Genomic DNA, 54,991 nt, shown 5'->3' on the forward strand with positions numbered 1-54,991 from the left:
ACCAGGCCCGACACCGCGAAGGCGCAGTTCGTCTTCCCGAGCCCCGCCGTCCTGCCCGACCGCTTCGACAGGGCCGCGCAGCAGCGCATCTTGACCGAGGCGTTCGCCGGCGTCGGGTGGGAGAGCGACACGCTGCTGCGAGCCATGCCGCACTCGCCGGACTTCTACTTCACGCCGGTCAGCCAGGTTCGCATGGAGCACTGGTCCACCGGCCGGATCGCCCTGGTCGGCGACGCCGCCTACAGCCCGTCCCCGCTGTCCGGGCAGGGCACCAGCCTCGCGCTGGTGGGTGCGTACGTACTGGCCGGTGAAATGAGCGCGGCGGCGGGCGACCATCGTGCGGCTTATGCCGGATATCGAGAAGCGATGCGCGGGTACGTGGACGTGAACGTGGCGCTCGGCGCGAGCAACGCCGCGCAGATGGTCGCGGGCAGCCCGCGGCAGATCAAGATGCAGACCACGATGATGCGGCTGGTCAGCCGCCTGCCGTGGAAGGATCTGGCGATGCGGCCGATCATGAAGCCGCTCAACGAGGCCGCCAACGCGCTCACGCTCGCGGCGTACTGAGCCTCGAATAGCCCGTCACCCATGAGTTCGAGGACGGGGCCGTCCGCATGGTGCTGATGCGGACGGGACGGACAAAGAGCCTGTCAAGACTTCGACCGCATCGCCGAGCTCGGTCCGGGACCGGGGTACACCACAGGCGTGAACAGGCACACACGAAGCCAGCCGACCGAGGTGAACAACCCTGGCACGAAGCCCACTGCGCGATGACCAGCACGTCCTACGAACTCAGCCGGGCCGGGGTCCTCCTGGTCGATCCCTACAACGACTTCTTGTCCGAGGGCGGGAAGATCTGGCCCCGGTTGAAGGAGATCGCCCAGCGCGTGGGGCTTCTGGACAATCTACGCGCGGTGATCGCCGCCGCACGAGAGGCCGGGATCCAGGTGTTCGTCGTTCCGCATCGGCAGTGGCAACCCGGGGACTACGACGACTGGAACCACCCCAATCCCACTCAGCGCGGGATCCAGGAACGCCATACCTTCGCGAAAGGCAGCTGGGGCGGCGAATGGCACCCCGATCTCGCCCCCCAGGACGGCGACGTCGTCGTCAAGGAGCATTGGTCACAGAGCGGCTTCGCCAACACCGATCTCGACCTGATGCTCCGGCAGCACGGCATCACCCATGTCATCATCATCGGCCTGCTCGCCAACACCTGCATCGAGTCGACCGGCAGGTACGCCATGGAGCTCGGATACCACGTGACCCTGGTACGGGACGCGACCGCGGCCTTCACCGCGGAGATGCTGCACGCGGCTCACGAGCTGAACGGGCCGACCTACGCACACGCCATCACGACGACGGCGGACCTCCTCACGACGATTCGGTCCGCTCAGTAAGCGATCAGCGGCAGGCCACGCCTATGGATCCGCCGCCGAGGTTCCGGGCCTGCCGCGCGACCGATCGACCCCGGCCCCGCCTTCGTGTCGGGGCAGCCGGCGTCGTCATCCGGCAGTGTGCCGGAGTGGCGGGCACTCGCCGTTCTGGTCGGTACCGGAGCGACTCGCCGAGCTGCTGATCGAGCTGGTTGCTCAAGCGCCGTCCCGTGCCGCCGATCGCGCTGTGCCCCGCGGCGGCAGCGATGTGCTGGTTTGCGATGACTTCTAGAAGCATCGGCTTCACCAGGCCGGGCGACCAGCGGGGGTTGCGCTTGAACCGGCTCGGCACCGTACGGCTGAACTCGCGCGCGGCACGCTCCAGCACGGCGCGGTGCCCGGCCACCGTCTCTTCGCAGGCCACCTGCCCGGAGCCCTCCCGGTCCTCTGCGTGGTTGCGCGGGGGCGGGCCGGGAGCAGGTATGAGGGGCGGGGGTGGGAGAGCGGACACGAGGTCGCGGGCGCGGCGGAAATCGGGCCTGCGGGTCCAGGCGTTCGTACGGCTCTCAGCGGCGCCCGCCGCCGCGACCAGCTCGGCCTGAGCCTGGGCGAGCTCCTGGCTCTGCTCCCAGGTGCGCAGCCGGTGGAGGTAGTGGCGGTATTGGCCGGCCATGACGGAGTCGTACCAGTGGCGCCATCGCGCCGACCACACCCGAAGCTCTTCCGGCAGGAGGGTCGACCAGGCGGCCTGCCGCCACTCGGGCGGGAACAACGGGTTGTGACCGATGACGGCCACCCGATGGCTCGGCCAAGCGCCATCCGCGTCGGTGTCGATGATCAGCAGGGCGCGCAGCCGCTGGTCCACGTCGTTGCGTGCGTATGTGCCCTGCGTATGGAGGGCTGCGTGCGTGCGGACGAGGTGTTCGAGTTCGGCGAGGTCGGCGTGGTCGCGTACCGTCGCGGGCACCCAGTCCGTTCCCATGACCGGCCATCGTAAGGGGTGCGTTGAGCCCGAGAATCCGCGGCAGCCAGGATCGTCTCCTCTTGTCCACGAGCCGGGGGTGGAGGGCGTCCGTGATCGGAGGCCCAGGCCATGGGCCGAGCTTCCCGGGATTCGTCCGGGCTCGGTGCTGCTGAGCGATGGCGCTCCTTCCCGGTCAAGCCCGGCGTCCACCACGCGAGTGGACCGCAATCCGGCCCGACGCCTTCACGAATTACTCGCCGTTCCGGGGGTGGACGGGCTGGCCCCCGGCGCCGATGCTGGGAGGCAGTACCGTCGTGCTCATCGGCCGACTGGAGGGCCGCATGCAGACCCGTACCTGGACTCGCCGTACTGCCGCCTCGGCAGCCGCCCTGGTTGCCCTGCTGTCGCTGTGCACCACTCCGGCCAGTGCGAACGCCGGGTCGTCCGCGAACACGAACGTGGTCCGCCCGCCGCAGTGCGCCATGGTGCTGGCTGACGGCGAATCGGGCGCCAAGCGCCCGGTGTGAGGCCCGCCATGCCCGCATCCACCGAGGATGACGGCCATGACGTCACTACCCATCACCGCCGTTTGCTCGTGGTCGGCGAGTTGCCTGGGACGGCGGTGGACGGCCCAGGCGATCACCACGAGAGCGGCTGACAGCAGGGGCCCGCCGGCGGGCGTGCGAAGGTATCCATATGTCGTACACGGTCCGGCCCCTGGACGCCGCCACCTGGCCCGCCTTCGCGGAGCTCGTCGAGCGCAACAACGGGATCTTCGGCGGGTGCTGGTGCGTCGGTTTTCATCCGGAGGGCAACCAGAGGGGCGCCGGCCGTCGCGCCGTCAAGGAGGACCGGGTCCGTACGGGTCGCGCTCATGCAGCGCTCGTCCTCGACGAGCACGGCGCCGCCCAGGGATGGTGCCAGTACGGCAGCCCCGATGAGCTCCCCGGCATCAAGCACCGGCGCGCGTACGACAAGGAAGCGCCGCCCCGCCCGGACTGGCGGATCACCTGCTTCTACGTCGACGGCCGGCATCGCGGCCAGGGGGTCGCGCGGATGGCCCTGGAAGGCGCGCTCGACCAGATCGCCCTGGCCGGGGGCGGCCTCGTCGAGGCCATCTCCGAGGTGACCACCGGCCGCGAGGCGCCGGGCCGTTTCCTGTTCAGCGCGACGGTCGAGCTCTTCGAACAGTACGGATTCGCCCGCGGCCGGCAGGTCGGCAAGCACGCGTGGATCGTGAGCAGGGTGGTCGATCCGGCGTGAAGCGGGCGGCCGCCGGGCCGTTCCCTGCTGCGGGTGGTCAGCCAGATCGAGACCGACCCGAGCCCGCGAGCACGCAGGCCACCCACCGGGAAATCTCAGGTCGGAACGTCCATGCGTTGCGTGCCGACGACCGCCAGCAGGCGTAGCGCCTGTTCGGACGGCGAGCCGGGGACGGCGGTGTAGATCACGACCCGCTGGTCCCGGTCGGTGATGTCGAGAACGTCGCAGTTGACGGTGACCGGGCCGACCAGCGGATGCTGGAAGGTCTTCGTCATCATCGGTGCGCCGGCCACGTCGTGGGAGTCCCACAGACGGGCGAACTCCTCGCTTCCCTCGTGAAGCTCACGCACCAGCTCGGCCACCTCGGGGTCGTCAGGGTAGCGGGCGGCGGTGGCGCGCAGGTGGCTGGCCGAAGAGCGGGCGAACTCATCCGCATCCGACACCCCGTACAACCGCCGTCCCTGAGGGTGCGGGCCGAGGAAGACGCGGCGGACCAGATTGCGGTCGCGCCGCGACAGGGCGGAGAAGTCTTCCATGAGCGCGGCCGCCAGGTCGTTCCAGGCGATGATCTCGTACATCGCGGACGTCACGATCGCGGCGGCCTGCGGCAGCCGCCGCAGCAGGTCGAGGATGCTCTGGCGCACCTCGCGCGAGGGCCCCGGCGCGGGGGCGGGCGGTGCGCCGGCGAGGCGGTGGAGGTGGTCGCGTTCGGCATCGGACAGGCGGAGGGCCCGGGCCAGCCCGGCCAGCACCTCCTGCGACGGGCGCGGACCGCGGGCCTGCTCCAGCCGGGTGTAGTACTCGGTCGAGATGAAGGCCAGCTGCGCCGCCTCCTCGCGGCGCAACCCGGGCGTACGGCGGCGCGGCCCGGCAGGCAGCCCCACGTCAGCGGGGATGATCCGCTCGCGCCTGCTGCGCAGGAAGGCCGCCAGTTCCTGTCTGTCCATACTCCCAGCTTGCACGAATGTGCGCAGTCCTGGCATGTACCGGTTGTACCTGGATAAGCCCGGCGCACTGGCGCAGGCTGACTGTCATGCACAACGCCAACGAAACGTCCATGGGGCTGCTGGCAGGCAAGGTCGCCTTCATCACCGGCGCCGGGCGCGGCATCGGCGCCGCCGCGGCCCGGCTGTTCGCCCGGGAGGGCGCCCGGGTGCTGCTCGCGGCCCGTACGGAGGAACAGCTGAAAGCGGTGACCGAGGAGGTACGGGCGGCGGGCGGCACCGCCGATTACGTGGTGTGCGACCTCGCCGACGCCGCCAGCGTGCGCGCCGCCGTCGATCGCGTCGTGGACCTGTACGGCCGGCTCGACGTCGCCTTCAACAACGGCGCGACCATCACGCCGCCCGGCCCGATCGACCAGGTGAACGAGGCCGACTTCGACCTCCTCTACGCCGTGAACCTCAGGGGCCCGTGGCTGGCCATGACCGCCGAGATCGCCGCCATCCGCGCCACCGCAGGCACGGGAGCCATCGTCAACAACTCCAGCATCGGCAGCCTGATGGGCAACCCCGAACTGCCCGCCTACGGGGCGATGAAGCGGGCCGTCAACAGCCTCACGGAGTCGGCCGCCATCACCTACGGCCCCGAAGGAATCCGCGTCAACGCCATCGCCCCCGGCAACACGCTGACCGAGATGATCCGTACATGGGAGGAGCACTCCCCCGGTCTCGTCGAGCGGCTCAAGGCCCGGACCCCGCTGCGCCGCGCGGCCGATCCCGACGAGATCGCCCAGGCCGCCGCCTGGCTGCTCAGCGACCGCGCCTCCTTCGTGACCGGCACCGTCCTCAGGGTGGACGGCGGCGCACGCGCCTGACCTGGTGCGGCTCAACCACGGCATGTATCGCCGGCTGTGCGTCTGAACGCCTCGAACAGCTCTTCGTCGTCAGGATGAAGGCCTGGCCCGAGGTCAGCAAGGAGCGCTTCGAGCCGCCTGACCACGGCTTACGACTCAGGCCAGGGCCGAGATCTCGATCCGCGTGTGGTCGGTGGGGGCCACCAGGCAGGCGAGCACGGCGTTCCCCCGCTCCAGGCGCTCCCCCATGGACGAGGTGAGCCGGGCCGCGCGCTCGATCTCGTAAGGCTCGCCGGCCTGCGGGGTCACGCGGAGCCGCAACATCCAGATGTAGCGTCCGTTGAGCTTGTTGGACGTCTCCTCGGCCCCCAGGACCGTCGCGTTGCACGGCAGCGCCGCCGCGCGCTCCTCCGGCGTGAAGGTCCGCAGCGAGGCGGATTCCAGGCTCGCGAACGACAGGAAGCCCATCGTGAGCACGCCCGCGGCCAGGAAGAGGCACGCCGCGCTGACATACGCCCCGGCCCGGGTGTGCGGCTTCCGCCTCAACACGAGGAACAGCACCACGCCCACGATCAGTGCGATGACGGCGAATGCTCCGAAGACGATCGATGCCATCTTTCTTCCTCATGCTGATGGCCGGAGCCTGGTGGGCCCGGCCTTGTCCGTTGCGATGCCGGTAGTTGATCAGGCGTCGCTTGCATGGCGGCTGCAGGCCGCCTGATCGCGTGGTGGTGCCGGACAGGTCCGGGGGCCGGCCACGGCCCGCGGCTGATCAGGCGCTGGCCGCGGCCCGCCAGCGTCGCAGGATGTCCTCGTCGTCACGGTCACCGTGCCAGGAGGCTTCCTCGTCGATCGCGTGCGGCAGCCAGTCGTGGTAGTCCGGGGCGTCGGGCGTGATGTCCCTGGTGCCGTCGATGCGGGTGCCGTCGGGGAGCACGGTGGAGGTCGGGACGCGAAGGACGCCGCCGGCCAGCATGATCGCGGTCATGTGTTTCATCCCCTCCGTCCCGTCTGCCACGGTTCTCTGCCCAGCATAGCGGCCCGGTGCGCCATCGGCAGGGGTGCCGCTCAGCGGATCCCGTACCGTCCCGCGAACCAGGCATAAGCCTGCCGGGCCGCGTCTTCATCCCCGAACAGCTCGATGAGCCGCCGGGCCCGCCGGACCAGCACGCAGGCGAAGGCTTCGGCGTACAGCTCGGTGACCGCCGCCCGGTAAGGCGGGGCGAGGCGTCCGGCGCTCGCGGCGTGCAGGGCCGTCCAGAACGGGGTCTGGGACGGCATGCCATCCATGTCGTCGGCCGCGTGCCCCAGCTCATGGCCCGCCACGCTCGCCGACGGCGACGGCACGCTGCCCACCCCGATCATGCGCCGCCTCGGGTCGTAAACGCCGGCGCTGCGCTCCCACCCGCCCTGCTGAACGGGCAGCGGGATGCCCCGCAAATGCTCGAAGCCCGGTAAGTCCGGCACGGCCCCGGGTCCCACGACGATCCCGCCGCCCAGATGAGCGGCCAGCCGGGTGCCCAAGGCGCGCGGCACCGCGGACAACGTCATGATCGCCAGCAGGGTTTCGGCAGGAGGGAACGTACCCGGACCCCATGCCCTGTGGACGCGATCTTCGAGCGCGCCGACATGAAGCCAGCCCGGCCGTCCTCTGCTCTGGCTGGCCACCCACGTCCTCTGGTCGTCGCTCCGGCAACTGCCGACGTGCTTGGCGCATGAGATGGCAGGCGCGACAACACAGTCGTTGATCGCGAACTTTAGCGTCCGGCGGGGCGCGCCGCACACCCACCCGGCACGGCCATCACCACGGAGGTGGGTTGTCGAATCCGGGCAGGCCGTTCGACATAAGGGTGTAAGCCAGTAACAAGCACCTGGAAGGACAGCCACCATGGCTCAGTACGCGATCCTCATCCACACGAAGGCCGAGGTCATTCCCGGAGCTCGGGAGGCCCACGAGCGCCACTTCGAGGACCTGGTGAACTCCGGCGCGCTGGTCGCGGCATTCGCGCTGCAGCCCGCCGACACAGCCACCTCGATCCGCGGCGACGTGGTGACGGACGGCCCGTTCGTCGACGCCAAGGAGGTCATCGCCGGGTTCGCCATCATCGAGGCGCCCGACCTGGATGCCGCTCTGAAGATCGCTCGGGCCAACCCCGCCACCCAGCAGGGCGGCGGTGTCGAGGTGCGGCCCGTCGAAGGCGGCTTCATCGCGGATCGGCCCGCCACGGCATGACGCCCCCGGCGGACGTCGAATCGGCGGTCGCGGACGCGTACCGTCGCGGATGGGCCCTGGTGCTCGCCGCGACGGCGGGCGTCGCGCGCGACCTGGACCTGGCCGAGGAGTGCGTGCAGGAGGCGTACGCCGCGGCTCTGGCGAGCTGGGCCCGCGACGGGATCCCGGACACGCCGCAGGCGTGGCTCACCACCGCGGCCAAGCGCCGCGCGATGGACGCGGTGCGGCGCCGGCAGACGTTCCGCTCGAAACTTCCGCTGCTGGTGGAGCCCGAAGAGGCGGAGGACGAGCCGGCCACCGTCGAGCCGGAGGACGTGGTGCCGGACGAGCGGTTGCGGCTGATCTTCATGTGCTGCCACCCCGCGTTGGCGCAGGAGGCGCAGCTGGCACTCACGCTGCGGCTGGTGTGCGGGGTGACGACCGCCGATGTCGCCCGGGCGCTTCTGGTGTCGGAGCCGACGATGGCCGCCCGGATGACCCGGGCGAAGAAGAAGATCTCGGCCGCGCGGATCCCCTTCCGGCTGCCGGAACGCGCTGAGCTGCCGGATCGGCTGCGCGCGGTGCTCGGCGTGATCCATCTGCTGTTCACCGCCGGGCACACCGCGCCGTCCGGCGCATCGCTGGTGCGTACGGACCTGGTGGACCAGTCGATACGGCTGGCCAGGACGCTGCGGGAGCTGATGCCCGACGAGCGGGAGGTGCGGGGGCTGCTCGCGCTGCTGCTGGTCACCGATGCCCGGCGCGCCACCCGGGTCGATGCCGAGGGGCGCTTGCTGCGTCTGGAGGACCAGGATCGATCGCTCTGGGACCGTTCGGCGATGTCCGAGGCGCACGGCCTGATCGTGGACGGGCTGCGCGGCGGGCGACCGGGCCGCTATGTCCTGCAGGCCGCGATCGCCTCCCTCTACGCCGAGGCGCCGTCGTACGACCGGACGGACTGGCCGCAGATCGTGACCCTGTACGACGAGCTGCTGTCGGTGTGGCCGTCGCCGGTGGTGGCGTTGAACCGCACGGTGGCGGTGTCGATGGTCTCCGGGCCGGCGCGGGCGCTGGAAGAGGTCGCGGAGCTGGAGAAGGACGGCCGGCTCGCGAGATACCAGTACCTACCGGCGATCAAGGCGGACCTGCTGCATCGGCTGGGCCGCCGGGAGGAGGCCTCGATCGCCTACCGCCAGGCGCTGGAGTTGACCGGAAACGAGGCCGAGCGCGAGTTCCTGGCCGAGCGCCTCGCCGGGCCGCATCGGGCATAGGTACGGGGCTCCCGCCCGCCGGTCCTCGTCGGGGGCTGCCTCATCCGTCCTGGAGAGATACCCCGGAACTCAGGGCCCATGGTGGGCAGCGAGACTTTCGATGGTGTGGAGCTCCTGGTCGATTTTCGCGAGGGCGGCGCGGCGGTGGTCCGACCCGTTTTGGCCGGGCTCCGGGGTCTGCCCGCGCTGGTGTTCGAGATGTGCCAGCAGGGTCTCGCTGCCCAGGCGGCGGGCGGCGAAGGCGATGACGACTGTGGCGGACTGCATCAGGCACCAGCCCGGCCGGAGCCTGGCGTCCATCGCGTCCTCGCGGCCGGCGCTGTCCTGCACCAGCAGTCGCAGGAACTCGCCGCGCTGCTCGATGACGCGCACGTGGGCGACGCCGGGCTCGTAGCGGGGGGTGGCGTGTTCCAGGTCCGCGACGACCTGCCACACAGCCTCGAAGGGGGCGGCGATGCGGCGCTGCCCGACAACGGCGCCGGGCAAGGCGGCCGCGAGAATGGCCAGGCGGTCGATCGGGTCGATATCGGGGTGCGCCACAGGATCGTTCACGATTCCCACACCTCCCGGAACGCGGCCCTGGCCCGATGCAGCCGGGATTTCACGGTTCCTATCGGGATCCCCAACGTGTCGGCGATCTCTTGTTCGCTGAGGCCTTCTTGCGTACGCAACATCAGCACGGCGCGCTGGGAGACAGGCAGGCGCGCCAGGGCGTCATCGATGTCCACCAGCCCTTCCTGAGAGGAGACGTGGCCGGCCATGAGCGTTTCCTCCGCGGCGACCTCCAGGTCATGCCGGTGGGCGAGCCGGATCGCCGTCCGGACCGTGACCGACCGGACCCAGGTCATGATCGCTTCAGGGGCGCGCAGCGACGGCAGGCCCCGGAAGACCGCCAGCAGGGCCTCCTGCGTGGCATCGTCGGCCGCCGCAGGGGCGATCCGAGCGCACAATCGGCGGACGTACGGGGCCAGCTCGTCGAGAAGCCGGTCCAACGCGAGCGCGTCCCCCTGCTGAGCGGCGGCGACGTTCTCGGGGTCCACGCCAGGAAGATTACAAGAACATCAGCCGGAACCTTTCACGAGTTCCCCGCCACTTTCCAGCCAGGAGGACATCACGCAGAAGGGGCTATCTCGTGAAACCAGATCTGCACATCGTCGGCGCCGGCCTGACCGGGCTCACCGCCGCCATCGAGGCGGCCGAACGCGGCTGGCGGGTGACCGTCGCCGAGGCAAATCCCCGGCCGGGTGGGCGAGCACGCACGCTGGCGGCTCCTTACCGGGCCAATCTCGGTACCCACGCGATCTACGTGGACGGGCCATGGTGGGCGTGGCTGGAGGGCCGCGGTCTCACCCCGCCCATCGTGGAGGCGCCGCGCCATGCCACCCTCGTCCGGGCCGGAGGCCGGCTCGGACCGTGGCCGGCCGAACTCGGCCAGGTCATCGCCGCGCTACCCACCGAGGCGCCCGCCGAAGAATCGTTGCGCGCATGGCTGCTCCGGCACGTCGACGCCAGGACGGCTGAGGCCATCGTCGGAGTGGTCTTCATCTTCACCTTCGACCACGACCCCGGGCGGCTTTCGGCCGCGTTCGCCCACCAGCGCCTGCGCCGGGCGATGGCCGGCGGCGTCCGGTACGTGACCGGCGGGTGGTCCACCCTGGTCGACCTTCTGGCCGAGCGGGCAGCCGGCCTCGGCGCGCAGATAAGCACCCGGACACGGGTGCCTGCCCTGCCCGCGGGCCCGACGATCCTGGCCACCAGCCTGGCCACGGCGCGCCAATTGACCGGCGACCGATCGCTCACCTGGCCCGGCGCCCGCGTGACGACGGTCGACCTGGGCCTGCGGGTCGACAGCGGCCCAGACTGGTTCCGGGTGATGGACCTCGATGCCCGGATCTACGCCGCCCGCTACAGCCTCGCCGACCCCACCCTGGCCCCGCCCGGACACGAACTCGTCCAGATCTCCGCCGCCTGCGCCCCAGGCGAGCGGAAAGCCGACGCCGAACGCCGCGTTCACCATCTTCTCGACGAGTCCTGGCCCGGCTGGCGCGCGGCGCTGCAGTGGTACCGCAGCGCCCTGCGCACGGACTGCACCGGAGCCATCGATCTGCCCGGGACGACCTGGCACGACCGCCCGGCCGTCGGCCGCGGTGACTCCCTCGCCGTGGCCACAGACCAGTCAGCCGCGCCGGGACTGCTGGCCGAGGTCGGAATCAGCGCTGCGCAACTCGCCCTCCAGCAGCTCGGCGAAACCCCCATGCTCGCTGAGGCCCACATGCGGGTCTGATTCTCGCCACGATCAAGGTCGGTCCCGGTGAACATGCTCGGCTGGGACCAGACGGCACTCGGAGGCTGATCATGTCGGTCAGCACCCGGAGGTCGTCGTGTGCGGCTCCTGGTCGTTATCCGGGTTGCTCAAGCGAACCTGCTCTGGTCAACCGCATGGCGGCTTTTGAGCCGCGTCAGGCGAGTAGGCTGACCGCGCTTACCCGCGACGATCAAGGAGCCGCTCATGACGACCGACCCGACGATGACCCGGATCGGCCAGGGGGTGGAGTTGCATCACCACCAAGGTCAGCGTGAAGCTGCTCGCGACCTGTTCGCGCAGATCTGGGATGACATCGGCGGCGAGCAAGGCGATCCGCTGCATGTTTGCGTTCTTGCCCACTCGATGGCCGACGTGCAGGACGACGTGCATGAGGAGCTGAGGTGGGATCTGCGAGCGCTTGCCGCCGCCGATCTGGTCACCGATGAGCGGGTGGCCGAAGCCGGGGTGCCGCTTTCGGTGGCCGGCTTGTATCCGTCGTTGCACCTGAACCTGAGTGAGTGCTATCGCAAGCTGGGCGATCTCGATCGCGCCCGTGAGCACCTCCAGCAGGCGCGGGACGGGATCGGCGTGCTTGGCGACGACGACTACGGGCGGCTCATCAGGGGTGGCCTGGAGCAGGTGGCCGGGCAGTTGGGTGAGACCATCTGACGTCCTCGGACCAGGACCTCCAGGGTCTCCAGCACGGTGATCCCCGGCGGACCCAGATCCTTGAGCCATGCTCATCGGAGCAGTCTCAGCACGCCTTAACGGCGCACCTTGAACCTCAGGTGCAGCACCCCTTCGCCCTGGATGACCACGTGGGGATCCTCCAGCAGATGCTGCCCATCGATGCTGCCGAAGTAGCGTTTGCCCGACCCGAACACCACCGGCGCCACGTCCATCGCCACCTCGTCCACGAGGCCGGCCGCCAGGATCTGGCTGCCCACGTCGCCGGCGTTCACAGCGACGGTTCGCTCCCCGGCGAGCTCCTGGGCCTTGTCGATCGCAGCCGTCACGCCATCGACGAAATGGTACGAAGCCTCGGGGTGCCAGCCCTCAGGCTTGGGCCGGTGGGACACCACGACCACGTGGTCACCCGCGGGCGGCCGACCCTCCCAGCCGTTCACCAGGTCGAACAGGTGGCGGCCCATCACGATCGTGCCGATCGTCTCCCACGTCGACCGGACGTACTCCGCCGATGCACGTGAGACCTTGATGCCGCTTCCGACTCCGGAATGGTCGTACTGCTGGTCGCCGCCTTCGGTGATCGGGATTTCGCCGTTGAAGTACCAATCGTGGAGTGGCCCGACGTCGTCGTTCTTGTCGGCGATGAAGCCGTCCACCGACACCACGTTGTGCATGATTACTGTGCCCACAGGTTCTCCTGGAATCTCCTTGCGCGTTCGCCCCCGATCCTTCCGCCCTCAGGGCGAGTGGGCTTGTAAAAAATCAATCGGCGGGCATCGGCCCGCTGTCCGGCGGAAATCCCCGCTCGGCGGGGAACCGGCGCCGCAGGTCCAGGTATTCCGTCGGGGTATGGCCGGTGAAGTCCTTGAACTCCCTGCTGAAGTGGGCCTGGTCGAAGTAGCCCGCCGTGTGGGCGAGCTGCGACCAGTCGACCGGCCGCAGAGCGTCCACGGACACGATCAGCCGCGCGAACCGGTAGATCCGCGCCACCCGCTTCGGGGTGACCCCGACATGAGACTTGAACTGCGTGGCCAGGTGATTGCCACTCACCCCGGCGGCATCGGCCAGCGCACCCACCGGCACCACGCCGTAGGAGGTCTCCAAACACCAGCCCGTGTGCTGGACCAGGTCGAGACCGCGCGACGGCGCCTCGGCAAGCCGCGATCGCAGCTCCTCCTCCAGCACCCGCAGCGCCTCGGCGGCCGACGTGAGGTCGCCGACCTGATTGCGGATCCGATCCATGGACCGTTGCCAGACGGCGTCGACCGGCACCCATCGGTCCCGCAGTTCGGTCGCCGGCATGTCGGCGAACGGCGAGATCCCCCAAGGCTTGAAGTGCACCCCGACGAGCCGCACCGGTGTGGGGTACTCGAAGAGGAAACGCCTGGTCCATACCCCCATGAACCACCCATCGGTGAACACTGCCGGCGGCACCGAGGGATCGGAATCCCACAGGCGGACGGGTCCGCCCAGGTTGATGAACAGGTGGGCGGACGGCATCGGCGGGACGTTCATCCGGCGGTGGCGCGGCACTCCGGTGAGGCAGTAGATGTCGTCGATGAACCGGTCGAGCGGCGGCGCGGGCACCCGGACGACGTATTCCATGGAGTCAGTGTGACCGACGAGGGTGCCCGCTCAGCCTCACCCCGGCCCGCTTTGAAGTGATCTACACCACTCACGACTGTTGTGTGCACTTTTTCCACAGAGCACCGGAAAGCGCCCTCGTACGGATCTCCGACGAGGCCGGGCAGCTTGATTCCAAGCGGTGCCAGCCCGGCATGTTCTGCATCTTCGCCGACCCGGACTTCAAGGGCGACGTCCTCGGGACGTTCGGCGATGTCGCCAACGTCGGCGTCGCCAGCCGGCGCATCGGCGGCTTCAACGCCCCAACAGCAACCCCGTGGCCTTCGCCCTGAAGATCCGCCCCAACGAGTTCAGCCCCAACGTCGGCTTCTTCGCCGACGATCTGACCACCGCCTACGGCACCTGCTAGAGAGCCGGTCATGTAGCCGTCCGATATCGCATGAGGCGAGCGGCTCGGGTCACGCCAAAGCCCTCACCACATGGCTCCGGGTCCGGCTTCCGGCATTCTCGGCTCGACCCGCGCAGGACTGGTTGACCAGAAGAGGAACCCTTTGCTGACTCTTGCTTTGAGGGGCCCATAAACCGGTTGCGCGCCCGCCTGGGCATGCCGCCAGAATTGGCGCGTGACTGCGCCCGCCGACCTGGAGTTCCTGGTCCGGTTGCTTGAAGCGTGGGGGTTTCCCCCGGACACGACGATCATCCGAGCCGAGCAGGGGACCAACAACCAGACGTTCGTGCTCCGCCAAGGGGACCTCCGATACGTGCTCCGGGTCAGCCAGACCCTGTCCGCGGCGCGGGTCGGCGCCGAGCACCGGATCCTGCGGTGGGTACGGCAGGCCGGACTTCCCTTCCAGGTGCCTGAGCCGGTCGCCGCGCCCAGCGGGGACACCGTGATCGAGACCGCGGCGGGACCCGCCACCGTCTGCCGGTGGATCCCCGGCGTGCGGCCCGACCTCACGGGCCGGACGGCACTCGAGCGCTTCGGCCGGGCGGCCGGGCTGCTCGGCGAGACATTGCTGGGCGTACCGCCAGAAGACGGGCTGGGAGACTGGCGCGGCAATCCTCTGGCGCACCCCGCCGTGCCGCACGTCGGCGCCCTTTGCCGTCAGCTGCGCGCCGCCGGGATCAGCGCGGAGCGGGCCGCCCACCTCGAGGCCGTGGCACGCCGCGTCGAGCAGGAGTGGCCTGTGGGCGGCGGCACACTGCCGACCCAGGTCATCCACGGTGACCTGGCGGCCTCGAACGCCCTGGTCGACGAGGACACCGGGGAGGTGAGCGGGCTGCTTGACTTCGAGTTCGCCGGGCTCGGCTTCCTGGTCCAGGAGGTGATGGCGGCGCTGTTCAACAGCGGGGCCCTGGAGACGCGCGACTGGCAGCTCCGCACGACGGCCTTCCTCCGGGGGTACGCCTCGGTCCGCCCGCTGGACGTCGCCGAGGCCGACGCCCTGCCCCAGCTGCTCCTCGCCCGGGCGGTCGGCAGCGCCCTGTGGCGGGCGGGCCGCTGGCTGAACGGGAGGGCGCAACTCGACGAGGTCGCCGACCGAATCCGCAAGCTGGAGGACACGACCCGCTGGCTCGACGCCAACGGTGGAAAGCTCCGGTCACTCGCGGCCTCCGGCGGGCACGGGTGACTCGGAAACGGCCAGCGCCGCGTCGCGCGCCTGCGGGCCGCGCGGGTCGCATGTCGGTCGCGTCAGGTGCTCTCGGTCGGATCGGAGACCTGCCCGCCGCTCTCCTCGTGCGAGGCCTTGCCCTGTGAGGCCGGCACCACGATCTCCTCGTTGTCCTTGTTACGAGCCACCCAGAGATAGACCAGCGCGCCGACGAACAGCACGATCGAGGTCCACTGGTTGATCCGCAGCCCAAGGAGCGTCACCGCGTGGTCCACCCCGCCGACCGGGTCGATCCGCAGCCCTTCGATCCAGAACCGCCCGAACGTGTAGCCGGCGACGTAGACGGCGAACAGGCGGCCGTGGTGCAGCGTGAACCGTCTGCCGGCCAGGATCAGTCCGAAACCGAGCGCCGCGTCCCACAGCGACTCGTACAGGAAGGTCGGGTGGTAGAGCACGCCTGGCTCGCCGCCGTGCGCCTGGTCGATCTCCAGGCCCCACGGCAACGTGGTCGGACTACCGTACAGCTCCTGGTTGAACCAGTTGCCCCAGCGGGCGATCGCCTGCCCGAACGCGATGCCGGGCGCGACCGTGTCGGCCACGGCTGCCAGCGACAGCCCCCGGCGGCGGCAGGCCAGCCACATGCCCACGCCTCCCAGGGCGACCGCGCCCCAGATGCTGAGCCCGCCTTCCCAAATGAACAGCGCCTGGTACGGCTCCTTGATCGCGCGCGGGCCGAAGTAGGTCTGCCAGTCGGTGATGACGTGGTAGAGGCGAGCCCCGATCAGGCCGAAGATCACTCCGGGGACCGCCAGGTCGCCGATCGTGCCCTTCTCGCCGCCGCGGGCGCGCCAACGGCGCTCGCTCAGCCAGATGCCGAAGCCGATCGCGATGATGAAGCACAATGCGTAGGCCCGGATCGGGATGAATCCGAGATACCAGACCCCTTCGGAAGGGCTGGGAATCGAGGCGAGAGGCATGCCGGTGAGGCTAGCCAACACGAGGCCCCTTGACCGCCTTCGTAACCTGATCGCGAGCCATCTGCGATGTGACGCGGCGTAGCCGAACCGGTGCGGCATCCGCTGGCCGTGCGCTTGCTACTCCCCCGGCCTCCGCCCAGGCCCAAGGCGGGCTCGGGCGGCAGGTCACCGCCGCCTGGACCCTGATCGTCGAAGCCGCGGAGAAGACGGCCGCCGCCACTCACGCCCTGCAACTGCGCGAGGAGAAACGGCAGCGCACCAAGCAGGTGCCGGGAGCTGGACAAGACCAACCGCCGGACGGCCACAACGACCACCATCGGGCCCGGCGTTCCCACGCTCTGGCGGTCACACCCGACGGTATTGCGGCCTCCATAGCCGAAGGCGGCCCGGCCGTCGACATCACGACCGCACACAGCACAGTCCGGGATGATCGCCCTACCTGACAGCGGTTCTTCGATGGCTCGACGATGCTGCTCGCCAGAGCTCCGTCTCCGTCGTCGCCCGACCCGTACACGCCGAACAGACCACGGTCGGCCACGGCCCGACGGCGACCGCACTGACCCGGACGGACGCCACGCGGGAGCGGGGCTGGGGAGTCAGCCGACGGGGTCGTGGTCATCGTTCGTTGATGGTCTGGTCGCCACCGGCCTGATACACCCGGCCCTGCCCCGAAGCCTGCGCCCGCATCTGCACATTGCGCGCGCCATCCCCCGTCGAGACGACGCCGGTATTGTCCCCGCCGATGGCGATCGACCGCTCCCCCGAAGCCGACATGCCAGGCGGCGTCTCGGGCACGCCATCCGCTGGGTCAGCGGCGGCAGCGGTCGGCTGGGTACGGTCGGCGCGCAGCTGCAGCAGCAGTGCCACCACCGCGACCACCAGTCCGGCCGCGCCGATGAACATGCTGATCACGCTGGCCCGCTGATCCAGCACGCCCAGCACGTCCGGCGGGAGGCGTAGCGGGTCGGCGAAGAAGCCGATCAATCCCACGGCCGGTAACGCCGTCATCGCGACGATCACGGCGATGACCGCCCGCCGTCTGCCCCGTGACCGTGGGACGTGTCCGGATCCTGCTGCCGTCTTCGACATGCTTCCAGGGTGCTCCCGAACCACCATGAGCAGGACGCATAGTGACGAACGCGTTACCTTCGCCCGCGAGGTAGGCGTCGGCCGCTCCACGCCGTACCGGGCGCTGGAAGACGACGACCAACCCGCCACATCGGCCGCCGGGCCGGCGAGGTAGCGGTCTACGGCTGGTGCGACGGCGGGCCGTCGGGCAGGTCGCGGTCGGTGAACATGGCGATCAGGCGGCGCACCGGCATGCCGGCCTCCGTGGGGTAGCGGAAGTCCAGGTCCGTGTTGATGGTGTAGCGGTTGTGGCGGCCGACTCGTTCGCGGGTGAGGTATCCGGCATCGTGCAGGTCGTTGACGATGCTCTGTACGGTGCGCTCGGTGATGCCGATCCAGGAGGCGATCTCGCGCAGCCGTACCTCGGGGTTGCGGGCGATCTCCAGCAGCACGCGGGCGTGGTGGGTCAGGAAGGTCCAGGCCGGGGTCTCGTGACCGGGCTGCATGGCGCTCACGCTTTCAGTCCGTGGTGGCGGACGGTGTCGGGTAGTGGCTGGCATCAGAGTTTATAATGAAAGCTATTTCATGTAACCTTCTTCAGGGTTTACGGTTGAGAACGGCACCAAAGTCCCCGTACCGATCGAGGAGGCGGATACGCGATGTCTGAGCAGGCGGACGGCCGCCATGCCGAGGACCTGACCGCACGGATGACTGACGTGATCCCGCTACATCTGACCAGCCGAGCCCTGATCGGCGGCACCCTCATCGAGGTGGTGGGCGAGGTGGATGCCGCCACAGTCGCCCAACTGACCGCCTACATCGAGCGTGAGCATCCGGACGCCGGCCTGCCCCTGGTGCTGGATTTGTCCGGGGTGAGTTTCATGGACAGCTCCGGCCTGCATCTGCTCATCCAGCAGCACCACCGTCAAGATGAGCATGGCGCCGGCCTGCACCTGGCCGCCCCGCACAAACGGGTGAGGCGCATCCTGGAGATCACGGGCGTCGGTCAGTTGCTGCGCACCCATTCCGGGCTCGATCAGGCGCTGCTGGCCGCCGATCTGATCGATCCCATGCCGCGGTCCGCGGCATGACCTGACGCTCTGGCCATCGGCGGCTCGGCGACGGTGATCGCGCACGGGCCTGCATGCGTGCGGCTCGCCAGGCCGTCGGTGTCGGCTCCATTTACGCCCAGCGGGCATCGGACAGGTCCGGGGGCAAGGACGGCGCGAGGTCATAGTCCCGTGCTGGCAACTGTCGCCCCAGAAGGCCCGCATCTGTCGAGTCGGGCGACTCAAGGGCATCCCGGGATCATGCGTCCGCCATCTCGTCCTTGTGGCGGAACAGGATCCGGTATTCCTGAGGGGAGGTGCCGAGGTGCCGATGGAATGCGGCCCGCAAGGAAGCGGGAGCGCCGAGACCGGTCAGGCGGCCGATCTGCTCGATGGGCACGGTGGTCGCCTCCAGCAGTTCGCGTGCCCGGTCAATGCGAGCGTCGGTCAGCCAGGCCATGGGCGGAGTGCCGGTCTCCTCACGGAAGCGGCGGATCAGTGTCCGCCGCGACATATGGGCGCGTTCGGCGAGCTGGTCGACGGTCAGGGGCGTCGCAAGGTTGTCAAGCATCCACTCCCGCAGAGGTGCGAGTTCATCTCCGCTCGCTTCGGGGCGGAATTGTTCGATGAACTGTGCTTGGCCTCCCCGTCGCCGTGGCGGCGCGACGAGATCGCGTGCGTGCGTGTTCGCTGCTGCGGCGCCCAGGTCGGTGCGGATCAGGTGCAGGCACAGGTCAATTCCCGCGGTCACGCCGGCGGACGTGAGGATCTCGCCGTCGTCGACGTAGAGCTGATTCGGCAGGACATCGACGAGTGGGTAGCGCTGACGCAATTGCTCGGCGTGCCGCCAGTGTGTGGTCGCGCGGCGCCCGTCGAGCAGCCCGGCCGCGGCCAGGGCGAAGGCCGCGGTGCAGATGGAGACGAGTCGGGCGCCTCGGGCGTGAGCTGCTCGTAGTGCCGCCAGAAGCTCAGCGGACAGGGTCGCGTCAATGTGGTCGTAACCCGGAATGATCACAGTGGCGGCGTCGTCCAGCGCCTCGAGGCCGGCCGCGACGGTGATCGCGAAGCCGAACCCTGGCACCAGGCCGGTGTCGGTGTCACCGCACACCGTCAGCTCATAGTGGGGGTCCATGGCGAAGATCTGCGTCGCGGTACCGAACTCGAGCGGAAGCACACCGGGCAGTACGAGCACCGCAACGTGGTGTCTGTTTGTCATAGTGGCACGACTGTAGCGCTGGTTGGCATCCGTGCCACTTTTGGCAGGAGGGCCGGTTTCATAGTGTCGCGTCATGACCGGCATCCCCGCACTCTCGGAAGGCCTGCAGAACGAGGTACTCGCTCTTCCTGCCGGGCCGCTGGTTGAGGCAAGCCTCGCCGCGGCGCGTGCTGCGGTGCATCCGTCTGTGCTCAACCACTGCATTCGCGGTTTCTACTGGGCCCGCCTGTTCGCCGCCCACAAAGGCGTCCTGAACGACGCGGACTACGACGAGGAACTCCTCTTCGCCGCCCATGTGATGCACGACCTGGGTACAGGCCCCGACGCACCCGGCCGGCTCCGGTTCGAGATGGAAGGCGCCGATCTTGCCGCCATCGTGCTGACCGACCTCGGCGCTCCCGCCCGGGACGTCGACCGGGTCTGGGAGGCGATCGCTCTTCACACCACTCCGCAGATCCCCGAACGAATGGGGCTGCTGACCTACCTCACCTACGAAGGCATCTGGATAGATTTCGGCAAACATTTCGACCTCGTGGCCAAGGAACAGAGGCAGATCCATGCCGCCTACCCACGGCTCGAGATGGTCCGCCATCTGACCGGCGAAGTCCTCGCCCACGGAGCCCGCTCCGAGACCGCCGCCCCCGTACGCGATCGCCTACCACCTGGCGCGTGAGCGGGAAGCAGATGGAGTCACCTTCATGGAGCGTGGCGTAGCCAATGGCCCGTGGGTGGAGTAGGCGGAGGCCCTCGGCACCGGCTTCATGGTGACCGTTTCCGTCGACTGAACAGGGTCGCCTTTCGACCCGTCCCCTCCAACCAGGAAGCCGTCCTCCACGGCACCGACGCCATCGCCGAAATCCTCGACCTGCGCAGCATTCAGGTTGCCGAAGACTCACCCTGGTTTTGAGTATCCCGGGCGTTGCGCGAAAAGCCCGGGACTGTACCGCAAGAATCGGAGTTAAGCATGTCGGATTTTGTCGAATTCACATTCCGAGGGCAGCCGGGCTACAGCGAGCCGGCAGTCCGGGAGATCGTCACCAGTTCGATTCCCGTCAGGACGATCGCCATCTACTGCTTTGACCCCCGGGCAGCCGGCGTTGCGCAGGCAGTGGCCGATTACTTCGGTGACGAGGTCTACCCTGGTGACCTTGTCCTCGACGAGGCAGGCAGAAAGAGAGGTTCTACAGCGACGGTGTTCCCCCTCATCGTCGGGGGTGGACGCGCAGCGGATGCTCTTCGCTCGATCACGGTCTCCCAGCACCTCTTCGGAATCGAGCGGGTTGTCGTCGTACACCACTCCTTCTGCGGCGGTACCTCATTCACGGAGGAGGGGATCATCGATGCGTGGAAACGTGAACAGCACACCGATATCTCGTCTGCGTACGACTGGGACGGCATCTGCATCGCTGACTTCGAGAAATCACTCAACTACGACGTAAGCCTGATCCGCAACAGCCCAGGCACGCCGAAGCACGTTGAGATTCACGGCCTCTTCTACGACATCGATTCCGGCGAGCTGACAGAGGTCGTCCGGGACGTTCCGTAATCCAAGTGCACGTGCGGCGGGATGATCGGGGCGACGGTGATGGTGAGCTTGGGTTTGTGCTGGGTCGCGGTGGCGTCGGTGAAGGCGAACACGCCGTCGAACTGCTTTCCGGGACGCCGTAGACCAGAACGCGGCCGCGCCGCTGCTCGCAGGAAGAAAAGCGTGCACGAGGCGGCGGCCTGGCTGCCGAGCGCCCGGTCGGTGGCGGTATCCCAGCTTGCCTCCGCCACCCGGTGGGGCGCACGGTCGGGCCCGGTTGTGTCCACAAGGCGGTTCGTGAAGCAGAGCGGGATTCGTCGGGCCTGCGGCCGGCTGGCCGAACTGAGCGAGCGGGCGGGCGGCGAGCCGGTCACCTTAGCCCGGCGTGGCCCGGCGTGGCCCGGCGTGGCCCGGCGTGGCCCGGCGTGGCCCGGCCTGGCCCAACGTGGCCCGACGCGCCCCGGCGTGGCCTGGCATGGCCTGGGCCGCAGGGCGGCCGTCCTGCGGCCGGTCGAAGTGGCCGCCCCTGTGCGCCGGCCGAGGTGGGCCACCCCTGTGCGCTGGCCGGCCTGCGGGCCGCGTAGAGACGCGACGAAGAGCTGCGTGTCCGGGCCGAGGTGGATGACAGGTACGCCGCCGACCGGCTGGCCGATGCGCCGGCGCGGGCAGGGGCGGGCGGGTGCTTGTACGGACTTGTACGGATGATTCGGCCAGGGCTTCACCGGCCACGGAATTCTCGTCAGCGTGGTTCCAGCAACGACCCATCGCGGAGCGCGCGGCTTCGCGCAAGCAGGGAGGAACCCCGTTGTCCAGACTCATCAAGGCCGCGTTCGCCACGGCAGCGCTGTCCGGCGCTCTCGCGCTGACGATCACCGCCGCCGACGCCGTGTCCAGTTCCCAGACCGGCACGCAGACCAGCGCTCAGTCTTACACCGGGGAGAGCAGCCCATGGACCGCCCAGACGGTCGGAGCCTGGGGGAACATCCCGACGGCGTCTGTCAACGTCACCGTGCCCTCAGGGACGACGCGATTCGTCGACGCCCGCTTCACCGCCGAGTCCATTTGCGCCGGCGACGCCAGTGCATGGTGCTCCGTGCGCATCGTCGTGATCAACTCCGCGGGGACGACCACCGAGTTGCAACCGGTCACGAGCACGGACTACAGGTTCGACAGCCCCGGTGGCGTCGAGGAGGCCCACGCCCTCGAGCGCTTCTCTGCTCCCCTGGGCCCGGGCACCTACACCGTCCGGGTGCAAGCCCTGCGCATCACGGGCATCACTCAGTTCACCCTGGACGACTACGCGTTCGCGGTCGGCCTCGTCGAGCCCTAAGACATGATCATCAATAGGTCCCTGCGGACGTCTCCGCAGGGACCTATTGATCGTGAGATCAGGCGGCCGGGTCTCGCCGTGGCCTGCACGCCTTACCGGGCCAGCTCCACCATTCCGCCGGTTCCGCCGATGTCGACCTCTACCGGCATCGTGGGCTTTGCCGAACACCGGGGAAACGCCTTGAAGGCCGATCCACGTGCCTCACCTACCTGAAGAGATCATCGCGCTCTGACCTGTGAGAAGGGACCTCGAACCCTGGATGGCCAGCACTTCTTCCGCCCATTCGCGCGGATCACCTCACAGACCGAGCCGAAGCGAGTGGCGTTGTCAGCGAAGGATTTGGCCTCACCAGCGCGTAGCGAACGCTGCCCAGGTGTCGGCAGGCGGCTGGGGACAGCAGCCGGTCCTTGTGAGCGGCGAGTCCGCGCCGGCATGGGTCGGCGGCGCACGCAACAGGGCCGTTCTGGCCGGGAATGGCGAGTTTGCGTGATTGCAGCGTCAGTGCCGGCGTGAACAACAGCGGCTGCGTGCCTCTGGCGTCAGGCTTCACCGGTGGCGATGCGTTCGCCGAGCCCGGCCGGCGTGCCTGCCTCGTTCAACGACAGGTGATCGAGGCCAGCCGCGCCTGTCGCCGGGGTCGTGGCCTGGCTCTTGTCGGCTCCAGGTCACTCGTCCAGATTCGACATGGTGCTGTGTCCGAAGGGGATGACCATGGTCCAGCCCTCGACCAGGTCATTCATGATCTCACCGAACTTCTGCACCGGTCCGTTGTTGATGTGGCTCTCGAAGGCGGCCTCATCCGTGTAGACCTCGTAGACGTACATCACGTCAGGTTCCGTCTCGACCTCCCACAGGTCGAGTCGCAGCGTGCCCGGCTCGGATTCCCTGACCACCTGGGTGTTCCAGCGCGAAAGCTCCAGAAACTCCGATCGCTTTCCTGGTTTGATGACGAGCCTGACGAGTGCCCCGTACATCAGATGCTCCTGATCTTGGGCCGGCCGCTCTTTGCAGCCGGATCCGGGTGGGGGTTCTAGCGGGGGTTGTCGGCGCGCCAGGCGACGTAGTCGGCGACCGCCTTGGCGGTGTCGAAGGCCGGTGCGAAGCCGGTGTCGTGGGTGAGCCGGGTGGTGTCGAGGTAGGGGTTGTCGCCGGGGCCGGTCTGCCGTCCGGGCAGGAGGTCGAGCCGCAGGCCGGGAGTGATCGCCTGCACGGCGTCCGCAAGCTCGCGGTTGGTGAACGGTCGGCCGCTGGAGACGTTGTAGGTGTCGTGCCGCAGGGTTTCCGCGGTCGTCAGCAGGGCGATCGCGCGCCCGGCATCGGGTGCGTAGCAACTGTCGCCGCCGTCGTCGGCGTACAGCGGCTGCGGCTTCTCACCGCGGAGCACGGCGCTGATGTACGGCGGGATGTGGTTGAACGGTGATTCCGGGTCCATCAGCGGCCCCCAGATGCTCCCGATCCGGAGCACGACTGGCTGGACGCCGCTGCCCTGGAGGCTGTGCGTGGTCAATGGCTCGACGGCCTTCTTGAAGGCGACGATCAGGTGCGGCAGGTTCGCGGTGGGCAGCGCGAGCTCCTCGTGCCAGCGGGTCTCGCTCCGGCCGACGTACACGCCGAGGCTGCTCGCGACGGCGAACCTGCGCACGCCCCACGTGCGGGCGGCGTCCAGCGCGTTGAGCAGGCCGATCGTGTCCGTACGGAAGTAGCGGACCGGGTCCTCTCCGGGGATGCTGCCGGCGAGATGGACGACGTCGCTGATGTCGTGGCGATCGGCGAGGGCCAGGAAGGCGTCCCAGTCGGTGACGTCGAGAGGCTCCACGCTGACCCGGCCGGCGAGGAACGACGGGACCTCGGTCCGGCGGTGTGCGGTGACGACGACCTCGTGTCCGAGGTCGACGAGCGCGCGGGCGGTGTGCGCGCCGATCATGCCCAGCCCGCCGGTGACGAGGATCATCGGACCACCTCGTAGTGGAGGTGGGTGACACCCTGTGCCGGTACGGCCTCCAGCAGACGGAGGTGTACGTGCTCGGGCAGCGACTGGAAGAAGGGGCGGCCGCCGCCGAGCAGGATGGGTACCTGGTGGAGGATCACCTCGTCGACGAGCCCTGCCTTCAGGGCCTCGGTCGTGACGCCGCCGCCCATGAGGCCGACGTCCCGGCCGTCGGCGGCCTCGCGAGCCGCCGCGATCGCGTCTTTGATGCCAGTGGTGATGAGGGTTTGCCGGTCGGTCATCTCCGGCGCGGCCCGGTGGCTGAGGACGACGAGCCGGGCTTTCGGGTGTGGGCTGCCGCCTCCGAAACGGTCGGAATCCTCGTAGGTGTTGCGCCCTGCGACGACCGCGCCCGCACGTGCGGCGAGAGCGTCGAAGACGCGGGCGCTCGGCTCGCTCAGTTTGAACCCGTCGAAGACCCGGCTGGGTGTGTCGCCGTTGAAGTACCAGTCGAACAGCATCGTTGCGTCTCCCAGCCCGCGTCCGGCGCCGGGGTCGCGGCCGGTGATGTAGCCGTCGACCGACACCGCGTGGGCGGCGATGACCTTGCTCATGGCGGCAATTCCTTTCTGGAGTTCCTTGAAGAGACTCTATGACCGTAACACTTGAAGTTCCTTAAGGGAACTCCAATGGGTAGACTGATCCCATGCAACGCACCAACTTCGGCGACATGGCCTGCTCCATCGCCCGCACCCTCGACGTCATCGGAGAGCCCTGGTCACCCCTGATCCTGCGCGACGTATGGGCCGGCCTGAACCGGTTCGACCACCTCCAGGCCGACCTCGGGATCTCCCGCAAAGTGCTGACCGAACGCCTCAACCACCTCGTCGGCCAAGGCGTCCTCGAACGCCGCCCCTACGACAACCGGCCACGCCACGAGTACCACCTGACCGTCAAAGGCACCGAACTGGTCGACCTGCTCATGGTCATGGCCGGCTGGGGCGACAAATGGCTCGCGGGCGAGGCCGGACCGCCCGTGCTCTACCGCCACCACGCATGCGGCGAGATCAGCCGTACCGACCTGCGCTGCGCCCACTGCGGCGAGCCGATGCACGCCGGCGACGTCGACCTGCTGCCAGGCCCAGGAGCGGCCACGTGATCGAGACCGGTTCCCCAGCTCGCCGGGAGGCACATGCCCTCCCGTGCGACGAGGTAGGGCCGGCCACAGCACGAACACGTCCACGGACACCAGCGGCGACGACAGAGGGAACACCGCGGGACCGAGCCACCGCCTCGGTTCCGGCCCGCGGCGCAGTGCGATCGATGATCATGATTGCGCTCCTTCCGGTTGCCGAGAAGTCTCGCGGCTCCGCCGCTCGACCGACAGATGCCGATGTGGACTGTCATCGGTGATGAACGCCATCGCGAGTTCGGTGATATTTGCATCTGTTCCCGGAGGCCCGCCGCCGCAAGGCGGCCCGGGTATCCAGTCGGGAAAGCCGCGCATTTGCGGGTCGGCGGCAGGGCGACGGCGAGCGGGTACGGGTGGAGACCGGCCCGGCGCCGGTGACGCCTGATCTGCGAAAAGGAAACGTTCTACGCCCTCGCGAAGGGGCAGGTCACCGTCGATGACGCGGTGGCTTCAGGACGACCTGTCGTGGAGCCGCTCGGCAGTTCTTCGAGCTGTTCCGCCTGCCCGACGGACATCGCACGACCGCGCACTGAGTCCGTGCGGCGCCCGCGCAAAGGACTCCGCACTTCTCCAGAAACGGAAACCGTGATGGAACGCAATCTTCTGGTGATCGGGGCGACCGGAAAGACCGGTCGCCACACCGCCGAACTGCTGCTTCAGCGCGGCCACCACGTCCGCGCGCTCGTCCGCCGGGTCGATGAGCGCTCCGAGAGGCTCGCCGGACTCGGGGCGCAGATCGTGGAAGGCGACGTCCTCGACCTCAACTCCTTGGCGGAGGCGACGAAAGGGATCGAGGCCCTGTACTTCACCTACCCGATCCTTCCCGGCCTGATGGACGCCACGGCGAACGTGGCCCTGGCTGCGGAGGAGCACGGCGTACAGGCGATCGTGAACATGTCGCAAATCTCCGCCCGCCGCGACTCCGCCAGCAACGCGGCGCGCCAGCACTGGGTCGCGGAACGTGTGCTGGACCGCTTCCCGGTGGCCGTCACCCACATCCGTCCGACCTTCTTCGCCCAGTGGCTGATCAACACCTGGGCCGACGGGACCGGCGAACTGCGGCTGCCCTTCGCCGACGGACGCCATGCCCCGATCGCTGAAAGCGACCAGGCAAGGGTGATCGCGGCCATCCTGGAGGACCCCGCCCCGCACGCCGGCAAGATCTACCCGCTGTACGGGCCGGTGGAGCTCAACCACTACGAGATCGCCGAGAAGATGTCGCAGGCGCTCGGCCGTCAGGTCACCTACGTGCCCATCAGCCTCGACGAGTTCAGAACCATCCTCGAGGGCCGCGGCGCCTCGGAACACCTCATCCAGCACCTTCTCGCCGTCGCGGTCGACTACCGCAACGGCATCTTCGCCGGCACCAGCGATGTCGTGAAGAAGATCGGCGGCACCGACCCCCTCGATGTCGAGAGCTTCGTCGCCCAGAACCGGGCGGCCTTCGACCTGCGCACCGCCTGAAACCCAGGATCGTCCCGTGGGTTCGGCCTGGAAATCACGCGCGGAGCTCGCGGCAGGACATCAGGTGGTGGCATCCGCGAGCAGTTCCCCGATGGGGACAACTGTCCGTGCCGTCGGATGTGACCGACCCCGGGAGCATCCAGGCGGCAGTCGAACGGTTCGGACGCATCGACGTCCTGGTCAACAACGCCGGCACCGGCCTGCTCGCCGCCGAGGAAGATTCCAACGAAGCCACGGTGCGCGCGCCGTGCTGCCGCTACTGCGGCGCCTGCGTTCCGGGCACGTCAGCTCCGTCGTGGGCTTCGCCACCGCGCCGGGCCTCTTCCGCATCGATGTGATCGACGACTACGCCGACACCATGCCTGAAGCCGCTACGGGGCTCAAACACAGCTCGTCCAGCCCCCGGGCAGCCCCGCACGGAAGCGGTGCCCCGTGCCCTGGAGCTCGGTGAGGGCGGCGGCGGGGATCTTCGGCGAGCCGGATCTCTGGGGGGCGACCTTTGTCGTGATTGCCCGCGGCGAACGGCTGTCTGCCATCACACGGCGGTTGGGCCGCCGCGGGGAACTTCGCGGCAACGGAAGCATCGGCGATGTCGTCCAGGCGGGCATCCCTCACCGGTCGTTGTGCGTAGTTCCCCGCGTTGCCGGGCCGGAGGCTGCAAGAGCCGTGGCGGGCCGAAAAGGCTGTGCGCCTGTCGGTCAGTAGCCGACGGTGAAGCGCCGCCCACGGTGCCTGGGCTGCTCGATCTCGTCGACGAGGGCGACCGCGTAGTCCTCCACGGTGATGGTGCTGTTGCCGTCGTCGTCGGTGATGAGGTCGTCCAGGGCGGTGCGGTAGCTGCCGGTGCGGGTGCCGGGCTCGATCATGGCCGCGGGGCTGATGTTGGTCCAGTCGACGTCGGTGACGGTCCGGTAGTAGTCGAGGGCGTCGCCGTGGGCGTGCATGATCTGCAGCAGGAAGTCGGGCAGGCCCGGGGCGTCCCACACCTGCTTGCCGTCGGGGGTGCGCAGGGACCCGGCGCCGCCGACGGTGATCAGGCGGGGTGCCTGCCCGCCGAGCGTCCGCAGTCCTTCGGTGAGGGCGACGGCGGCAGGCTTGATGGTGGCGATGTGGCCGGGGCCGTCACCGCCGCCGACAGCGCTGACGACGACGTCGCCGCCCTTCGCGGCGGCGGCGACCGACTGGACGTCGAGGACGTCGCCGGTGGTGACGGTCAGGTTCGCGTGGTGTTCGGTGACCTTGGCGGGGTCGCGGACGACGGCGGTGACGGTGTGGCCGCGGTCGAGGGCCTCGCGGACGATGGCGGAGCCGATGGTGCCGTTGGCGCCGAAGACAGCGATGTTCGTCATGGCAGTGTTTTCCTTTGTGATCTGTTGTGGTGGTTCGGGGGGGTGGTCAGGCGGAGGTGGGGGCCATGTGCCGGTCGAGGGCCTCGGTGAGCTCGAGGGCGCTGGAGATCGGCCCGCCGAGCCGGTGGATGCCGGTGGGGGTGTGCAGGAGCAGGGTCGGGTAGGCGTCGACGCCGAGCCGGCGCAGTTCCCGGAAGCCGTCTTCGGCTTCGGTGCGGGTGGCCGGGTCGAGGATGGCTTCGGCGACGGCGTCGGCGTCGAGGCCGTGCCCGGTGGCGATGGACCGGTACACGTCGAGGTCGGAGAGGCTGTGGCCGTCGACGCACCAGGCGCGCTGGAGCGCGCTCGCCAGTTCCAGGACGCGTCCGGGAGCCTGGCGGCTCAACGCGACCAGGCCGACGGCGGCGTCGGTGGAGTCCAGCACCAGGGTCCCCTCGGCCAGGGCGTGCTTGTAGCCCTCCCCGAAGGTGACCCCGGTGGCGGCGGCGATGCGCCGGCTGGCGGCCGGGATGTGCGGGTACGCCGCCACGGGCAGGGCGCGCGGGCCGGAGAAGAGGCCCCCGGACAACACCCGCAGATCGATACGGTCCGCGTTGCCGTCGGCGAACTGCCGCAGCGCCGGGCCCAAGCCGTAGCACCAGCCGCAGTAGGCGTCGAACGCGTACGTCAGACGGAAACGGTCTGTCATTCGGGCCTCCTGACATTGGTAGAAGTCAGTCATCGATATCGGCCGGGAGCTGCGACGTCCTTGCCGTCGCATATGCTCTCGACTGAGTTCAACCATAGGAGCCGCGAAAGGTTCCGCCCAGGTACGGTGAGGTCTCGTCGTGGTGAAAAACGGACACGAAGCGATCCCGGAGATCCAGTACGTCCCGCCGGCGGCCGGCGCGGCCGGTGTCGAAGTGATGCCGATCGCCGAGCTGCGCCGCCGCCTGCATCGCCACGGCGGGACGGAAGGCGCCCGGGACGCCGAGGGAGCGGGCCGCGCACAGCGCCCGGATTTCCACCTGCTCCTCACGGTGGAACAGGGGCTGCTGTGGCACATGATCGACTTCGCCGACTACGCCGCCACCGACAGCACCTGGCTGTGGGTCCGCCCCGGCCAGGTACAGCGCTTCGGCGACCTCAGCGCGGCGACCGGCACTGTGGTGCTGTTCCAGCCCGACTTCCTCGACCCCGCCACCGCCGCCGACGTCCGCCTCGACGACCCCTTCGGACGTACCCTGTGGCAGATCACCGCAGAGGACGCCCCCGCCCTGCACCGGGCCCTCGACCACCTCGCCCACGAATACGGCACCACCCACATGCCGGCCCCCACCCGCTCCGCCATCCTCCAGCGGCTGCTCGCCGTGCTCCTGCTGCGCCTGACCCACTTGACCGCACCCGTGGGCACCCTGCCCGCCGAGCACGCGGAGACCTTCCAGCGCTTCCGCGCCGCCGTCGAAACCGGCTTCACCCAGGCCCGCGACGTCGCACACTACGCACGCGCCCTCGGATACTCGCCGCGCACCCTGACCCGGGCCGCGCTCGCCGCGGCCGGCGTCGGCGCCAAGGAGTTCATCGACCGTCGCGTCGTGCTGGAGGCCAAACGCCTCCTCGCCCACGGCGAAGAACCCGTCGCGGGCATCGGGGCCCGCCTCGGCTTCCTCGACGCCAGCAACTTCGTCAAGTACTTCGTCCAGCGCACCGGCACCACACCAGCCACCTTCCGTAGCCGGTACCGCCCGGCCCGGGCCGCCCGCTGAAGCCGCCAGACATACCTTCAGGCGGCGCCGTCCACCAAGAACGAGGCGCGGTGCGCTCCCTGGGCGCGATCAATCACGCGGCACACACCGGGCGTGACCCGATCCTGGCGATGCATGGCACTCGGGCCTCTTCTCGTTCTTGCTCCGCCCTCATACCTTCGGCGCATGAACGACATATTCGCCCTGCCCACGGGGCCGCTGGCCGAGGCGGGCCTCGCCCTCGTACAGAAGACGGAGAGCGCGCCGATCGCCGACCACAGCATCCGCAGCTTCCTGTTCGCCCGCCTGCTGGCCGAGCAGGAAGGCTGCCTGAACGATGCGGCTTACGACGAGAACCTGCTCTTCGCCGCCTGCGTGATGCACGATCTGGGGCTGGGCACCCTCGCGGCCGGCCAGGCCCGGTTCGAAGTGGAAGGCGCCGATCTGGCGGCATCCGTGCTGACCGAGCACGGCATCGCCACGGCGGACGTCGACCGGGTGTGGGAAGCGATTGCCCTGCACTCCTCCCTGGGCATTGCCGACCGGCGCGGGCTGCTGACCTACCTGACGCACAAGGGTGTCTTCTCCGACGCCGGCGTCTTCACCGACCTCGGCGCCGCGATGCTCCAGCAGGTCTACGCCACATACCCCCGGCCCGCCGACGACCGCTCTGTCACGGACGCGATCGTCGAGCATGCCTCCCGATCCCGGGCCGCGGCACCGCCGTACTCGATCGCAGCCGAGTTGCTGCGCCGGCGGCAGGCCGGAGCGTGACCTCTGAGAGCCCGCACATGACCTGTTGACCGTGCGGTCCCGGGCCGAGCCAGCTTGACGTTGGAGATCACCGCGCCCCACCACATCGCCGGCACCAGTTCGGAATTCCGATGTTCGTACGGTGCATCGCTTGCCGTACAGCGTATCGCTCCCTTCACCCGGTGGAGTGAATGGGTTCCCTCGTACGAGGGAGGCGCGCCATCGGCCCTTGACGGGAGCCTTGCGGTGTCACGGATGTTCGACGTCGGGAGGGCGTGTGGCTGCTTCGCTGCGGGTTCGGAGGGCGGTGTATCTGCTGCTGTGCGGGCTCCTGCCGTGGGCGGGGGTGAAGACGGTGTGGACTCTGGGCGGTGATGCCCTTGGAGTGAGCGGGGAGGCCTGGCTGCGGGGGGTCGAGAGCGATGGGGATGCCGTCTATCAGGCGCTGGCGGCCGTTGGCATTGACCTGACGGTGCTGGCGGCGCTGCTTGGCGTGTTTCTCGCTCTTGGGCTGGTGCATCGGTGGGGAATGGTCTTTCCGCGGTGGACCCTGTTTCTCGCCGGGCGGCGGGTGCCCGCCTTCCTGCCCCTGGTCCCGGCCTGGGGGGTGGGGCTGTGCCTCGGCGTGTACGGGGTTGTGCTGCTGGTCCTGGCGCCGCTCAGCGTTGTCGGGGTGATTCCGCGGTTCGCGCCACCGGCGCCCTTCACCAGCAGCGGGGACGTGACGTGGATGATCTTGTTTGGCGGGCTGGCCTTCGGAGGGCTCGGGGGTGCTCTCGTCGTGGGAGCGTGGTCCTACGGACGGCGCGTGTCTGCGGCGAAGCGGGCCGCCGTGGAACCGGACGTGCCCTGAGGCTGCCCCGCCGCAGCTCCCGTCCCGGTCCGCGCGCCACGCCCGGCAAAGACGGGCCCGCCGTCCGGCGTACGCCCATGAAACGGCTGCCGTCGATCGGCGGCGGGTCGAGCACGGCGGGCTCGTTCCGTCGCGGGACTCGGCGGTGCAGGGCGGTCCTGCTCGGCGTCGTGATGGTCATCACCGGCGCCAGTTGGCGGCGTAGGAAGCGGCGGGCGGCGGGGAAAGCCCATGAGCAGGCCGTGCCCATCCGCGGAGACTTGGCCGAGGCTTTCCCCCAGCATTGTCCTGGTCCAGGACTGTTTCACTACTTTGGGGGTGTGGGCAGCTATTTGTCGAAATTGCGCCCGCGGTCGATTCGCGGGCGGCTCACGATCTTGAGCGTCGTCTGCACGCTGCTGGTCCTCATACCCATGGCCCTGTTGATGAGCAAGATGATCTCAGAGGCGATCGCCGACATGGCATGGCAGGACACGCAGCAACAGGCGGTGCTGGCGGCCGCCGCCGTACGCGCGGGTGTCCTGCCTCGCACGGTCAAGCCGTCGGTGCCCGGGGTCGATCTGTTGCAGGTCGTGAGTCCCAGCGGGCATGTGCTCGCGGCGTCCCCGACGGCCGGCAGCGAGCCGATGGAGAAGCTGGTGCCCTCTTCCGGCGGTTCGATGGAGAACAGCCAGACCTGCGCCAACCCCGCGCCAGGCTGCCTGCGCATCACCGCGCTCCGGGTGGACGGGCCCGGGTCCCCGATCGTCTACGCCGCCCGGCGCACCACGACGCTGACGTCCACCACGTTCGTCGACTCCATCGTGGCGGCGCAGGCCGCCATCCTGGTCGCCGGCGTCGGGTGGATCGCCTGGGAGGTCACCGGGCGCATCCTGCGACCCGTGGAGGCCGTCCGGTCCCAGCTCGCCACGATCACCCTCAACCATCTGAGCGATCGCATCACCGAGCCGAAAGGCGACGACGAGATCGCCAAGCTGATCCATACGCTCAATCAGACGCTGCTGCGGCTGGAGCGGGCCACCTACGAACAGCGGCGGTTCGTGGCCGACGCCTCGCACGAACTGCGCACCCCGCTGGCCGGGCTGCGCGTCAAGCTGGAGGAGGCCCAGATATATCCGCAGGGCCGGGACGTGGATGGGCTGCTCACCGAGACCTTGGGCGACGTCGACCGGCTGCAGGCGATCATGGGGGATCTGCTCATGCTCGCCGGGCTCGGATCCAGCACATCCGCGGCGCGCGAGAAGGTGGACCTGGGGGACCTGACCCGTACGGAACTGGGCCGGCGCGCCGACCGGATCCCGGTCCGGGCGAGCCTGGCGGAAGGTGTCACGGTGCAGGGGGTGTCCAGCCAGCTCACCCGCGTGCTGACGAACCTGCTGGACAACGCCCAGCGGCATGCCCGCGAAAAGATCGAGGTCGAGGTGCACCGCGATGGGGGGCAGGCCATCATGGCGGTCGGCGACGACGGCCCGGGCATCCCCGAGGAAGATCGCGAGCGGGTCTTCGAACGGTTCACCCGGCTGGACACGGCCCGCAGCCGCGGGCACGGCGGCACCGGTCTGGGCCTGGCGATCGCCTCCGACGTCGTACGCTCCCACTCGGGAACCATCGCCGTCCTGGACTCCGCCTACGGCGGCGCCTGCTTCGAGGTGCGCCTTCCCCTCGCGCCTTAGTGCCGCCTTCCGCAAAGGGCATGGACCGACCGTCGGCGCAGGTCGCCCCTCGGCGGACGTCCCCAGCCGGGGGGGTGGCAGCGCAGGGGCGGTGTCACCCGCGACGGCCGGAGCCGAAGCCGGCGGCGGCGAACTGCTCCGCCGTCGGCGCGCGTTCAGGGTCGGTGAGCCATTGCGAGGCGAGCCCGACGAGCAGGGCGAGGTAGTGTGATCCGGCCGCCTGGACCTCCCCCGGATCGCTGTCCGGCCCGAGGCCGGCGAACGCCCGCGCCAGCGATGCCCGCGCGAGCTCCTGACCGCCGGCGATCATCCCCCGGATCTCCTCGTCCTGCCGCGCGGACGCCACGGATTCGAAGTTGACGAACCACAGCGATCGGTTGGCCTGGATCGAGTCGATGATCCGTCCCCACAGGGCTTCCTGATCGCCGGACCGCGTCCCGGCGGGTTCTTCGAGCACGGCGAACAGCAGCTCACCCCACTCCGTGTTGAGATCGCGCAGGGCCCGCGTGAGCAGTCGCTCCTTGGACCCGAAGTGGTAGTTGATCGACGCCTGGTTCGCCCCTGACGCCGCGACCAGGTCTCGCACGGTGGTGTGCGCGTACCCCTTGGTCAGCAGGCAGTCGCGCGCCGCCAGCAGCAGCTTGTCCTTCGCACTCACATGCCCTACGGTATCAAATAAACGTTCGTTTAAGATGTTCGTTTAAAACAATCATTTAGAGAGGTTCCATGACCCCGTACGCCACCGCCGCGCCCGCGCCACCCGTGCTGCGCATCCGCGGTCTACGCTGCGAGTACCCGGGAGAGGCCGGGCCGGTCCATGCGCTGCGCGGCGTCGATCTCGATGTCGCCCGGTCCTCCTTCATCGCGATCATGGGACCGTCGGGTTCCGGCAAGACCACGCTCCTGCACTGCGCCGCCGGGCTGCAGCAGCCGACCTCCGGCTCCATCGAGCTCGACGGGCAGGACCTTCGCTCGCTCGATCAGACCCGGCTCACGCAGTTGCGCCGGCGCCGCGTCGGATTCGTCTTCCAGTCGTTCAACCTTCTGCCGGCGCTCTCGGCCGTCGACAACGTCGAGCTCCCCCTGCGCCTGGACTCGCGGGAGACGACGCCGGCGCGCACGACCGACCTGCTCGCCCGCGTGGGGCTCGGCAACCGGGGCAGCCACCGCCCTCACCAGCTGTCCGGCGGTCAGAAGCAACGCGTCGCGGTCGCGCGAGCGTTGATCACCGACCCCGACGTCGTCTTCGCCGACGAGCCCACGGGCGCCCTCGACATCCGCAGCGCCAGGGACGTCCTGCGGTTGATGCGCGAGCTCGCGGACCGCGGCCAGACGATCATCATGGTCACGCATGATCCGGTCGCCGCCTCCTATTCCGACGCCGTCCTCTTCCTCGCCGACGGCCGGATCGTCGATCACCTCCCGCGGCCCACCGCACAGCAGGTCGCCGGCAGAATGGCCGTCCTGGTCGAATCGGCCGAGCAGGCCGCCAACGACGCGGCGGCGAGCCGATGATCAAAATCGCCATGCGCTCCTTCGCGCATCACCGTGCCGCCGCGATCGCCACCGGCCTGGTCGCGCTCGTCGGCACGATCCTGGTCACGGGCATGATGAGCCTGCTCGGCACCGGGCTGGCCCGGAGCACGGCCGCCGGCGACCGCGCGTTCCTGGTGCAGTTCCCGCTCATCATGGGCGGCTGGGCGGTCGCGATCGTCCTGTTCGCCATGGTCTCGACGATCAGCGTCGCGCTCGGCGGCCGGGCCGGGGAGATCGCGGGCATCCGTCTCATCGGCGCCAGTCCGCGGCAGGTGCAGCAGTTGCTCGCCATCGAGACGGCGGCCGTCTCGGCCGTCACCGCGCTCCCGGGCCTGGCCGGCGGCTACCTCGTCGGCTGGATCGTCATGCGGAGCATCCATGCGGCCGGGCTCACCGACGCGGCCTCGGTCTTCGCGCCCGGCGTGCTCCTCCCGGTCCTCGGCATGCTCGTCGTGCTGGCCGCGAGCGTGCTGGCCGCGTGGATGGGCAGCCGCACCCTCGCTCATCGCAGCCCGGTGGCCGACGCGTCCCCGCCCCCGCGCCGTCGTACCGTACGGCGTCCGGAACGGCGGCGCCGTGTCGCCGCGACGATCATCATCGCCGCCGGCCTGGCCTCATCGACCGCTGTACTCGCCATGGACCCGGCCGACGTGCTCACCACCGCGATGACCGGACCCGGCTGCGTACTCGTCGCCGCCGGCCTGTGCATTCTCGCCCCGGAGCTCGTCGTCACGGCGAACGCCACGCTCAGCGCCTTCCGCCGGGCACAGACCACCGCCCCGTCCCGCCTGGCCGCGATCAACCTCGCCGTGGCCCCGGACCGGGTACGGCCGACCGTGACGTTCCTGACCCTCTTCGTCGGCGTCGCCGCGGGCACGCTCAGCATGCAGGGCATCGAGAACGGCTCCGGCACGGCGAACGGCACCGCCCAGGTCCTGGCGTCGATCAACTACTTCGTCGTCGCCCTGATCGCGGCGTTCATGGCCATCGCCCTCACCAACAACCTCGTCGCCTCCATCACCCGGCGCCGCTCCGAATTCGCGGCCATGTCCCTGATCGGCGCGACCGGCGCCCAAACACAGCGCATGCTGGTACGCGAGATCGGCACGGCCACCGCCATCAGCACCGTCGCCGGAAGCGTGGGGGCGTTCGTCACGGTCCTGCCCTTCGCCGTCGTCAAAACAGGCAACCCCCTGCAGGCCGCGGCACCCCTCCCCTACGCCGTCACGATCGCGGTCGGGATCGGCGTCACCCTGGGCGTCACGTCCGTCGTCGGAAGGCGCGTCGTCCGCGCGGCGTGAGACCGTAACGGGCCGGGGAGCGCTCGGTCAGCTCCTTCGCCCTGCGGTGATCGTACGGTGCGCAGAGCCGTTCGGCCGTCCTCATGGCCTGTTCCGCCGCTTTCCTCGCGGCCTTCCGCCGTCCCCCGTGGGCCAGGACGAGGGCGCGGGCCCAGCCGATGCGGGCCGCGGAGCCGGGGTGGCGGGACTGGAACCCGGCCAGGTGCCGGTCGAGCCGACGCGCCGTGGCGGCGTCCGGGGGCAGGGACACGAGCAGTTCGGCCAGGCCGGACCAGCATTCCAGCAGGCCGCGCCGGCCCGCCGGCAGGCGGGCGGCCAGCTCCAGCACCGTGGTCAGCGCCTGTCCCGGGCCGATCCGCCCGAGGCGGGCCGTGGCCGTGAGCAGGCGCATCTCCTGGATCACCGGCATGACCGTGCCGTCACGCAGGCCGAGTCGCTGCTCGTGGGCGCGGCGGCGGTCGGTCGACGCGCGGGCCGCCGCCAGCACCTGCCCGATCCGCTCCGCGCTCGTCCCGTCGAGGCGCAGCAGCGCCTCGGCCTGGCCGATCAGGCACCAGTGGCGGCCGATGTCGTCGCCGCCCACCCGCCTGGCCGCCTGCTCCGCCGTGGCGGCGAACAGCTCCGCCGCCTGCTCGAAGTCGCCGCGCCACAGGGCCGTCTCGGCGAGCATCCCCGCGCAGTTCTCCGCCACCCGGGGGTCGACCGTCCTGGCCCGGCACTCGGTGAACGACGCGCACGCCGCCTCGAAGTCCCCGGCCGCGAGCAGATCCAGCCCCCTGGCCAGGCGGGCGCGGCTCGCCGGCTCGGTCGGGTGGTCGATGTCGCTCAGCGATCGATCGGCGAGGGCGCCGTAGCGGGTGGCCAGGCGATGTCGTCCGGCGACGCGGGCGATGGTGGCGAAGTTCGCGTACGCCTCCGCGCGCAGGGCCGCATCCGGCGTCCGATCGGCGGCGTTGAGCTGGCGTAACGAGGCGGCCAGCATGGTGAGCAGGTCCTGCTGGTGGTAGGCCAGCCGCGCCAGGAACGTCAGCGCCTGCGCCGCCTCGGCCTGCGCCGAAGCCCCTGAGCGACGGATCGGCAGGACGCGGTGGAGGACCTGGCGGGCGGCGGCCGCCAGGACGGCGGCGGCGAGGCCGGGGCGGGATATCGGGAGCGGCTCGCCTATCGTGTCGAGCGCCGCCCTGGCCAGGCGGGTGGACTCGCGCTCCCTGGCCAACTGGTGCTCGCTGACGCCCGCCATCCGCAACCACCGCGCCCGAAGGTACGGGGCCTCGCGCGTACGGGCGAGGTGCCGCAGGACGACGGCGCCGGACTCCTCGTACAGACGCAGGCGCAGGCACAACACCCAGTAGCGGTCGAGGAAGCCGGGCCGGCCGGACACCGCCCAGGCCAGCCGGATGTTGTCCAGCTCCACGCCCAGCACGCGGGTGACCTCGGTGTCGGAGGCGTCCTGGAGGGCGGCGGCGTGCCGGTCGAGCAGGCGGGTGAAGTGGGCGGCGTGCCGTTCCCGCACCGCGCGGCGCTCCCGGGGGTTCAGGTGTCCGGCGGCGAACTGCCGGATGACGGGGTGCAGGACGTAGCGGCCGGACGGGGCGAGCTGGATCATGCTGTGATCCACCAGGTGGACCAGGACGCGCGGCGTGGTCCCGGCCACCTCCAGCGCGGCCCGGAGCGTGCAGCCGCCGCTGAACACCGACAACGCCGCCAGCGCAGCTCTCCCGGCCGGGTCGAGCAGCCGCCAGGAGGTCTCGAAGACCGTACGCATGCAGGCGTGCCGCGACCGGGCGGCCGGCCCGTCGGTGGACAGCAGGCCGGCGTCCACGCCGAGGCGCTGGGCCAGCTCCGCGAGCGGCACCGCGCGCAGCAGGCCGGCCGCCAGCTCGATGGCCAGGGGCAGGCCGCCGATGGCGGCGCAGATCGCGGCGACCGGGACGGCGTGCGGGCCGGGGTCGAAGGCCGGTTGCGCCCGTACGGCCCTGGACGCGAACAACGCCTCAGCCTCCGGGCCCGGCAGGCCCGCCACCTCGAACGTCACCTGTCCGGGCACGTCCAGGCGGCGTCTGCTGGTCGCGAGGATCCGCACCCCCGGAGCGGTACGCATGATCCGCGCGATGACCGGGTCGATGGCCGGCAGGTGTTCGAGGTTGTCCAGTACGAGGAGCTGATCGCGGCCGGACAGGGCGGCCAGCAGCAGGTCAAGGGCAGGGCGCTGCGGGGAGAGGTCCACGCCGAGACGCCGGGCGAGCGTCGTGACGGCCGCCTCCGGGCCCACCCCGGCGAAGGACACGAACGCGCACGACGACGTGGCGGCGGCGATGGCCAGGCGGGTCTTGCCGACGCCGCCGGGGCCGAGCAGGGTCACGAGGCGTTCGCGGGCCAGCAGCGCGCGCAGTTCCCGGATCTCCGTCTCCCGGCCGAACAGGTCGGTACGGGGCACGGGCGGCGCGGCACGGAACTGCCGACCGACGACCGCCGCCTCCGGCGCTCGTACGGGGGTGACGAGCTGGCGGCGGACGGCCGCCGTCTCCGGCGCGGGCTCCACCCCCAGCTCGTCGGCCAGGCGCCGCCGCAGGTCGTCGTAGCAGGCCAGCGCCGCACCCCGGTTCCCGCCCCGGGCCAGCGCCGTGATCAGCAGCCGGTGCGCCTCCTCGTCGTACGGATCCAGCCCGGCCACCAGCCGCGCCAGCCGTACGAACTGGTCGGGCGGCGCGGAGCCGGCCCGCAGCAGGAGGTCGCGCAGCAGGAGCCGGGTCCGCCCGCGCTCGGACTCCAGCCAGCCGCCGAACGCCGGGGCGTCGCAGAACCACACGCCGTCCATGAAGTCGCCGCGCCACAAGCGCAGCGCCTCGGCCACGGTCGGCGTCTGGGCCAGGCGCCCGTGATCGACGAAGCAGCCGTCGCCGGCGCGGAAGCGTACGTGGTCGCGGGTGATGTCCAGCCACCCGCCCACCTCCTTGCGCAGCTCCGACAGCGCCAGGCGCAGGCTGCCCCGGGCGTTGGCGTCAGGCCGCTCGCCCCACAACAACGCGGCCAGCTCCGAGCGCGGTCGCGGCCCCGGCGTGGCGGCGAGGTAGCAGAGCAGGGCGCGCGTCTTGGCGGCGCGGATGTCCACCGGCCGCCCCGCGACGGCCAGCTCCGGCGGACCGAGCAGCAGCAGGGTCAGCGACTCTCCCATAGAAGCAGCACAGTAGGCGCGCCCCGGCCGCGCGGCTGTGCCAAAAGGCGCATATGGAACGTGCTCTCCGTCACTGACCTGGGCTCTCACGATCCGCTCACGCTGCCGGCCCCACTCTGATGCCGCGTTTCGCGACAGCAGCGGAGCACACCTCACACCGTAGGAGAAACAGGATGCGCACTCAGAAACTGATCCCCGCGCTCGCCCTGACGGCGACCCTGGCCGTACCGGCGGCGCTGGCCGTCGCACCCCCCGCCGGCGCGACGGCCAGGGCCGCGACCTGCCGGGTGGAACTGGACTACATCGACTCGAACAACGTGGACGAGTCCGACGGCGTGGACGAGATCCGGATCAACCTGGGCGGGATCATGTATCCCGCCGGCAACAACTGGGTCAACATGTGGGCCGGATCCCGCGCCTACACCGCTTCCTTCGGGAGCCCGAGCGCCACGATCAGCTCCTCCGGCTCGGCGCTCTACAGCCTGCGCGAGGTCACCCCGCCGTGGGTCTCCGGCGGCACCACCCTCGGCACGATCACCGCGCAGGGCTCGGTCTGCGCCACGCTCTCCACGGGGCAGTCGGTCGGCCTGGTGAAGACCATCACCGGCACCGACGACACCTACTACTCCTACTACATCAGGCTCGTGATGACCGGCCTCTAGCAGGCGTGAACGTGAATGGTCGCATCGGCAGATACATAGTGATCCACTGTCGACGATCAGGAGCTTCACAGTGCGTAAAGGAGCCAGAGCGGCCGGGGTGTTACTGCTGACCGCGGCCGCGCTCGCCGCCTCACCCACCGCCACCGCGCAGGCGGGGCAGCAGAGCGCGGCCGGGGCGGAGGCCCGGAGCGTCACCTTGATCACGGGCGACCGGGTGACCGTCGTGGGCCCGGACACCGCGCTCGTCGAGCGGGGCGAGGGCCGCGACGAGGTCATGTTCCACACCCGCCGGGACGCGGGCCGGTTACGCGTGATCCCCGGCGACGCGCTCCCGCTGCTCAGGGCCGGACGTCTCGACGAGCGACTGTTCGACGTGACGACGCTGCTCGACTACGGATACGACGACCGCCGCGGCTCGCTGCCGCTCATCGTCACCGGGGCGGAGCGGCCGGCCTCCCTGCTCCGCGGCGCCCGGTCGGCCGCGCTGCCCGCGGTCGGCGGCTACGCCGTACAGGAGGAACGCGCGCAGGCGACGCGGTTCTGGCGGGACCTGGCCGGATCCACCGGCCGGGCCGGGCTGCTCGGGACGCGCGGCAAGGTCTGGCTCGACGGGTTCAGGAAAGTGTCGCTGGACCAGAGCGTCAAGCAGATCGGGGCGCCCGACGCCTGGGCCCGCGGCCACACCGGCAAGGGCGTGAAGGTGGCCGTGCTCGACTCCGGCATCGACGCCACTCACCCGGACCTCGCCGGCAAGGTCGTGGCCAGGCGCGACTTCACCGAGGAGCCGGACGAGCGCGATGTCGTCGGCCACGGCACGCACGTCGCCTCCACCATCGCGGGCAGCGGGGCCGCCTCCGGCGGGCGCTACCGCGGCGTGGCTCCGGACGCTGCCCTGCTGGACGGCCGCGTGTGCGAATCCGTCCTCTGCTCCGAGTCGGCGATCCTGGCCGGCATGCAGTGGGCGGCCGATCAGGGCGCCCAGGTCGTGAACCTGAGCCTCGGCACGGCGGACACGCCGGAGACCGACCCGATCGAGCAGGCGGTCCAGACGCTGACCGAGCGGTACGGCACGTTGTTCGTGGTGGCGGCGGGCAACTCCGGGACCGATCGGTCGGTATCGTCCCCGGCCAGCGCGGATGCCGCGCTGGCGGTGGGCGCGGTGACGAAGTCCGACGAACCGGCGTCGTTCTCGAGCCGCGGACCTCGCGTCGGTGACAACGGGCTTAAACCGGACATCACGGCCCCCGGCGCGGAGATCACCGCGGCCCGGAGCAAGGACAGCCCCGGCACCGGCTCGTACGTCACCAAGTCCGGCACTTCCATGGCCACCCCGCACGTGGCCGGTGTCGCGGCCCTGCTGGCCGGTGAGCATCCCGGCTGGAAGGCGGACACGCTGAAGGCCGCGCTCATGGGCTCGGCCAAGCCCAACCCCGCTGTCAACGTGTACGGGCAGGGCGCGGGCCGGGTGGACGCCGCTCGCGCGACGCTCCAGAACGTGACCGCCGAACCGGCCGGCATCGGCTTCCCGCGACAGGAGTGGCCGCACGGCGACGACGAGGCGGTGACCAGGAAACTGGTCTACCGCAACCACTCCGACACGCCGCTCACCCTCACGCTCGACGTCCGCGCGGGCGAGGCGTTCACGGTGTCGCCTGACACGATCGTCGTCCCCGCGGGCGGCGCGGCGGAGGCCGCCGTCACCGCCGACACCAGTGCCGCCGGGCCCGACGGCTTCATCGGCGGGTACGTCGTGGCCTCCGGCGCCGACGGCGTCAGCGTGAGCACCCCCGTGGCGGTGGAGAAGGAGGTCGAGAGCTACAACCTGACGATCAGGCACACGAACAGGGCGGGCATTCCCACCGGGGCCTTCGAGACGGGCATCTTCCGGTTGGACGCCGAGGCGCTGCCGATCGTGCTGTTCGGGGGCGCGGAGACGACCACGCTGCGGTTGCCCAAGGGCAGGTGGCTGTTCGACACGACGGTGCTGGACGAGGACGGCGTCACTTTGCTCGTCCAGCCGGAGTTGCGACTCGACGCCGACCGGACGGTGGACGCCGACGCCCGGCTCGGCCGGCCGCTCGACGTGACCACGCCGAGCGCCGACGCGAAGCTGGTGCTCGGCCAGGTCGTCTACCAGCGGCGCGGGCCCGGCGGCACGCCGCGGGACCGTGGATGGCTCGGCAACCGGTTCGATCGCATGTTCACGGCACAGCTCGGGCCCGACCGTGACTACGAGGGGCTGCTGACCATGGTGGCGGCTCACTGGGCGGGGGCCGACACGTACCGGATGGCCTGGTTCGAGCGGGGCAGGGTCGTGACCGGGTTCCGGCGTGACACGACGCGGGAGCGGCTGGCCACCATACGCACCGACTACGCGCGCCATCTGCCCGGCGCGACCGCCGAAGCGGCGAGCCGGGCCTGGCCACACGACGGGAAGATCTCGACCTGGCTGGCTCCCGACCCCGTCATCACCCCCTCGGTGCGGACGGAACACGTCAACACCGGGGACGGCATCCGCTGGCAGCGTTACCTGTGGGAGTACGGCGCGGACGGGCGGGTGAACCAGTTCGAGTCGGCCTTCCACCGGTACCCGGCGGGCCGGGTCACGACGGAGTGGTGGAACCGCGGCGTGTTCGGCCCGTCCCTGCCAGTGGGCGACCAGGAAGGCGGCACCGTCTCCCGGACCGGTGACGTGATCTCGGCCGACCTGTGGATGTTCGGCGACGGGCGGGGCTCCCTCGGCTGGTCCTCCCGCGCCACCGAGCGCCTGACCCTCTATCGCGACGGCGAACGCGTCGGCGAGGCGGCCGGCCTTCAGGCCCGTTTCGAGGTGCCGGCCGGCGAGGCGGGATACCGGCTGGTGGCCGAGGCCGAGCGCGGCGTTCCCGCCGTGCTCGGCACGCGCGTGTCGGTCGCGTGGACGTTCCGTTCGGCGACCGCCGCGGACGGCACCGTGCGGCTGCCGGTCTCCGTGGTGACGTTCACCCCTGCGCTGGACGCGGAGAACGCCGCGCCCGCGGGCCGGCTCTTCACCGTGCCGTTCTCCGTGCGCCCGCAGCCGGGCGGCTCGGGGGGACGCCCTCGGGAGACGACCGTCGAGGTGTCCTACGATGACGGCGCCACCTGGGCGAAGGCGGAGGTGAGAGGCTCACGGGTGGTGCTGCGGCATCCCGTGGGCGACGGTTTCGTGTCGCTGCGAGCCAGATCCGGCGACACGGCGGGGAATGCGGTGGAGCAGACGGTGATCAGGGCTTACCGGATCGTCGCGACGGGCTGAGCCCGTAGGGACCACGTTCAGAGCTCGCCACCCCGACGCCATCGGGGTGGCGAGAAACCTGGGCCGTACCGGCATAGATCGACGTGCCGCTCGCGTCCTTGCCCGTGAACGTCGCGAGGAGGACGGGTGGATCCAGGATTTGAGGCGGACTTCCGAAAGTTCGTCGTCGACCGATCGGGGGCGTTGTTCCGCACCGCTTACCTGCTGACCGGTGACCGGCACGCCGCCGAGGATCTGGTGCAGTCGGCCCTGGTCAAGACGGCCGCGAAATGGCGCAGTCTGCGCGATCCGGCCGCCATCGAGGGATACGTCCGCCGTGCCATGTACCACGAACAGGTGAGCTGGTGGCGGCGGCGGTCACGCGTCGCGGAGGTGTCCACCGGACGGCCGCCCGAGCGGATCGACGCCGGGCACGCCGACGTCGCGGACCTTCGCCTGGTGATGCGCGCGGCCCTGTCCCGGCTCACCCCCCGGCAGCGGACCATGCTCGTGCTCCGCTACTTCGAGGACCTCTCCGAGACCGAGATCGCGCGCCTGCTCGGCGTCCGCGTGGGGTCGGTACGCAGCCAGATCTACCGCTCGCTGGAACGCCTGAAGAAGGCGGCGCCTGAACTGAGCACCGTGAGGGAGTTCGGATGAACATCGAGAACCTGCTGCGCGAGACCCTCTCCGACATGGCCGGCGAAGAGCGGCCGCCCGCGCCGGAGCGGTTCCTGCGGCCCCGCGAGCGCCGCCCCCGTCGCCGCGGCCCCGCATTGGCGGCGGCGACGGCCGTCGCCGCGCTGGCGGCGGGATCCACCCTCGTGGTCCAGCAGCTGTCGGCGCGGGCCCCCGGTGACGACGTGCCGCGCCCGGCCGTCTCGATCCAGGCGGGGGTCACCGTCAACGTGGCGGCGGGGATGCGGCTCTCGCAGCTGCTCAAGCAGCTGTCGCAGCTCACCGGCAGGCCGGCGGCGGAGTTCGAGCGGGCCGCCAAGGACGGTACGGCGCTCGGCCTGCCGTCCTATGCCGGGCGGAAGCTCGAAGGGTTCGCCTTCCCCGGCACCTACGAGTTCTCCCCTGCCGCGAGCCCGGCCGAGATCCTGCGGCCGATGGTGGCCCGGTTCGAGGCCGCCGCCGAGGCCGCCGACCTGGTCGACGGCGCCAGGCGGGCCGGCAGGACGCCGCTGGAGATCGTGACCATCGCCAGCATCGTCCAGGCCGAGGCGGGCAGGGACGAGGACATGGCCAAGATCGCCCGGGTCATCCACAACCGGCTGGACCGGAAAATGCGCCTGGACATCGACAGCACGGTCCTGTACGGCCTGAACAAGTACGGCGCCGAGGCGACGCTCAAAGATGTCCGGAGCCCGTCGCCGTACAACACCTACCGGCGTCCGGGCCTGCCGCCCGGCCCCATCGGCAACCCCGGGGCCGAGGCCATCAGGGCCGCGCTGCACCCGGCGCGCGGCACCTGGCGCTATTTCGTGGCGATCGACCCGAAGAGTCGCATCATGAAGTTCGCCACCACCGAATCGGAGTACGCCGCACTGGTCGAGGAGCGCCGCAAAAATCTCAAGGGCAGCTGACCGGCCCGCCGTCGTCACCCCGGCGACGACGGCGGGCCGGTCGTCGCGGGGTCGAAAAGGTCGGGATTGAAGGTTTCCCGGATGAAGAGCGCCGGCTGAGCGCTGTCGGGGTCGATGATGAGGTACCACCTGGAGACGGCGGCGCGTCCGGGGCCCCACGAGTCCAGTCCGAGTCCCAGCGGATGGCGCTCGTGCGGCTCGGGCAGGTGCCGTCCCAGCGGAACGGCGCACGAGCGCAGCAGGTGCTCGGCCCAGGGCAGCCGGCCGAGCGGGGCCAGGACGAGGTTGCGGGAGACCTGGTGGCGCGCGACGGCGAGCGTGGTGCGGCGGACCAGGACGGGAGCCGCGGCGGGCAGGCCGAGCGGCGCGGCGGCCTCGGGGCAGGTCCGGTCCACGGCCGCGCGGGACACCTCCACGGTGTGGACGTCCACGCGCTCGTCCAGGAGGCGTTCGAGCTGGCAGGTGGTGCTGCCGGTGTGGGAGAGGAGGGCCTGGGTCCGGGGGTCGGTGAAGATCTCGACGCTGACGGACTGCGGCGTGATCGTTCGGAGCATCATGGGGAACCTCGCAGGGACGAACGTTCAGTAGAGGCTGCTGGGGATCCCGGCGTCGCGCGGTCCGAAAGGTTTGCTGTCGAGCCAGGTCCCGGCGCGGGGCAGCACCCGAGCGGCGAGGGCGGCGGCCCGCTGCGCGGCCTGGCGGTGCGGGCCGGCGGCGGTCAGGTGGGCCAGCGCCTTGCCCGCGGCCGCGCGGTTGCGCTGGGCGGCGGCCCGCCTCACCCGGTCGTACTCGGCGAGTGCGCCGAGGGCGGCTTCAGGACCGATGCCGGCTTCGACGATCGCGTCGACGGCGGCGGCCGCGTCGGCGACGCCGGAGTTGAGCCCGCGCGCGCCGAAGGGCGCGTAAAGGTGCGCGGCCTCCCCGGCCAGCAGGACCCGGCCCTTGGTGAAGGTCTCCGCGACCGCCTGGCGGAACAGGTAGTGGGAGGACCAGGTGACCTCGCAGGCGTGGCCGGACGGCAGCAGGGGCCGGAGCCAGGCGCAGGGGTCGGCGGCGAGCGCCGCGGGATCGTCACGGGCGCGGCACTGCAGGTCCACGCGGTGGCCGCCGGTGAAGGGGATGATGAGCACGTTGCGGCCCGCGGCCCGCGGATGGCGGTAGTGGAAGATCCGCTCGCCGGGCAGCGGCCGGTCGGGATCGTCGGCGACGTCCGCGACGACGAACGCGTTGCCGCCGGCGTCGCCGTCCATCAGGATGCCCAGCCGGCGCCGCACGATCGATCCGGCCCCGTCCGCCGCGACGACGAACGCGGAGTGCCACTGCCTGCCGTCGGCCGCGCGGATCAGGACGGAGGTGTCCAGGAGGGTCACGTCGTCGGCCGGCGCGCCCCAGGAGAAGCTGACGCCGGCCCGCACGGCCGCCTCGCGGAGCAGCTCTTCCACTCTGGGCTGCGGGAGGCTGACGAACGGCGCGAGCCTGGGATGCACCGGTTCGTAGCGGCGATGATGGACCCTTCGCCCGGCCCAGTACGTCCGGCGTCCCGGCCACACCAGGCCCTCCCTCACCAAGTGGTCGGCGAGGACGGGCGAGGCCGTCGCGAGGGTCTGGATCGTCTGCCGGTGCAGGAAGATCGCCCGGCTGCCGGGCTTGGGCGCGGTTTCGGGCAGCCGTTCCAGCACGTGGGCGGGCAGTCCCCGGGCGCGCGCCAGCAGGGCGGCCGACAGCCCCACCGGGCCCGCGCCCACGATGAGCGGTCCGTCGATCACGATTTGGCCCCCTCGGGCGGACGTACCCTGCTCAGCGCGGCCCGCGCGCGTGCGGGCATGGCCACCGCGAAGCCTCCGTCGACGGGTATGTCGGCCCCGGTGACGAAGGAGGCCGCCGGCGAGGCCAGCCACGTCACCACGGTCGCGACCTCGTCCGGGCTCGCCCAGCGGCCCAGCGGCACCAGGTCCAGGGCCGACTCCGACAGCGCGGGGTCGGCGACGTAGGCGCGGTTGACCGCGGTGTCGATCCACGCCGGGCTGACCGCGTTCACCCGCACCCCCTGGGGCCCGAGCTCGCCCGCGAGGGCCTGGGTGAGGTGCCGCAGGCCGGCCTTGGCCGCTCCGTAGGCGGCGATCTCGGGCCAGGGCCGGGCCACCGCGATCGACCCGATGTTGACGATGACCCCCTGGCCCCGTTCGGCCATCGCCGGCGCCAGCCGCCGGACGAAACGGAAGGCGCTGGTGAGATTGAGGTTGTGCACCCGCTCCCAGCCGTCGTCGCGGACGTCCAGCACCGACGCCTGGAAGACGGGCCCGCCCGCGTTGTTCACCAGGATGTCCACCGTGCCGAGCCGTTCCTCGACGGCGGCGCACGAGGTCTCGATCTGGGCCGCGTCGGTGACGTCGCACTCGGCCACCACGGCCCGGCGGCCGTGTGACCGTACGGTCGCGGCGACCTCGTCAAGGTCCTGGCGAGAACGCCCCAGCACGGCCACGTCCGCGCCCGCGGCGGCGAACATCCGGGCGACGGCCGCGCCGATGCCCCGCGAGGCCCCGGTGACGAGCGCGGCACGGCCGTGCAGCCGGAGCCGGTCATTCAGCGACATGCGGATGTCCTCCGGAGGTCGTCAAGGTCAGGGCACGCTTGTCGACCTTGCCGTTAGCGGTGAGCGGCAGGCCGGGGACGAGGACCACCCGGCGCGGCAGCTTGTGGGCGGCCAGCAGTGCCCGGCAGTGCCGGATGATCTCTTCGGAGGCGGGGGCGGCCCCGTGCTCCGCCACCACCCACGCGCACGGGATCTCGCCCAGGACCGGATCGGGCACCCCGGCGACCGCGACGTCACGAACCGCCGGATGCCCGCGGATGGCACGTTCCAGCTCGGCGGGGAACACCGAGTAGCCGCCGCACAGGACGACGTCCTTGATCCGGTCGACGATCCGGACGCGCCCGTCGGCGGCGATGACGCCGACGTCGCCGGTCCGCAGCCACCCGTCCACGCCGATCGCCGCGGCGGTCTGCCGGGGCGCGTTCCAGTAGCCGGGGGTGACGATCGGGCCGTGCACCTGGAGTTCGCCCTGCACGCCGGGCGGCGCCACGTGCCCGCCCGCCTCCACCCGCAGCCGGACGCCGGGCAGCGCCGTTCCGGCCGTGCCGTGGCGACCGGCCAGCTCCGGCGCGGCCAGCGTGGCCATGCCACCCAGCTCCGTCATCCCCCATCCCTCCACGTACGGGGCGCCGGTGCGGTCCTCCCAGGCCATGGCCAGCTCCTCCCCCGCGCACTGGCCGGCCGAAAGGCCGCACCGCAGCGAGCGGGGCATCCGTCCCGCCGGCTCGGACAGCAGCCGCCGGTACATCGTCGGCACGCCCGCCACCACCGTCGCCGCGTGCCGGGCCGACCGCTCCAGCATCGTCTCCACGTCGAAGCGCTCCAGCAGGATCAGGCCCGCGCCGCTGCCCAGCGCCGCGTTCATGACGTTCGTCCCATAGGTGTGCGCCAGCGGCAGCGCCGTCACCACCCGATCCCGCGGCCCGAGGCGCAGGCGTGCCGCCAGGTTGTCGCCACCCGCGCGAACCGCCCGCCGCGTCTGGATCACCCCCTTGGGCGACCCCGTCGTCCCCGAGGTGTAGGCCAGGCATGCGGCACCGGCCAGCGCCGCATGCCTGGGCCCGCGCTCCGATGCCATCCAGTCGCGGGGGATCGCGCCGTCCGGGCAGAGCAGCACCTGGTCCGCGTACGTATCCGCCAGCGCCTCGGCCCGGTCGGCGGACACGAACAGCGCGCGCATCCCGCAGTCGCGGACCACATGGGTGATCTCCGCGACGGCCGACGCCGCGTTGAGCGGCACGCAGCACGCCTGGAGCCGGGCCAGCGCCAGGTACGTCACCACCCACTCGCAGCCGTTGGGCAGGCACAGCCCGACGAGATCGCCTCGTCCGATCCCGCAGGCCGCGAGCCTGGCCGCCCGTCCGTCCGCCAGCGCGGTCAACTCGGCACGGCTCACCGTACGATCGCTGCACACCAGCATGAGAGCGCGGTCCTGTCTCTACCGGGATCAGCTCGTCAGATCAGGTCGTCGGCGCTGGTGTAGAACTTCCGCAGGAACTCGGCGAAACTGCCCGTACTCACCTGGCCGGTCCCGCCGCCGTCCAGGTCGTCGAAGAGCTTCGTCGAGTACGTCAGCGGGAATCCGCCGGCGCTGTGGAGGCCGAGGAAGTGGTCGCGCTCGATGAGGCCGTCGTCGTCCAGGTCGCAGACGGTGGACACCGCCGCCGCGTACGCCTCGCCGTGCTCGTCGAACCAGGAGTCGGCGTGGGAGAACGCGCGATATTCCTCGAAGGTCACCTGCCCGTCCTGGTTGCGGTCGGCGGCTTCGGCCAGCCCTTCCCAGAAGAGCCGGCACCCTTCGGAAAGCGACTCGGCCTTGGGGGAGCCGGCGGGCACGCCCAGCACGCGGCAGACGCGCGAGGCGAAGAGCTCGAAGTCGGCGGACGTCAGCGTGGTGCTGCCGTTGACGTCGAGGAGGTCGAAGCGCATCCGCAGGCGGTCCGTGGCGGAAAGGGACATGGGGGTTCTCCCTTCGGTTCGTGATCCCGGTGATCACGTGATCGACTGGTCTGCCGGTCTGCCCCGACGTGGCGCCGCGGCAGGTGAGGGATGGGGACCGTCGACTGGGGGTCGACAACCCTGCAACTACCCTAAGCCACGATCAGACAACCCTGTGTAGCGGATCGAGGTTGGCGGCGAAGTTGACGACGGTGGCGATGAGTAAGGTGAGGACTCATGTCGAGGTATGCGCTTGTCGCCGCGGTCGTGGCCGCGGACACGGCGCTGTTGTGGCTGGACGGGACGCAGGGGCTGCCGCTGGCCGCGTACGCCGCGGCGTACGTGCTCACCATGGCGGCGGCGGACCGCCTGCCGTTCGCGTCCTTCCTCGCGGCGCTGGCGCTGGCGGTGCTCACGGGCGCGTCGCTGGCCCTGCTCGCCTGCACCGGTTTCCAGGCCGGGCAGCGCATCTCCACCCGCCGGGACGTCGTCGTGACGGCCGGCGCCTTCACCGCGTACGTGTGCGTGCTCCTGTTGGTCGAGGAGCGCTCCCCCGGAGACCAGGATCCGTGGATCACCCTGGCCCGCGTCGCCCTGCTGACCGCGCTGCCGCTGCTGGCCGGCCGGTACATGGCCCAGGAGCGCGAGCACCTGCGCCGGGAGAAGGCCCTCGTCGCCGAGCAGGAACGGCTCCGCGAACGGCTGCGGATCGCCCACGACATGCACGACTCGCTCGGCCACCTGCTCAGCCTGGTCTCCGTGCAGGCCGCCGCGCTGGAGGTGGGCCAGTTGCCCACGGAGCAGCGGCGGGCGGTGCGCGGCCTGGCCGACACCGCACGCGCCGCCGCGGCCGAGCTGCACGAGGTGGTCAACGCGCTGCGCGGCCATGACGTCCTCGGCCTGGAGGAGATCGAGGGCCTCGTCGCACGGTCCCGGGCGGCGGGCACGTCGGTGGCGTTCGAGACGTCCGGCGAGGCCGTCCCGCTCATCGACCCGAGGGCCGCCCACGCCGCCTACCGGGTCGTCCAGGAAGGGCTGACCAACGCGGTCAAGCACGCCTCCGGCATGCCGATCACCGTGTCGCTCGACTGGCAGCCCGACGCCCTCCTGATCTCGGTGGCGAACCCGGTGCCCCATCGTCGGCCCGCTGCCGGCGGCGGGAGCGGCCTGCGGGGGCTGACCGAACGCGTCACCGCGGCTGGGGGCCTGCTGCGCGTCCACGCGGAGCCGCGCGAGTTCCGGCTCGTGGCGATGCTCCCGCTGGTGCCGGCCCTCGCGGGGGCCGCCGCGTGATCAGGACGCTGATCGCCGACGACGAGCCCCTCATCACCGCCGGGATCCGTACCGTCCTGGAATCGGCCGGGGACATCGAGGTGGTGGCCGTCGCGGGAGACGGACGCGAGGCGGTGCGGGCCGCCCACCGGCACCGCGTCGACGTCGCGCTCCTGGACATCGCGATGCCGGTGCTGGACGGCCTGGCCGCGGCGGCCGAGCTGACGGGGCCGCGCGTGGTGCTCCTCACCGCCTTCGGCGACGAGGCCAACGTACGGCGGGCGGTACGGCAGGGCGTGGCCGGCTTCGTCCTGAAGACGTGCACCCCGGACGAGCTGATCCGGGCGGTCCGCGCCGCTCATGCCGGGCATGCGTACCTGTCGCCGGCCGTGGCGCGCCAGGTGCTCGACATGGCGGCGCCGGGCCCCGGCCAGCGCGAACGCGACGCCGCCGGCCGGCTGGCCGCGCTCACGGCGCGCGAGGCCGACGTCCTCGCCCTGGTGGCGCAGGGCCTGTCCAACGCCGAGGTCGCCCGGCACGTCCACATGACCGAGGCCAGCGTGAAGACCTACGTCAGCCGCATCCTCGCCAAACTGAACTGCGCCAACCGGGTGCAGGCGGCCCTGCTGCTACGCGATGCGCAGCTCCCTGGCTGAGGCTCGGGGCTCAGCGTAGGTTGGCGTCGAAGTTCGCCAGGTAGGCGTTGATGAAGTGGTCGCGGACGCCGTCGCCGCCGGGCGCCAGCAGGTCGGCGGTGCGGCCCTTCAGCCGGTCGGCCAGGCCCGCCGCCAGGGGCGTCTTCTCCCGCAGCTTGCCCTTGGCGTCGAAGTAGCGTTCCTCGGCCACGTGCTGGAACAGCGGCGGGGGCGGGAGCTGGGCGACGACGTCGTTGTTGTTGACGAAGCGGAACATCCGGCCCCGGAACGCCTTGTCATAGGCGGCGGCCAGCAGCGGGCAGCAGGTGCGGGGCTGGCCGAAGGTGTAGACGCCGTCGGCGAGCAGGCTCGGGTCCTCGAAGTAGGTGCGCGCCGCCGCCAGCATGGCCAGGGCGCCGCCCAGGCTGTGCCCGGTGAACCAGAGCGACTGCCCGTCGGCGCGCCAGTTCTCCAGGGTGTCCAACATCGCCGGATGCACGACGTCCAGGGCCCGGTAGAAGCCGGAGTGGATCATGCCGGTCCCGGCGGCGTACGGAGTCAGCAGCGTGCCGGCGTCCGACAGCCAGTCACGCAGCTCCTCGGGCTGGGTGCCGCGGAACGCCACGACCATCATGCGGCCGTTGGCCGCGATGTAGGCCTGCGTGTCCACCAGCGGGAACGGCGGGGTGTGCGGCACGCGGAAAGAGGTCACCCGGTCGAAACCCCAGTCGTTCGCCGTGGCCCTGACCCGCTCCTCGTCCTTGTAGGCCAGCTCGGCGGCGTAGGCCAGACAGCGCGCCTGCACCAGGCTGTAGCCGGTGGCCCTGTGATCGAAGCTGATCATGGTCATGTGTCCCCCTCGCCGCTGGTGGGGGGAGGTGTCAGCTCACATCTACCACGCGGTGTCGGACGGGTTTGCGGTGCCACGCCCGATCCGGCGCACCCGTCCTGTCCCCGGCCGGAACGGCATGGAACGCCTCAGTCAGCACAGGCGAGACGCCGCACGGACGCGGCGCCTCGAAACACGGGGGCGGAGGAAAACAAGCCCATGGAAAATCTCTTCCGATTGATGCTCACCCGGCCGGCCGTGGCCCAGGACCCGGAGACTCCCAGCATCCCGCTGGGCCAGGACACGCCGTTCCAGGAGGCGCTGCGCGAGGCCGTCGGGGCGGCCCAGCGGCGTACCGCCGTCGAAGCGGCCGCCACCGCGTACGTGGCGGGGCCGGAGTTCATCGGCGACCCGGCGGACACCCCGCTGGGCGCCGAGCTCGACCAGCTCGCCGGACGCCTCGACGAGATGGAGGACGTCGACGTGTCCGCCTCACCGGAGATGGTGCGGCAGGCCATCGACGACGTGTTCGGGATGAGCCCGAACCAGGTGACCGGCCTGGAGGACTTCCGGAACGCCGTCAGGAGGCTCAAGGACAGCCTCGTGGCGATCAAGGTGCTGCAGGAGGAGCACGCGCGGCCCATCGAGCAGCTCGCCCGCCAGCTTCGTACGGCCGAGGTCATCGTGCGCCACGCCGACGACGACAAGTTCCCCAAGGACCTGCAGGAGCTGCGGCGCTGGCGGCGGCGCTCGCTCCGCCTGCCGTTCGACCTCGGCCTGACCTCCAGGCTGTCGACCCGCGAGGCTGAGGAGGCGGTACGGGGCCGGCGAGAGGAGGCGGTGGCCGCGCGCCGCCAGGAGGTCGACGATCTGCTGGCCCGGCACGCGGACCTGCGGACGGCGCTGGGCGAGCTGGCCCAGCTGAACGCCGAGCACTTCCACGTCACGTCCCAGACGACCAGCGCCCTCGTGCAGCCGCCGGACCAGGTACGGCTGACGAACGTGGCCACCGCGCTGAGCGCCTTCCACGGCAACCTGCGCGAGCGGGTGGCCCCGACCCCGATCATCGGCGAGGCGGAGACGGGCACGGACACCCCGGAGACCTCCGACGTGGTCAGCGCGCCGGTGGCGCAGTCCCTGCTGCAGACGCCCGCTCCCGTGCTGCGCGGCCGCACGGAGTTCCGGCCGACCCCGACGCCCGAGGTCGGGTTCGTGCTCCTGCCGACGGCCGGCGGGCAGCTGTCCGAGGCCACCCGTACGGTGCTCACCGAACGCGGCCTCGACCTGACCGCGGTGCCGCTCGACCGGCTCAGCAACCGCCTCGAAGCCGACCTGGCGGCGACGGTCAACCAGCTGGAGGCGGTCGCCGGACATCCGGTGCGGCAGTCGTTCCTGCGCGTCGGCGAGGCGCTCGTGACCGTGCAGACCCCCGTCACGACCGGCTGGGGAACGCTCGGGACCGGCGGCACCGTCCCGCTGCCGCCGATCCCGCTGGACGGCCGCGTCCCCCACACCAAGGGCGAGGTCGCCCCGGCCGGCATCGCCGACCTGCTCGTGATCAAGCAGCAGCTGACGGGCTACGAGTCGGCCGACGTCGCGCACATCGAGAACGTGCTGCGCGGCGAGCACAAGGTGCGCGACCACAGCCGCCGCGACACCACCGAGCTGATCACGATCAACGAGCAGGAGACCAACACCAGCGAGGACCGGGACCTGCAGACCACCGACCGCTTCGAGATGACCAGGGAGACCGAGCAGACGGTCAAGGAGGACGTCGCGCTCAAGGCCGGGCTGAACATCTCCGGCAGGTACGGCCCGGTCGTGGAGTTCTCCGCCAGCGCCGAGGGCTCCATCGCGCGCAGCAAGCAGGAGGCCACCCGATCGGCCGCCACGTTCTCGCAGGACGTCACCGAACGGACCTCACGCAAGATCGCCGAAAGGGTGCTGACCCGTACCCAGCTGACCACCACGACCGAGACCATCGAGAAGAACACCCACGAACTGGACAACACCCGCAGCTCCCAGAACGTCTCGGGCGTCTACCAGTGGGTCAACAAGGTCTACCAGGCCCAGATGTTCAACTACGGGCTGCGGGCGATGTTCGACTTCATGGTGCCCGAGCCCGCCGCCTTCCTCATCGCGGCCATGCGGCAGACCAACGCCGCCGCCCGCAACCTGATCAAGCCGCCGGACTTCCCGCTCAACCCCCGCCAGATCACCGAGAGCAACTACCAGTACTGGGTCAAGCAGACCGGCGCGACCGACGTCGCGCCGCCGCCCGAGCTGTTCAAGACCAAGTCGCTGGACTTCAAGGCCGGCGGCGGCGACAGCGACACCAACTACAACCACTCGGGCCAGATCAGCATCGACGAGGGCTACCGGGCCGTGTACGCCAGCGTGGGCGTCGTGCGCAACATCTGGGAGAGCGACAACTCCGTGGACGTCGTGGTCGGGCGGCGTACGCACCGGATGCCCGACGGCAACTGGCTGTGGACCACCGCGCTGGACGACGAACGCGACTCGGTCGCCGTGGGCATCGACACCTTCCACCTCTCGCAGGTCGCGGTGGCCGTCGAGGTCAAGTGCCAGCGCACCGACCGGGCCATGGACAAGTGGCGGCTGGAGACCCACGCCAAGCTGGAGACGGCGCACAAGGCGGCCGTGGCCGACTACGAGGAGAAACTGGCGGCGCTGCAGCTGCGGGCAGGCGTGGACATCCAGGGCCGCAACCCGGCCGCCAACCTGGCCCTCATGCAGACGGAGCTGAAGAAGAACTGCGTCAGCATCCTGACCGACCAGCACTACGACCTGTTCGACTCCATCGAGATCTCCCCCGCCAACGGGCTCCCGGAGATCAACGTGTTCGAGGCCGCCGGTGAGGGCCCGTACGTGCGCTTCTTCGAGCAGGCCTTCGAGTGGGAGCACATGACGTTCGTGACCTACCCCTACTTCTGGGGACGCAAGGACCAGTGGGAGGAGCGGCTCGGGTTCGACGACCCGGATCCGGCGTTCGCCGACTTCCTCCGTGCCGGGTT

General features: G+C 70.6%; 58 protein-coding genes (2 of these 58 running past the window's edge). 31 read left to right on the top strand and 27 right to left on the bottom strand.

Annotated elements, in window-relative coordinates; all coding sequences use genetic code 11:
* A protein-coding gene (locus AB0J87_RS23310; protein ID WP_363968187.1) for an FAD-dependent monooxygenase crosses the window boundary here: on the top strand, window positions 1-567 show its final stretch. 648 nt of this gene lie to the left of the window's left edge; 567 of the gene's 1,215 nt are visible here — the last part of the coding sequence; its start codon lies beyond the left edge, outside the window; its stop codon occupies window positions 565-567.
* A 203-nt stretch (window positions 568-770) separates the two neighbouring features.
* The gene (locus AB0J87_RS23315) at window positions 771-1,400 is read left to right on the top strand and encodes an isochorismatase family cysteine hydrolase (protein WP_363968189.1); all 630 of its coding nucleotides are present in this window, start codon (window positions 771-773) and stop codon (window positions 1,398-1,400) included.
* Between the two features lie 4 nt (window positions 1,401-1,404).
* On the opposite strand, the gene AB0J87_RS23320 is transcribed toward AB0J87_RS23315, so the two are convergent.
* Complete coding sequence (locus AB0J87_RS23320; protein WP_363968191.1) at window positions 1,405-2,358, bottom strand: hypothetical protein; 954 nt, start codon at window positions 2,356-2,358, stop codon at window positions 1,405-1,407.
* Between the two features lie 296 nt (window positions 2,359-2,654).
* Between AB0J87_RS23320 and AB0J87_RS23325 the strand changes: the two genes are divergently transcribed.
* Together AB0J87_RS23325 and AB0J87_RS23330 are read left to right on the top strand one after the other, a co-directional pair.
* Entirely contained in the window at window positions 2,655-2,867 is a 213-nt protein-coding gene (locus AB0J87_RS23325) for a hypothetical protein (RefSeq protein ID WP_363968192.1), read from the top strand.
* Window positions 2,868-3,036: 169 nt separating this feature from the next.
* The gene (locus AB0J87_RS23330; RefSeq protein WP_363968194.1) at window positions 3,037-3,603 is read left to right on the top strand and encodes a GNAT family N-acetyltransferase; all 567 of its coding nucleotides are present in this window, start codon (window positions 3,037-3,039) and stop codon (window positions 3,601-3,603) included.
* A gap of 95 nt (window positions 3,604-3,698) precedes the next feature.
* Here AB0J87_RS23330 and AB0J87_RS23335 read toward each other — a convergent pair whose 3' ends face one another.
* Window positions 3,699-4,550, bottom strand: a complete 852-nt coding sequence (locus AB0J87_RS23335; RefSeq protein WP_355212604.1) for a helix-turn-helix transcriptional regulator — start codon at window positions 4,548-4,550, stop codon at window positions 3,699-3,701.
* 86 nt (window positions 4,551-4,636) lie between these two features.
* Here AB0J87_RS23335 and AB0J87_RS23340 point away from each other — a divergent pair, with 86 nt between their 5' ends.
* Window positions 4,637-5,419, top strand: coding sequence for a glucose 1-dehydrogenase (locus tag AB0J87_RS23340; protein ID WP_363968196.1), 783 nt, complete (start codon window positions 4,637-4,639; stop codon window positions 5,417-5,419).
* Window positions 5,420-5,554: 135 nt separating this feature from the next.
* On the opposite strand, the gene AB0J87_RS23345 is transcribed toward AB0J87_RS23340, so the two are convergent.
* The 3 genes from AB0J87_RS23345 to AB0J87_RS23355 form a co-directional block, all read right to left on the bottom strand.
* A complete protein-coding gene (locus AB0J87_RS23345) occupies window positions 5,555-6,013 on the bottom strand; it encodes a hypothetical protein (RefSeq protein ID WP_363968198.1) in 459 nt (152 codons plus the stop codon).
* Between the two features lie 157 nt (window positions 6,014-6,170).
* Entirely contained in the window at window positions 6,171-6,386 is a 216-nt protein-coding gene (locus AB0J87_RS23350) for a hypothetical protein (RefSeq protein ID WP_350742394.1), read from the bottom strand.
* Between the two features lie 80 nt (window positions 6,387-6,466).
* Window positions 6,467-6,949, bottom strand: coding sequence for a hypothetical protein (locus tag AB0J87_RS23355; RefSeq protein WP_363968200.1), 483 nt, complete (start codon window positions 6,947-6,949; stop codon window positions 6,467-6,469).
* Window positions 6,950-7,286: 337 nt separating this feature from the next.
* Between AB0J87_RS23355 and AB0J87_RS23360 the strand changes: the two genes are divergently transcribed.
* A complete protein-coding gene (locus tag AB0J87_RS23360) occupies window positions 7,287-7,631 on the top strand; it encodes a YciI family protein (protein WP_363968202.1) in 345 nt (114 codons plus the stop codon).
* Window positions 7,628-8,881: a sigma-70 family RNA polymerase sigma factor gene (locus tag AB0J87_RS23365; RefSeq protein WP_363968204.1), complete on the top strand. Its 1,254-nt coding sequence runs from the start codon at window positions 7,628-7,630 to the stop codon at window positions 8,879-8,881. Before AB0J87_RS23360 ends, AB0J87_RS23365 begins: the two co-directional genes overlap by 4 nt.
* A 69-nt stretch (window positions 8,882-8,950) precedes the next feature.
* On the opposite strand, the gene AB0J87_RS23370 is transcribed toward AB0J87_RS23365, so the two are convergent.
* Together AB0J87_RS23370 and AB0J87_RS23375 are read right to left on the bottom strand one after the other, a co-directional pair.
* Window positions 8,951-9,433, bottom strand: a complete 483-nt coding sequence (locus AB0J87_RS23370; RefSeq protein WP_363968206.1) for a hypothetical protein — start codon at window positions 9,431-9,433, stop codon at window positions 8,951-8,953.
* Window positions 9,430-9,921: an RNA polymerase sigma factor gene (locus AB0J87_RS23375; RefSeq protein ID WP_363968208.1), complete on the bottom strand. Its 492-nt coding sequence runs from the start codon at window positions 9,919-9,921 to the stop codon at window positions 9,430-9,432. The genes AB0J87_RS23370 and AB0J87_RS23375 overlap by 4 nt, the downstream gene beginning before the upstream one ends.
* A gap of 92 nt (window positions 9,922-10,013) precedes the next feature.
* Between AB0J87_RS23375 and AB0J87_RS23380 the strand changes: the two genes are divergently transcribed.
* Together AB0J87_RS23380 and AB0J87_RS23385 are read left to right on the top strand one after the other, a co-directional pair.
* Window positions 10,014-11,165: an FAD-dependent oxidoreductase gene (locus AB0J87_RS23380; protein WP_363968209.1), complete on the top strand. Its 1,152-nt coding sequence runs from the start codon at window positions 10,014-10,016 to the stop codon at window positions 11,163-11,165.
* A 225-nt stretch (window positions 11,166-11,390) separates the two neighbouring features.
* Window positions 11,391-11,855 (top strand): tetratricopeptide repeat protein, encoded by a 465-nt coding sequence (locus AB0J87_RS23385; RefSeq protein ID WP_363968211.1) that lies wholly within the window; start codon window positions 11,391-11,393, stop codon window positions 11,853-11,855.
* A 95-nt stretch (window positions 11,856-11,950) separates the two neighbouring features.
* Here AB0J87_RS23385 and AB0J87_RS23390 read toward each other — a convergent pair whose 3' ends face one another.
* The gene (locus AB0J87_RS23390; RefSeq protein WP_363968213.1) at window positions 11,951-12,562 is read right to left on the bottom strand and encodes a dihydrofolate reductase family protein; all 612 of its coding nucleotides are present in this window, start codon (window positions 12,560-12,562) and stop codon (window positions 11,951-11,953) included.
* Window positions 12,563-12,635: 73 nt separating this feature from the next.
* A complete protein-coding gene (locus AB0J87_RS23395) occupies window positions 12,636-13,478 on the bottom strand; it encodes a helix-turn-helix domain-containing protein (RefSeq protein ID WP_363968214.1) in 843 nt (280 codons plus the stop codon).
* A 56-nt stretch (window positions 13,479-13,534) separates the two neighbouring features.
* On the opposite strand from AB0J87_RS23395, the gene AB0J87_RS23400 reads away from it, so the two are divergent.
* Window positions 13,535-13,789 carry a peptidase inhibitor family I36 protein gene (locus tag AB0J87_RS23400; protein WP_363968216.1) on the top strand — a complete coding sequence of 85 codons (255 nt, stop codon included), beginning with the start codon at window positions 13,535-13,537 and terminating at the stop codon, window positions 13,787-13,789.
* A gap of 291 nt (window positions 13,790-14,080) precedes the next feature.
* Window positions 14,081-15,088: a phosphotransferase gene (locus tag AB0J87_RS23405; protein WP_363968218.1), complete on the top strand. Its 1,008-nt coding sequence runs from the start codon at window positions 14,081-14,083 to the stop codon at window positions 15,086-15,088.
* Between the two features lie 62 nt (window positions 15,089-15,150).
* On the opposite strand, the gene lgt is transcribed toward AB0J87_RS23405, so the two are convergent.
* The 3 genes from lgt to AB0J87_RS23420 form a co-directional block, all read right to left on the bottom strand.
* Entirely contained in the window at window positions 15,151-16,047 is an 897-nt protein-coding gene (lgt, locus tag AB0J87_RS23410; RefSeq protein WP_363968220.1) for a prolipoprotein diacylglyceryl transferase, read from the bottom strand.
* Between the two features lie 615 nt (window positions 16,048-16,662).
* Window positions 16,663-17,067: a hypothetical protein gene (locus AB0J87_RS23415; protein ID WP_363968222.1), complete on the bottom strand. Its 405-nt coding sequence runs from the start codon at window positions 17,065-17,067 to the stop codon at window positions 16,663-16,665.
* Window positions 17,068-17,294: 227 nt separating this feature from the next.
* Window positions 17,295-17,621: a helix-turn-helix domain-containing protein gene (locus AB0J87_RS23420; RefSeq protein ID WP_355212670.1), complete on the bottom strand. Its 327-nt coding sequence runs from the start codon at window positions 17,619-17,621 to the stop codon at window positions 17,295-17,297.
* Window positions 17,622-17,774: 153 nt separating this feature from the next.
* Here AB0J87_RS23420 and AB0J87_RS23425 point away from each other — a divergent pair, with 153 nt between their 5' ends.
* Entirely contained in the window at window positions 17,775-18,206 is a 432-nt protein-coding gene (locus AB0J87_RS23425; RefSeq protein WP_363968224.1) for an STAS domain-containing protein, read from the top strand.
* A 217-nt stretch (window positions 18,207-18,423) separates the two neighbouring features.
* On the opposite strand, the gene AB0J87_RS23430 is transcribed toward AB0J87_RS23425, so the two are convergent.
* On the bottom strand, window positions 18,424-19,356 hold the full coding sequence (locus AB0J87_RS23430; RefSeq protein WP_363968226.1) for a helix-turn-helix domain-containing protein: 933 nt from the start codon (window positions 19,354-19,356) through the stop codon (window positions 18,424-18,426).
* Window positions 19,357-19,453: 97 nt separating this feature from the next.
* On the opposite strand from AB0J87_RS23430, the gene AB0J87_RS23435 reads away from it, so the two are divergent.
* Window positions 19,454-20,053: an HD domain-containing protein gene (locus AB0J87_RS23435; protein ID WP_363968228.1), complete on the top strand. Its 600-nt coding sequence runs from the start codon at window positions 19,454-19,456 to the stop codon at window positions 20,051-20,053.
* A 291-nt stretch (window positions 20,054-20,344) separates the two neighbouring features.
* Window positions 20,345-20,926 (top strand): carbonic anhydrase, encoded by a 582-nt coding sequence (locus tag AB0J87_RS23440; RefSeq protein WP_363968230.1) that lies wholly within the window; start codon window positions 20,345-20,347, stop codon window positions 20,924-20,926.
* Here the strand turns inward: AB0J87_RS23440 and AB0J87_RS23445 are convergent.
* A complete protein-coding gene (locus AB0J87_RS23445) occupies window positions 20,875-21,279 on the bottom strand; it encodes a hypothetical protein (protein ID WP_363968232.1) in 405 nt (134 codons plus the stop codon). The two genes, AB0J87_RS23440 and AB0J87_RS23445, sit on opposite strands and share 52 nt — an antisense overlap.
* Window positions 21,280-21,710: 431 nt before the next feature.
* Between AB0J87_RS23445 and AB0J87_RS23450 the strand changes: the two genes are divergently transcribed.
* On the top strand, window positions 21,711-22,235 hold the full coding sequence (locus tag AB0J87_RS23450) for a hypothetical protein (protein WP_363968233.1): 525 nt from the start codon (window positions 21,711-21,713) through the stop codon (window positions 22,233-22,235).
* Between the two features lie 665 nt (window positions 22,236-22,900).
* Here the strand turns inward: AB0J87_RS23450 and AB0J87_RS23455 are convergent.
* The 3 genes from AB0J87_RS23455 to AB0J87_RS23465 are packed head-to-tail and all read right to left on the bottom strand — an operon-like array spanning window position 22,901 to window position 24,776.
* Entirely contained in the window at window positions 22,901-23,209 is a 309-nt protein-coding gene (locus AB0J87_RS23455; RefSeq protein WP_363968235.1) for a putative quinol monooxygenase, read from the bottom strand.
* Between the two features lie 56 nt (window positions 23,210-23,265).
* Entirely contained in the window at window positions 23,266-24,186 is a 921-nt protein-coding gene (locus AB0J87_RS23460; RefSeq protein WP_363968237.1) for an NAD(P)-dependent oxidoreductase, read from the bottom strand.
* Entirely contained in the window at window positions 24,183-24,776 is a 594-nt protein-coding gene (locus AB0J87_RS23465; RefSeq protein ID WP_363968238.1) for a dihydrofolate reductase family protein, read from the bottom strand. Before AB0J87_RS23465 ends, AB0J87_RS23460 begins: the two co-directional genes overlap by 4 nt.
* A 92-nt stretch (window positions 24,777-24,868) precedes the next feature.
* Here AB0J87_RS23465 and AB0J87_RS23470 point away from each other — a divergent pair, with 92 nt between their 5' ends.
* The 3 genes from AB0J87_RS23470 to AB0J87_RS23480 all read left to right on the top strand — a co-directional run bounded on the left by AB0J87_RS23470 (window position 24,869) and on the right by AB0J87_RS23480 (window position 27,156).
* Window positions 24,869-25,321, top strand: coding sequence for a helix-turn-helix domain-containing protein (locus AB0J87_RS23470; protein ID WP_363968240.1), 453 nt, complete (start codon window positions 24,869-24,871; stop codon window positions 25,319-25,321).
* Between the two features lie 570 nt (window positions 25,322-25,891).
* A complete protein-coding gene (locus AB0J87_RS23475) occupies window positions 25,892-26,818 on the top strand; it encodes an NmrA family NAD(P)-binding protein (RefSeq protein ID WP_363968242.1) in 927 nt (308 codons plus the stop codon).
* Window positions 26,819-26,925: 107 nt separating this feature from the next.
* Entirely contained in the window at window positions 26,926-27,156 is a 231-nt protein-coding gene (locus tag AB0J87_RS23480; RefSeq protein ID WP_363968244.1) for a hypothetical protein, read from the top strand.
* A gap of 360 nt (window positions 27,157-27,516) precedes the next feature.
* On the opposite strand, the gene AB0J87_RS23485 is transcribed toward AB0J87_RS23480, so the two are convergent.
* Window positions 27,517-28,167 carry an NAD(P)H-binding protein gene (locus AB0J87_RS23485; protein ID WP_350741353.1) on the bottom strand — a complete coding sequence of 217 codons (651 nt, stop codon included), beginning with the start codon at window positions 28,165-28,167 and terminating at the stop codon, window positions 27,517-27,519.
* 46 nt (window positions 28,168-28,213) lie between these two features.
* Window positions 28,214-28,855, bottom strand: a complete 642-nt coding sequence (locus tag AB0J87_RS23490) for a DsbA family protein (protein WP_363968246.1) — start codon at window positions 28,853-28,855, stop codon at window positions 28,214-28,216.
* 139 nt (window positions 28,856-28,994) lie between these two features.
* Between AB0J87_RS23490 and AB0J87_RS23495 the strand changes: the two genes are divergently transcribed.
* The 4 genes from AB0J87_RS23495 (at window position 28,995) to AB0J87_RS23510 (ending at window position 33,170) form a co-directional block, all read left to right on the top strand.
* Window positions 28,995-29,912, top strand: a complete 918-nt coding sequence (locus tag AB0J87_RS23495; RefSeq protein WP_363968248.1) for a helix-turn-helix domain-containing protein — start codon at window positions 28,995-28,997, stop codon at window positions 29,910-29,912.
* 165 nt (window positions 29,913-30,077) lie between these two features.
* Window positions 30,078-30,665, top strand: coding sequence for an HD domain-containing protein (locus tag AB0J87_RS23500; protein WP_363968250.1), 588 nt, complete (start codon window positions 30,078-30,080; stop codon window positions 30,663-30,665).
* A 286-nt stretch (window positions 30,666-30,951) separates the two neighbouring features.
* Complete coding sequence (locus AB0J87_RS23505) at window positions 30,952-31,497, top strand: hypothetical protein (RefSeq protein WP_363968252.1); 546 nt, start codon at window positions 30,952-30,954, stop codon at window positions 31,495-31,497.
* A 425-nt stretch (window positions 31,498-31,922) separates the two neighbouring features.
* On the top strand, window positions 31,923-33,170 hold the full coding sequence (locus AB0J87_RS23510; RefSeq protein WP_363968254.1) for a HAMP domain-containing sensor histidine kinase: 1,248 nt from the start codon (window positions 31,923-31,925) through the stop codon (window positions 33,168-33,170).
* 94 nt (window positions 33,171-33,264) lie between these two features.
* On the opposite strand, the gene AB0J87_RS23515 is transcribed toward AB0J87_RS23510, so the two are convergent.
* Window positions 33,265-33,828, bottom strand: a complete 564-nt coding sequence (locus tag AB0J87_RS23515) for a TetR/AcrR family transcriptional regulator (RefSeq protein ID WP_363968256.1) — start codon at window positions 33,826-33,828, stop codon at window positions 33,265-33,267.
* Window positions 33,829-33,896: 68 nt separating this feature from the next.
* On the opposite strand from AB0J87_RS23515, the gene AB0J87_RS23520 reads away from it, so the two are divergent.
* The gene (locus tag AB0J87_RS23520) at window positions 33,897-34,685 is read left to right on the top strand and encodes an ABC transporter ATP-binding protein (protein WP_363968258.1); all 789 of its coding nucleotides are present in this window, start codon (window positions 33,897-33,899) and stop codon (window positions 34,683-34,685) included.
* Entirely contained in the window at window positions 34,682-36,007 is a 1,326-nt protein-coding gene (locus tag AB0J87_RS23525; protein WP_363968260.1) for an ABC transporter permease, read from the top strand. The genes AB0J87_RS23520 and AB0J87_RS23525 overlap by 4 nt, the downstream gene beginning before the upstream one ends.
* Here the strand turns inward: AB0J87_RS23525 and AB0J87_RS23530 are convergent.
* Window positions 35,967-39,182 (bottom strand): BTAD domain-containing putative transcriptional regulator, encoded by a 3,216-nt coding sequence (locus AB0J87_RS23530; protein WP_363968261.1) that lies wholly within the window; start codon window positions 39,180-39,182, stop codon window positions 35,967-35,969. The genes AB0J87_RS23525 and AB0J87_RS23530 overlap by 41 nt on opposite strands.
* 173 nt (window positions 39,183-39,355) lie before the next feature.
* Between AB0J87_RS23530 and AB0J87_RS23535 the strand changes: the two genes are divergently transcribed.
* The 4 genes from AB0J87_RS23535 (at window position 39,356) to mltG (ending at window position 44,689) form a co-directional block, all read left to right on the top strand.
* Window positions 39,356-39,844 (top strand): hypothetical protein, encoded by a 489-nt coding sequence (locus AB0J87_RS23535; RefSeq protein ID WP_363968263.1) that lies wholly within the window; start codon window positions 39,356-39,358, stop codon window positions 39,842-39,844.
* 97 nt (window positions 39,845-39,941) lie between these two features.
* Complete coding sequence (locus tag AB0J87_RS23540; protein WP_363968264.1) at window positions 39,942-43,121, top strand: S8 family serine peptidase; 3,180 nt, start codon at window positions 39,942-39,944, stop codon at window positions 43,119-43,121.
* 126 nt (window positions 43,122-43,247) lie between these two features.
* Window positions 43,248-43,760 (top strand): SigE family RNA polymerase sigma factor, encoded by a 513-nt coding sequence (locus AB0J87_RS23545; RefSeq protein WP_363968266.1) that lies wholly within the window; start codon window positions 43,248-43,250, stop codon window positions 43,758-43,760.
* Window positions 43,757-44,689: an endolytic transglycosylase MltG gene (gene mltG / locus AB0J87_RS23550; RefSeq protein WP_363968268.1), complete on the top strand. Its 933-nt coding sequence runs from the start codon at window positions 43,757-43,759 to the stop codon at window positions 44,687-44,689. The genes AB0J87_RS23545 and mltG overlap by 4 nt, the downstream gene beginning before the upstream one ends.
* 14 nt (window positions 44,690-44,703) lie before the next feature.
* Here mltG and AB0J87_RS23555 read toward each other — a convergent pair whose 3' ends face one another.
* Genes AB0J87_RS23555 through AB0J87_RS23575 form a run of 5 tightly spaced genes read right to left on the bottom strand, consistent with a single transcriptional unit; the run spans window position 44,704 to window position 49,241 of the window.
* The gene (locus tag AB0J87_RS23555; protein WP_363968270.1) at window positions 44,704-45,246 is read right to left on the bottom strand and encodes a hypothetical protein; all 543 of its coding nucleotides are present in this window, start codon (window positions 45,244-45,246) and stop codon (window positions 44,704-44,706) included.
* Window positions 45,247-45,270: 24 nt separating this feature from the next.
* Entirely contained in the window at window positions 45,271-46,455 is a 1,185-nt protein-coding gene (locus AB0J87_RS23560) for an FAD-dependent monooxygenase (protein WP_363968272.1), read from the bottom strand.
* A complete protein-coding gene (locus tag AB0J87_RS23565; protein ID WP_363968274.1) occupies window positions 46,452-47,282 on the bottom strand; it encodes an SDR family NAD(P)-dependent oxidoreductase in 831 nt (276 codons plus the stop codon). Before AB0J87_RS23565 ends, AB0J87_RS23560 begins: the two co-directional genes overlap by 4 nt.
* Window positions 47,269-48,702, bottom strand: a complete 1,434-nt coding sequence (locus AB0J87_RS23570) for an AMP-binding protein (protein ID WP_363968275.1) — start codon at window positions 48,700-48,702, stop codon at window positions 47,269-47,271. Before AB0J87_RS23570 ends, AB0J87_RS23565 begins: the two co-directional genes overlap by 14 nt.
* A 35-nt stretch (window positions 48,703-48,737) precedes the next feature.
* Complete coding sequence (locus AB0J87_RS23575; RefSeq protein WP_363968277.1) at window positions 48,738-49,241, bottom strand: EF-hand domain-containing protein; 504 nt, start codon at window positions 49,239-49,241, stop codon at window positions 48,738-48,740.
* Window positions 49,242-49,457: 216 nt separating this feature from the next.
* Between AB0J87_RS23575 and AB0J87_RS23580 the strand changes: the two genes are divergently transcribed.
* Window positions 49,458-50,513: a histidine kinase gene (locus tag AB0J87_RS23580; protein WP_363968279.1), complete on the top strand. Its 1,056-nt coding sequence runs from the start codon at window positions 49,458-49,460 to the stop codon at window positions 50,511-50,513.
* Complete coding sequence (locus tag AB0J87_RS23585; RefSeq protein WP_363968281.1) at window positions 50,510-51,148, top strand: response regulator transcription factor; 639 nt, start codon at window positions 50,510-50,512, stop codon at window positions 51,146-51,148. The genes AB0J87_RS23580 and AB0J87_RS23585 overlap by 4 nt, the downstream gene beginning before the upstream one ends.
* 10 nt (window positions 51,149-51,158) lie before the next feature.
* Here the strand turns inward: AB0J87_RS23585 and AB0J87_RS23590 are convergent, their stop codons facing one another.
* On the bottom strand, window positions 51,159-51,977 hold the full coding sequence (locus AB0J87_RS23590; RefSeq protein WP_363968283.1) for a lipase family protein: 819 nt from the start codon (window positions 51,975-51,977) through the stop codon (window positions 51,159-51,161).
* A 198-nt stretch (window positions 51,978-52,175) separates the two neighbouring features.
* Between AB0J87_RS23590 and AB0J87_RS23595 the strand changes: the two genes are divergently transcribed.
* Window positions 52,176-54,991 carry the 5' portion of a hypothetical protein gene (locus tag AB0J87_RS23595; protein WP_363968285.1) on the top strand. It continues 283 nt past the right edge of the window, so only the first 2,816 of its 3,099 coding nucleotides appear in the window; it begins with the start codon at window positions 52,176-52,178; its stop codon lies beyond the right edge, outside the window.

The organism is Nonomuraea sp. NPDC049625 (assembly GCF_040675285.1).
GTDB classification, from domain to species: Bacteria; Actinomycetota; Actinomycetes; order Streptosporangiales; family Streptosporangiaceae; genus Nonomuraea; species Nonomuraea angiospora_A.

Bases quoted from the DNA above. Each gene is read 5' to 3' on its own strand.
- AB0J87_RS23315 (WP_363968189.1), top strand. From the start codon at position 771: ATGACCAGCACGTCCTACGAACTCAGCCGGGCCGGGGTCCTCCTGGTC.
- AB0J87_RS23320 (WP_363968191.1), bottom strand. From the start codon at position 2,358: ATGGGAACGGACTGGGTGCCCGCGACGGTACGCGACCACGCCGACCTC.
- AB0J87_RS23330 (WP_363968194.1), top strand. From the start codon at position 3,037: ATGTCGTACACGGTCCGGCCCCTGGACGCCGCCACCTGGCCCGCCTTC.
- AB0J87_RS23335 (WP_355212604.1), bottom strand. From the start codon at position 4,550: ATGGACAGACAGGAACTGGCGGCCTTCCTGCGCAGCAGGCGCGAGCGG.
- AB0J87_RS23340 (WP_363968196.1), top strand. From the start codon at position 4,637: ATGCACAACGCCAACGAAACGTCCATGGGGCTGCTGGCAGGCAAGGTC.
- AB0J87_RS23345 (WP_363968198.1), bottom strand. From the start codon at position 6,013: ATGGCATCGATCGTCTTCGGAGCATTCGCCGTCATCGCACTGATCGTG.
- AB0J87_RS23350 (WP_350742394.1), bottom strand. From the start codon at position 6,386: ATGACCGCGATCATGCTGGCCGGCGGCGTCCTTCGCGTCCCGACCTCC.
- AB0J87_RS23355 (WP_363968200.1), bottom strand. From the start codon at position 6,949: ATGACGTTGTCCGCGGTGCCGCGCGCCTTGGGCACCCGGCTGGCCGCT.
- AB0J87_RS23360 (WP_363968202.1), top strand. From the start codon at position 7,287: ATGGCTCAGTACGCGATCCTCATCCACACGAAGGCCGAGGTCATTCCC.
- AB0J87_RS23365 (WP_363968204.1), top strand. From the start codon at position 7,628: ATGACGCCCCCGGCGGACGTCGAATCGGCGGTCGCGGACGCGTACCGT.
- AB0J87_RS23385 (WP_363968211.1), top strand. From the start codon at position 11,391: ATGACGACCGACCCGACGATGACCCGGATCGGCCAGGGGGTGGAGTTG.
- AB0J87_RS23395 (WP_363968214.1), bottom strand. From the start codon at position 13,478: ATGGAATACGTCGTCCGGGTGCCCGCGCCGCCGCTCGACCGGTTCATC.
- lgt (WP_363968220.1), bottom strand. From the start codon at position 16,047: ATGCCTCTCGCCTCGATTCCCAGCCCTTCCGAAGGGGTCTGGTATCTC.
- AB0J87_RS23420 (WP_355212670.1), bottom strand. From the start codon at position 17,621: ATGCAGCCCGGTCACGAGACCCCGGCCTGGACCTTCCTGACCCACCAC.
- AB0J87_RS23425 (WP_363968224.1), top strand. From the start codon at position 17,775: ATGTCTGAGCAGGCGGACGGCCGCCATGCCGAGGACCTGACCGCACGG.
- AB0J87_RS23435 (WP_363968228.1), top strand. From the start codon at position 19,454: ATGACCGGCATCCCCGCACTCTCGGAAGGCCTGCAGAACGAGGTACTC.
- AB0J87_RS23440 (WP_363968230.1), top strand. From the start codon at position 20,345: ATGTCGGATTTTGTCGAATTCACATTCCGAGGGCAGCCGGGCTACAGC.
- AB0J87_RS23455 (WP_363968235.1), bottom strand. From the start codon at position 23,209: ATGTACGGGGCACTCGTCAGGCTCGTCATCAAACCAGGAAAGCGATCG.
- AB0J87_RS23460 (WP_363968237.1), bottom strand. From the start codon at position 24,186: ATGATCCTCGTCACCGGCGGGCTGGGCATGATCGGCGCGCACACCGCC.
- AB0J87_RS23465 (WP_363968238.1), bottom strand. From the start codon at position 24,776: ATGAGCAAGGTCATCGCCGCCCACGCGGTGTCGGTCGACGGCTACATC.
- AB0J87_RS23470 (WP_363968240.1), top strand. From the start codon at position 24,869: ATGCAACGCACCAACTTCGGCGACATGGCCTGCTCCATCGCCCGCACC.
- AB0J87_RS23485 (WP_350741353.1), bottom strand. From the start codon at position 28,167: ATGACGAACATCGCTGTCTTCGGCGCCAACGGCACCATCGGCTCCGCC.
- AB0J87_RS23490 (WP_363968246.1), bottom strand. From the start codon at position 28,855: ATGACAGACCGTTTCCGTCTGACGTACGCGTTCGACGCCTACTGCGGC.
- AB0J87_RS23500 (WP_363968250.1), top strand. From the start codon at position 30,078: ATGAACGACATATTCGCCCTGCCCACGGGGCCGCTGGCCGAGGCGGGC.
- AB0J87_RS23510 (WP_363968254.1), top strand. From the start codon at position 31,923: ATGAGCAAGATGATCTCAGAGGCGATCGCCGACATGGCATGGCAGGAC.
- AB0J87_RS23520 (WP_363968258.1), top strand. From the start codon at position 33,897: ATGACCCCGTACGCCACCGCCGCGCCCGCGCCACCCGTGCTGCGCATC.
- AB0J87_RS23525 (WP_363968260.1), top strand. From the start codon at position 34,682: ATGATCAAAATCGCCATGCGCTCCTTCGCGCATCACCGTGCCGCCGCG.
- AB0J87_RS23530 (WP_363968261.1), bottom strand. From the start codon at position 39,182: ATGGGAGAGTCGCTGACCCTGCTGCTGCTCGGTCCGCCGGAGCTGGCC.
- AB0J87_RS23535 (WP_363968263.1), top strand. From the start codon at position 39,356: ATGCGCACTCAGAAACTGATCCCCGCGCTCGCCCTGACGGCGACCCTG.
- mltG (WP_363968268.1), top strand. From the start codon at position 43,757: ATGAACATCGAGAACCTGCTGCGCGAGACCCTCTCCGACATGGCCGGC.
- AB0J87_RS23555 (WP_363968270.1), bottom strand. From the start codon at position 45,246: ATGATGCTCCGAACGATCACGCCGCAGTCCGTCAGCGTCGAGATCTTC.
- AB0J87_RS23565 (WP_363968274.1), bottom strand. From the start codon at position 47,282: ATGTCGCTGAATGACCGGCTCCGGCTGCACGGCCGTGCCGCGCTCGTC.
- AB0J87_RS23570 (WP_363968275.1), bottom strand. From the start codon at position 48,702: ATGCTGGTGTGCAGCGATCGTACGGTGAGCCGTGCCGAGTTGACCGCG.
- AB0J87_RS23575 (WP_363968277.1), bottom strand. From the start codon at position 49,241: ATGTCCCTTTCCGCCACGGACCGCCTGCGGATGCGCTTCGACCTCCTC.
- AB0J87_RS23580 (WP_363968279.1), top strand. From the start codon at position 49,458: ATGTCGAGGTATGCGCTTGTCGCCGCGGTCGTGGCCGCGGACACGGCG.
- AB0J87_RS23590 (WP_363968283.1), bottom strand. From the start codon at position 51,977: ATGACCATGATCAGCTTCGATCACAGGGCCACCGGCTACAGCCTGGTG.